Origin of the sequence: Streptomyces populi, assembly GCF_002911015.1 — a bacterium.
Classification (GTDB): Bacteria; Actinomycetota; Actinomycetes; order Streptomycetales; family Streptomycetaceae; genus Streptomyces; species Streptomyces populi.
Genome location: NZ_KZ626880.1, coordinates 1 through 57,111, shown reverse-complemented (window position 1 = coordinate 57,111; position 57,111 = coordinate 1). Strand labels below are relative to the sequence as shown.

48 protein-coding genes and 3 pseudogenes (1 of these 51 only partly in view) are annotated in these 57,111 nt (G+C 72.0%); 27 read left to right on the top strand and 24 right to left on the bottom strand.

Translation table 11 applies throughout. The features are described from left to right. A protein-coding gene (locus tag CW362_RS21590; RefSeq protein WP_103551154.1) for a YihY/virulence factor BrkB family protein crosses the window boundary here: on the bottom strand, positions 1 to 1,107 show its 5' portion. 63 nt of this gene lie to the left of the window's left edge; 1,107 of the gene's 1,170 nt are visible here — the first part of the coding sequence; it begins with the start codon at positions 1,105 to 1,107; the stop codon falls past the left edge of the window. Between the two features lie 17 nt (positions 1,108 to 1,124). On the opposite strand from CW362_RS21590, the gene CW362_RS21585 reads away from it, so the two are divergent. From CW362_RS21585 to CW362_RS21515, 15 genes are all read left to right on the top strand, one after another. Continuing rightward, a complete protein-coding gene (locus CW362_RS21585; protein WP_103551153.1) occupies positions 1,125 to 2,759 on the top strand; it encodes an acyl-CoA dehydrogenase family protein in 1,635 nt (544 codons plus the stop codon). A 342-nt stretch (positions 2,760 to 3,101) separates the two neighbouring features. Then, a complete protein-coding gene (locus CW362_RS21580; protein WP_240657960.1) occupies positions 3,102 to 4,313 on the top strand; it encodes a GAF domain-containing protein in 1,212 nt (403 codons plus the stop codon). A 160-nt stretch (positions 4,314 to 4,473) separates the two neighbouring features. Continuing rightward, on the top strand, positions 4,474 to 5,814 hold the full coding sequence (locus CW362_RS21575; protein ID WP_103551151.1) for a hypothetical protein: 1,341 nt from the start codon (positions 4,474 to 4,476) through the stop codon (positions 5,812 to 5,814). Positions 5,815 to 5,934: 120 nt separating this feature from the next. Beyond that, complete coding sequence (locus CW362_RS21570; protein ID WP_103551150.1) at positions 5,935 to 6,507, top strand: GNAT family N-acetyltransferase; 573 nt, start codon at positions 5,935 to 5,937, stop codon at positions 6,505 to 6,507. Between the two features lie 163 nt (positions 6,508 to 6,670). Beyond that, positions 6,671 to 6,754, top strand: coding sequence for a putative leader peptide (locus CW362_RS45490; protein ID WP_309486338.1), 84 nt, complete (start codon positions 6,671 to 6,673; stop codon positions 6,752 to 6,754). Positions 6,755 to 6,889: 135 nt separating this feature from the next. Next, positions 6,890 to 8,584: a nitrite/sulfite reductase gene (locus tag CW362_RS21565; protein ID WP_103551149.1), complete on the top strand. Its 1,695-nt coding sequence runs from the start codon at positions 6,890 to 6,892 to the stop codon at positions 8,582 to 8,584. Further along, on the top strand, positions 8,581 to 8,760 hold the full coding sequence (locus CW362_RS21560; RefSeq protein ID WP_103551148.1) for a hypothetical protein: 180 nt from the start codon (positions 8,581 to 8,583) through the stop codon (positions 8,758 to 8,760). Before CW362_RS21565 ends, CW362_RS21560 begins: the two co-directional genes overlap by 4 nt. After that, positions 8,757 to 9,467 (top strand): phosphoadenylyl-sulfate reductase, encoded by a 711-nt coding sequence (locus CW362_RS21555; RefSeq protein ID WP_103551147.1) that lies wholly within the window; start codon positions 8,757 to 8,759, stop codon positions 9,465 to 9,467. The genes CW362_RS21560 and CW362_RS21555 overlap by 4 nt, the downstream gene beginning before the upstream one ends. Then, positions 9,464 to 10,063 (top strand): adenylyl-sulfate kinase, encoded by a 600-nt coding sequence (cysC, locus tag CW362_RS21550; RefSeq protein WP_103551146.1) that lies wholly within the window; start codon positions 9,464 to 9,466, stop codon positions 10,061 to 10,063. The genes CW362_RS21555 and cysC overlap by 4 nt, the downstream gene beginning before the upstream one ends. After that, positions 10,060 to 10,998 (top strand): sulfate adenylyltransferase subunit CysD, encoded by a 939-nt coding sequence (gene cysD / locus CW362_RS21545; protein ID WP_103551145.1) that lies wholly within the window; start codon positions 10,060 to 10,062, stop codon positions 10,996 to 10,998. The genes cysC and cysD overlap by 4 nt, the downstream gene beginning before the upstream one ends. A 2-nt stretch (positions 10,999 to 11,000) precedes the next feature. Continuing rightward, entirely contained in the window at positions 11,001 to 12,356 is a 1,356-nt protein-coding gene (locus CW362_RS21540; RefSeq protein WP_103551144.1) for a sulfate adenylyltransferase subunit 1, read from the top strand. A gap of 232 nt (positions 12,357 to 12,588) precedes the next feature. Beyond that, positions 12,589 to 13,710 (top strand): aliphatic sulfonate ABC transporter substrate-binding protein, encoded by a 1,122-nt coding sequence (locus CW362_RS21530; RefSeq protein ID WP_420856874.1) that lies wholly within the window; start codon positions 12,589 to 12,591, stop codon positions 13,708 to 13,710. A gap of 36 nt (positions 13,711 to 13,746) precedes the next feature. Next, positions 13,747 to 14,535: an ABC transporter ATP-binding protein gene (locus CW362_RS21525; RefSeq protein WP_103551168.1), complete on the top strand. Its 789-nt coding sequence runs from the start codon at positions 13,747 to 13,749 to the stop codon at positions 14,533 to 14,535. Next, positions 14,522 to 15,424 (top strand): ABC transporter permease, encoded by a 903-nt coding sequence (locus CW362_RS21520; protein WP_103551143.1) that lies wholly within the window; start codon positions 14,522 to 14,524, stop codon positions 15,422 to 15,424. The genes CW362_RS21525 and CW362_RS21520 overlap by 14 nt, the downstream gene beginning before the upstream one ends. Before the next feature lie 7 nt (positions 15,425 to 15,431). Next, positions 15,432 to 16,181: a sirohydrochlorin chelatase gene (locus CW362_RS21515; protein WP_103551142.1), complete on the top strand. Its 750-nt coding sequence runs from the start codon at positions 15,432 to 15,434 to the stop codon at positions 16,179 to 16,181. 31 nt (positions 16,182 to 16,212) lie between these two features. On the opposite strand, the gene CW362_RS21510 is transcribed toward CW362_RS21515, so the two are convergent. The 4 genes from CW362_RS21510 to CW362_RS21495 all read right to left on the bottom strand — a co-directional run bounded on the left by CW362_RS21510 (position 16,213) and on the right by CW362_RS21495 (position 18,540). Then, a complete protein-coding gene (locus tag CW362_RS21510) occupies positions 16,213 to 16,830 on the bottom strand; it encodes a mycothiol-dependent nitroreductase Rv2466c family protein (RefSeq protein ID WP_103551141.1) in 618 nt (205 codons plus the stop codon). Positions 16,831 to 16,987: 157 nt separating this feature from the next. Then, positions 16,988 to 17,581, bottom strand: a complete 594-nt coding sequence (locus tag CW362_RS21505) for a TIGR03086 family metal-binding protein (protein ID WP_103551140.1) — start codon at positions 17,579 to 17,581, stop codon at positions 16,988 to 16,990. Positions 17,582 to 17,591: 10 nt separating this feature from the next. Continuing rightward, on the bottom strand, positions 17,592 to 17,999 hold the full coding sequence (locus CW362_RS21500) for a nuclear transport factor 2 family protein (protein ID WP_103551139.1): 408 nt from the start codon (positions 17,997 to 17,999) through the stop codon (positions 17,592 to 17,594). After that, positions 17,992 to 18,540 carry a DUF1697 domain-containing protein gene (locus CW362_RS21495; RefSeq protein WP_103551138.1) on the bottom strand — a complete coding sequence of 183 codons (549 nt, stop codon included), beginning with the start codon at positions 18,538 to 18,540 and terminating at the stop codon, positions 17,992 to 17,994. Before CW362_RS21495 ends, CW362_RS21500 begins: the two co-directional genes overlap by 8 nt. 285 nt (positions 18,541 to 18,825) lie before the next feature. Here CW362_RS21495 and CW362_RS21490 point away from each other — a divergent pair, with 285 nt between their 5' ends. Further along, positions 18,826 to 21,102, top strand: coding sequence for an MMPL family transporter (locus CW362_RS21490; RefSeq protein WP_103551137.1), 2,277 nt, complete (start codon positions 18,826 to 18,828; stop codon positions 21,100 to 21,102). Between the two features lie 137 nt (positions 21,103 to 21,239). Here CW362_RS21490 and CW362_RS21485 read toward each other — a convergent pair whose 3' ends face one another. Further along, positions 21,240 to 22,238 carry a CDP-alcohol phosphatidyltransferase family protein gene (locus CW362_RS21485; protein ID WP_103551136.1) on the bottom strand — a complete coding sequence of 333 codons (999 nt, stop codon included), beginning with the start codon at positions 22,236 to 22,238 and terminating at the stop codon, positions 21,240 to 21,242. Positions 22,239 to 22,601: 363 nt separating this feature from the next. On the opposite strand from CW362_RS21485, the gene CW362_RS21480 reads away from it, so the two are divergent. Beyond that, positions 22,602 to 23,465 carry a phosphotransferase enzyme family protein gene (locus CW362_RS21480; protein ID WP_103551135.1) on the top strand — a complete coding sequence of 288 codons (864 nt, stop codon included), beginning with the start codon at positions 22,602 to 22,604 and terminating at the stop codon, positions 23,463 to 23,465. A 264-nt stretch (positions 23,466 to 23,729) separates the two neighbouring features. Here CW362_RS21480 and CW362_RS21475 read toward each other — a convergent pair. The 3 genes and pseudogenes from CW362_RS21475 to CW362_RS21465 all read right to left on the bottom strand — a co-directional run. Beyond that, a pseudogene (locus tag CW362_RS21475) lies at positions 23,730 to 24,002 on the bottom strand (3'-5' exonuclease family protein); the annotation flags it as partial. Positions 24,003 to 24,064: 62 nt separating this feature from the next. After that, a complete protein-coding gene (tnpB, locus tag CW362_RS21470; protein WP_103551134.1) occupies positions 24,065 to 25,522 on the bottom strand; it encodes an IS607 family element RNA-guided endonuclease TnpB in 1,458 nt (485 codons plus the stop codon). Continuing rightward, entirely contained in the window at positions 25,519 to 26,094 is a 576-nt protein-coding gene (locus CW362_RS21465) for an IS607 family transposase (protein WP_103551133.1), read from the bottom strand. The genes tnpB and CW362_RS21465 overlap by 4 nt, the downstream gene beginning before the upstream one ends. Before the next feature lie 155 nt (positions 26,095 to 26,249). Here CW362_RS21465 and CW362_RS21460 point away from each other — a divergent pair, with 155 nt between their 5' ends. After that, the gene (locus CW362_RS21460) at positions 26,250 to 26,450 is read left to right on the top strand and encodes a hypothetical protein (protein ID WP_162684168.1); all 201 of its coding nucleotides are present in this window, start codon (positions 26,250 to 26,252) and stop codon (positions 26,448 to 26,450) included. 545 nt (positions 26,451 to 26,995) lie between these two features. Continuing rightward, entirely contained in the window at positions 26,996 to 28,498 is a 1,503-nt protein-coding gene (locus tag CW362_RS21450) for a S1 RNA-binding domain-containing protein (protein WP_103551130.1), read from the top strand. A gap of 13 nt (positions 28,499 to 28,511) precedes the next feature. Here the strand turns inward: CW362_RS21450 and CW362_RS21445 are convergent, their stop codons facing one another. From CW362_RS21445 to CW362_RS21425, 5 genes and pseudogenes are all read right to left on the bottom strand, one after another. Beyond that, a complete protein-coding gene (locus CW362_RS21445) occupies positions 28,512 to 29,222 on the bottom strand; it encodes a 3'-5' exonuclease (protein WP_103551167.1) in 711 nt (236 codons plus the stop codon). Between the two features lie 83 nt (positions 29,223 to 29,305). Beyond that, positions 29,306 to 29,611, bottom strand: a pseudogene (locus CW362_RS21440) (exonuclease domain-containing protein); the annotation flags it as partial. 105 nt (positions 29,612 to 29,716) lie between these two features. Next, positions 29,717 to 30,955: an SAV2148 family HEPN domain-containing protein gene (locus CW362_RS21435; RefSeq protein WP_103551129.1), complete on the bottom strand. Its 1,239-nt coding sequence runs from the start codon at positions 30,953 to 30,955 to the stop codon at positions 29,717 to 29,719. Between the two features lie 119 nt (positions 30,956 to 31,074). Beyond that, the gene (locus CW362_RS21430; RefSeq protein ID WP_103551128.1) at positions 31,075 to 32,391 is read right to left on the bottom strand and encodes a copper amine oxidase; all 1,317 of its coding nucleotides are present in this window, start codon (positions 32,389 to 32,391) and stop codon (positions 31,075 to 31,077) included. A 56-nt stretch (positions 32,392 to 32,447) separates the two neighbouring features. Next, entirely contained in the window at positions 32,448 to 33,269 is an 822-nt protein-coding gene (locus tag CW362_RS21425) for a Tat pathway signal sequence domain protein (protein ID WP_103551127.1), read from the bottom strand. Between the two features lie 177 nt (positions 33,270 to 33,446). Between CW362_RS21425 and glgX the strand changes: the two genes are divergently transcribed. Continuing rightward, positions 33,447 to 35,555: a glycogen debranching protein GlgX gene (gene glgX, locus CW362_RS21420; RefSeq protein WP_103551126.1), complete on the top strand. Its 2,109-nt coding sequence runs from the start codon at positions 33,447 to 33,449 to the stop codon at positions 35,553 to 35,555. A gap of 125 nt (positions 35,556 to 35,680) precedes the next feature. Then, a complete protein-coding gene (gene treY / locus CW362_RS21415; protein WP_103551125.1) occupies positions 35,681 to 38,155 on the top strand; it encodes a malto-oligosyltrehalose synthase in 2,475 nt (824 codons plus the stop codon). Here treY and CW362_RS21410 read toward each other — a convergent pair. Continuing rightward, on the bottom strand, positions 38,115 to 39,188 hold the full coding sequence (locus CW362_RS21410; RefSeq protein WP_240657959.1) for a cytochrome P450: 1,074 nt from the start codon (positions 39,186 to 39,188) through the stop codon (positions 38,115 to 38,117). The genes treY and CW362_RS21410 overlap by 41 nt on opposite strands. A gap of 639 nt (positions 39,189 to 39,827) precedes the next feature. On the opposite strand from CW362_RS21410, the gene CW362_RS21405 reads away from it, so the two are divergent. Further along, a complete protein-coding gene (locus tag CW362_RS21405) occupies positions 39,828 to 41,078 on the top strand; it encodes a M14 family zinc carboxypeptidase (protein WP_103551124.1) in 1,251 nt (416 codons plus the stop codon). 42 nt (positions 41,079 to 41,120) lie between these two features. On the opposite strand, the gene CW362_RS21400 is transcribed toward CW362_RS21405, so the two are convergent. Both CW362_RS21400 and CW362_RS21395 read right to left on the bottom strand, forming a co-directional pair. Continuing rightward, positions 41,121 to 42,446, bottom strand: coding sequence for a M14 family zinc carboxypeptidase (locus CW362_RS21400; RefSeq protein WP_103551123.1), 1,326 nt, complete (start codon positions 42,444 to 42,446; stop codon positions 41,121 to 41,123). Between the two features lie 219 nt (positions 42,447 to 42,665). Then, positions 42,666 to 43,235: a DUF1707 and FHA domain-containing protein gene (locus CW362_RS21395; protein ID WP_103551122.1), complete on the bottom strand. Its 570-nt coding sequence runs from the start codon at positions 43,233 to 43,235 to the stop codon at positions 42,666 to 42,668. 193 nt (positions 43,236 to 43,428) lie between these two features. Between CW362_RS21395 and treZ the strand changes: the two genes are divergently transcribed. Continuing rightward, the gene (treZ, locus tag CW362_RS21390) at positions 43,429 to 45,174 is read left to right on the top strand and encodes a malto-oligosyltrehalose trehalohydrolase (RefSeq protein ID WP_103551121.1); all 1,746 of its coding nucleotides are present in this window, start codon (positions 43,429 to 43,431) and stop codon (positions 45,172 to 45,174) included. A gap of 43 nt (positions 45,175 to 45,217) precedes the next feature. On the opposite strand, the gene CW362_RS21385 is transcribed toward treZ, so the two are convergent. The 6 genes from CW362_RS21385 to CW362_RS21360 form a co-directional block, all read right to left on the bottom strand. Next, positions 45,218 to 46,168 (bottom strand): aminoglycoside phosphotransferase family protein, encoded by a 951-nt coding sequence (locus CW362_RS21385; protein WP_103551120.1) that lies wholly within the window; start codon positions 46,166 to 46,168, stop codon positions 45,218 to 45,220. Positions 46,169 to 46,231: 63 nt separating this feature from the next. Next, on the bottom strand, positions 46,232 to 47,356 hold the full coding sequence (locus CW362_RS21380) for an aminopeptidase P family protein (RefSeq protein ID WP_103551119.1): 1,125 nt from the start codon (positions 47,354 to 47,356) through the stop codon (positions 46,232 to 46,234). Between the two features lie 95 nt (positions 47,357 to 47,451). After that, a complete protein-coding gene (locus tag CW362_RS21375; RefSeq protein WP_103551118.1) occupies positions 47,452 to 48,072 on the bottom strand; it encodes a LysE family translocator in 621 nt (206 codons plus the stop codon). Between the two features lie 100 nt (positions 48,073 to 48,172). Then, positions 48,173 to 48,952, bottom strand: coding sequence for a PDZ domain-containing protein (locus CW362_RS21370; RefSeq protein ID WP_103551117.1), 780 nt, complete (start codon positions 48,950 to 48,952; stop codon positions 48,173 to 48,175). Positions 48,953 to 49,166: 214 nt separating this feature from the next. Next, on the bottom strand, positions 49,167 to 51,335 hold the full coding sequence (gene cyc2, locus CW362_RS21365) for a germacradienol/geosmin synthase Cyc2 (protein WP_103551116.1): 2,169 nt from the start codon (positions 51,333 to 51,335) through the stop codon (positions 49,167 to 49,169). A 162-nt stretch (positions 51,336 to 51,497) separates the two neighbouring features. Further along, positions 51,498 to 52,697: a damage-control phosphatase ARMT1 family protein gene (locus tag CW362_RS21360; RefSeq protein ID WP_103551115.1), complete on the bottom strand. Its 1,200-nt coding sequence runs from the start codon at positions 52,695 to 52,697 to the stop codon at positions 51,498 to 51,500. Between the two features lie 415 nt (positions 52,698 to 53,112). On the opposite strand from CW362_RS21360, the gene CW362_RS21355 reads away from it, so the two are divergent. Continuing rightward, a complete protein-coding gene (locus tag CW362_RS21355) occupies positions 53,113 to 54,069 on the top strand; it encodes a lytic polysaccharide monooxygenase auxiliary activity family 9 protein (RefSeq protein WP_103551114.1) in 957 nt (318 codons plus the stop codon). A gap of 18 nt (positions 54,070 to 54,087) precedes the next feature. Here the strand turns inward: CW362_RS21355 and CW362_RS21350 are convergent, their stop codons facing one another. Beyond that, positions 54,088 to 54,753: a Tat pathway signal sequence domain protein gene (locus CW362_RS21350; RefSeq protein WP_103551113.1), complete on the bottom strand. Its 666-nt coding sequence runs from the start codon at positions 54,751 to 54,753 to the stop codon at positions 54,088 to 54,090. A 721-nt stretch (positions 54,754 to 55,474) separates the two neighbouring features. Between CW362_RS21350 and CW362_RS21345 the strand changes: the two genes are divergently transcribed. From CW362_RS21345 to CW362_RS21335, 3 genes and pseudogenes are all read left to right on the top strand, one after another. After that, a complete protein-coding gene (locus CW362_RS21345; RefSeq protein ID WP_103551112.1) occupies positions 55,475 to 56,149 on the top strand; it encodes a DUF6230 family protein in 675 nt (224 codons plus the stop codon). Continuing rightward, a complete protein-coding gene (locus tag CW362_RS21340; RefSeq protein ID WP_103551111.1) occupies positions 56,149 to 56,562 on the top strand; it encodes a DUF6114 domain-containing protein in 414 nt (137 codons plus the stop codon). The genes CW362_RS21345 and CW362_RS21340 overlap by 1 nt, the downstream gene beginning before the upstream one ends. Positions 56,563 to 56,753: 191 nt before the next feature. After that, a pseudogene (locus tag CW362_RS21335) lies at positions 56,754 to 57,111 on the top strand (cytochrome P450); the annotation flags it as partial.

Genomic DNA, 57,111 nt, shown 5'->3' with positions numbered 1-57,111 from the left:
GGCGTGGGTGCGCAGGCGGGAGGTGACGTCCTCCGGGGGCAGGAAGCGCGACCAGCGCTCGGGGAACTCGGAGGGCATGTCGGGGTCGTCGGGATCGGCGTCGTACGAGCGGTGGGCCGCGACGCGGGCCACGTACTCGGCGGCCTGGGCCTCGCGCAGCCGCTCGTTGGCGGCGCGGGCCGCGGCGGTGGCGGCGGCCGGCCAGACCCGGTCGATGGCGGCGTTGACGGCCGCGCCGACCAGGACGGCGAAGGCGGCGACCCCGATCCACAGCAGGACGGCCACGGGTGCGGCGAGCGAGCCGTAGATGGTGGGGCCCTCGATGGTGTTGGTCAGGTAGATGCGCAGCAGGAAGCTGCCGAGGACCCACATGGCGAGGGCGACCAGGGCGCCCGGCACGTCCTCGACCCAGGGCGAGCGGACCGGGACGGACACGTGGTAGAGGGTCGTCAGGAAGGCGACCGACAGGACGATGACGACCGGCCAGTACAGGATCTGGACGACGGTCGTCGACCACGGGACGACGTTCACCACGGCGTCCGGGCCCGCCACCATCAGCGGGAGCGCCACGGAGCCGATCAGCAGGGCCACGATGAACAGCAGGAAGGACATCATCCGGGTCTTCACGATGCCCCGGGTGCCGTCGAGTCCGTACATCACGGTGATGGTGTCGACGAAGACGTTCACCGCGCGCGAGCCCGACCACAGGGCGAACAGGAATCCGAGGGAGATGATGTCGGGCCGGCCGCCCTTCATCACGTCGTGCAGGATCGGCTCGGCGATCTGGTGCACGCCCTTCTGGGTCAGCACCGTGCGGGAGGCGTCCAGGATGTTGGACTCCAGGCTGGCGATGGTGTCGGCGCCGGTCCAGGCGTCCACGTATCCCAGCAGCCCGATCAGGCTGAGCAGCAGCGGCGGCACGGACAGGAGCGTGAAGAAGGCCGCCTCGGCCGCCAGTCCGAGGATCCGGTACTCCATGCACGAGTTGACGGTGTCCTTGAGCAGCAGCCAGGCGGTCCTGCGCTTGGAAACGTTCCGGTAGAGCGCGCGAGCGCGGTGGAAGCGGCCCGGACGAGGCCGTTCAGGTGTTTCTTTTGCCTGGTGCACGTCCTTACGGTAGCGGTATGGCAGCCAGCACCCACACCGTGACCAACCAGGCTCCGCCCCTGGTCGGATATGACGTATTCGCCGCAGACCGGGCGCTTCGCGAGGCGGTCGAACGGCATCTCGACCCGGAGCTCCTCCAGGAGGTCAGCGAGGAACTGTCGGGGCTCGGCCGGACGACGGGTTCCGCCCAGGTCCAGGAGTGGGGCGCGCTGGCCGACGAGAACCCGCCGAAGCTGCGCACCCACGACCGCTACGGCAACCGGATCGACGAGGTCGACTTCCACCCGGCCTGGCACCGCCTCCTCGGCAAGGGCGTGTCGGCGGGGCTGACATCGGCGTGGACCCGCCCCGGCGGGCACCTCAGGCGCGCGGCGGGCTTCGTGGTCTGGACGCAGGCCGAGGCGGGGAACGGCTGTCCCCTGTCGATGACCCACGCGGCGGTGCCCGCGCTGCGCGCCGATCCGGCGCTCGCCGCCGAGTGGGTGCCGCGGCTGACGTCCGCGGTCTACGACCAGGAGCTGCGCCCCGCGTCCCAGAAGGCCGGTGTGCTCTTCGGGATGGGCATGACGGAGAAGCAGGGCGGCAGCGACGTCCGCGCCAACACGACGGAGGCGAGGCCGCTGGCCGAGGACGGGACGTACGCGCTGACCGGGCACAAGTGGTTCTGCTCGGCGCCGATGTCGGACGGCTTCCTCGTGCTGGCGCAGGCTCCGGGCGGGCTGACCTGTTTCCTGGTGCCGCGCGTCCTGGAGGACGGCACCCGGAATGTCTTCCGCATCCAGCGGCTCAAGGACAAGCTGGGCAACAGGTCCAACGCGTCGAGCGAGGTCGAGTTCGACGGGACCTGGGCGCGCCGGGTGGGCGAGGAGGGGCGCGGGGTGCGCACCATCATCGAGATGGTCGCGGCGACCCGGCTGGACTGCGCGCTCGGTTCGGCCGCGCTGATGCGGCAGGCGGTCGCGCAGGCGATCCACCACTGCACCTACCGCGAGGCGTTCGGCGGCCGTCTGGTCGACAAGCCGCTGATGCGCAACGTCCTGGCCGATCTGGCGCTGGAGTCGGAGGCGGCGACGACGCTGGCGATGCGGCTCGCCGCGGCCTACGACGACGGGGGCGAGCGGGAGCGGGCGTTCCTGCGGCTCGCGGTGCCCGCGGCCAAGTACTGGGTGACCAAGCGGTGTACGCCGGTCGCGGCGGAGGCGCTGGAGTGCCTGGGCGGCAACGGCTACGTCGAGGAGTCGGGCATGCCGCGGCTGCTGCGGGAGTCCCCGCTCAACTCCGTCTGGGAGGGCGCCGGCAACGTGCAGGCGCTGGACGTCCTGCGCGCCCTGCGGCGGGAGCCGGGGGCCCTGGACGCGTATCTGCGGGAGGTGGGACAGGCCCGCGGTGCCGACCACCGGCTGGACGGGGCGATCAAGGACCTGCTGACCGAACTCGCCGATCTGGACGGCATCGAGGCCCGTGCCCGTCGGCTGGTCGAGCGGATCGCGCTGGTGCTCCAGGGTTCGCTGCTCGTGCGGTACGCGCCGCCGGAGGTCGCCGACGCGTTCTGCGCCTCGCGTCTGGGCGGTGACTGGGGCACGGGGTTCGGCACGCTGCCGCACAGTCTGGATCTGGCCACGGTGGTGGAGCGGGCCCGGCCGGTGGCCTGAAAGGAGCGCTGACGCGGGGGTGGTGCTGCGCCGACACGGCACCACCCCCGCCGCTCGCCCCGTTCAGGAGCTCGGACGCCGCACGGGCGGCGTCCTTGTCAGTCTCGGGGAACCTCGTGACCTTGGCGAGAGTTGCAGACCGTTGCATTCCTTCGTGCACCTTGTGCGAAGGTCCGGCGGGCCCGGCCGAGAGCAGGCACGATGTGGGATGACGGCGGTGTCGCGGCCCGTACGAGGTCCTGGTTCCGGGGGTGTTCTGTGAAGACCACATCGTTCAATCCAGCCCGTTTCGCACCGCCCGACACGTCCGAGACGGCCGGGCACCTCCAGGAGACCTGGGCCGTGCCGGCCAGAGGCGGGCGTGGCCCGATCACCCCCCGTCCGGTGATCAGCCGGTCCTGGCAAAGAGCGAGACGTTTCGGTGTCCATCCCGAACAGGGAACGGACAGCGTCCTCCTGCAACCGGACGAACTCGAACGCCGACGGACGTCCACCGCGCTCGCCGACGTGATGCCGACCCTGCACGGCGGCCTCGGAACGGTCGCCGACGCCTCCTTGCAGATCATGGTGGTCACCGACCCCGAGGGCCGGGTGCTGTGGCGCGCGGGGAACGCGGGCGTGCTGCGCCGGGCCGACGCCATCTGCCTGGAGGAAGGCGCCGCCTGGAGCGAGGAGACCACCGGCACCAACGCCATCGGAACCGCCCTGTCGGCCGGCGTCCCCGTCCAGGTGCACTCCGCCGAGCACTTCGTGCGCACCCTGCACGACTGGACCTGCGCCGCGGCGCCCGTCCACGACCCGCGCGACGGACGGCTGCTCGGGATCATCGACGTGAGCGGCCCGGACAGCACCTTCCACCCCGCCACCCTCGCGCTGGTCGACACGGTGTCCAGACTGGCCGAAAGCGAACTGCGCACCGCGCATCTGAGAGCCATCGAACGGCTGCGCGCGGTGGCCGCCCCCCTGTTGTGCCGGCTGGACGGTCCGGCCCTCGTGGTGGACTCCCACGGCTGGCTCGCCGCCGTCACCGGAATGCCGCCCGTGGACCGGGTCCCGCTGCCCGACTCCTTCGGCGCGGGCCGCAGCTGGCTGCCCTCCCTCGGCACGTGCGCCGTCGAGCCGATGCCCGGCGGCTGGCTGCTGCGCGTCACCGGCGGCGGAGACCCGGGGAGCGCCGGACGGGTCGTCCTCGACCTCGGCGAGCCCCGGCGCCCGCGCGTCACCGTCTCGGGCACGGCGGGAAGTTGGGACCAGGACCTGAGCCCGCGCCACGCCGAACTGCTCTACGTCCTCGCCGTGCACCGGCAGGGACGCAGCGCCGCCCAGCTCGCGGTCGACCTCTTCGGCGACCCCACCCGCACGGTCACGGTCCGTGCCGAACTCTCCCGCGTGCGCCGCCGGCTCATCGGGCTCCTCGACCACCGGCCGTACCGTTTCCGTGAGGAGGTGGAGGTCGAGGTGCTGCTGCCGGACGACCCCCGGGACCTGCTGCCGCACTCGGCCGCGCCCGCGGTGCTCGGAGCCCGCGCGACGGCCGGACCGGCACCGTCCTGAGGACGAGAAGGGGAGAAGCGGGCGTATTTCCTGAGCGTCTTCCGCGGTATCCGCCCTGGCCGGGAGGTCTCTGTCGTAGCATCCACTGCACAGGCCACCCCACCCGTCTCTCCGTCAACGCCTTCGGCGGGGGAGGCAGTTGGCCTATCCGGGAGGACGCATGAAGCAGCGCGGCAGGCACCGTCGCCGAAGAAGAGGCCAGGCGCTGCGCGCCACCCTGGCCGGAACCGCGCTGGCGCTCACCGCCGCCGCCACCTTGATCAGCACCTCGCAGGCCTCCGGCACCGACAGTCCGGGCGGCCTCACCCCGCTCCGCGCCGGCTCCGTCTCGCAGCTGCGCCTCCACGAGAACCTCACCTCCCGGGAGGCGCTCGACACGCTCAGCGGGAACATGGGCGGCAACGTGGGCGTCGACGGCGTCCTGCGCGACGCCGACCGCTCGATGCGCGGCACCGCCGACTGCACGGAGGACGAGCGGGCCGCGCTCCCCGTCGAGCCGACGGCCACCCGCGCGTACTGCTGGGACGACGCCGACGCGCGGACCTCGCGGTGGCGGCCGCGTTCGGTGACCACGTCCGGCGACGCCGAGGACAGCGGCGCCTGGGGCACGCGCCAGGTGATCCTCGCCGGCTGGACCCACCGCGACGGACAGGCGGCCGCGCCGGGCCGGGACGAGGGTCTGGCCAGGATCGCCTTCGTCGACGCGACGGACCCTGACGCCCTGCGCTACCGCTGGGTCCTGCTGGTCGCCCCGCGCGCGGGCGGCGAGGACTTCACGGCGCTCCGCACCGGCCTCGGCGGCATGGTCTGGTACCGGGACAAGCTGATCGTCACCGCGGAGCACGGCGAGGGCCTGCTCGTCTTCGACCTGCACCGGCTGCTGCGGGCCGACGTGGACAGCGGCGCCGTGGGCCGGGTGGGCCACGGCTACTCGGCCGCCGGCTACCGCTACGTGCTCCCCGCCATCGGCTCGTACGACCTCGAGGGCGGTCCGTGCGGCCGTGACCGCGCGGTCCCCTGTTTCGGCTCGCTCTCCCTGGACCGTACGACCACCCCCGACAGCCTGGTCGCGACGGAGGCCGCGGGCGGCCGTGCGGAGCGCACCCGCCTCTGGCGGTACGGCTTCAGCACCGCCGCGTACCGCACGGGGCTGCTCGCCGACGCGCGGGGACACGTGGACGCGGTCGAGGCCTACACGACCAAGGGCTCCGGGATCTCCGGCGCCCTCTCGCACCGGCCCGACGGCGCCCGCGACGCCCGGTGGTACGTCGCACGCCCCTCCGACAACCGTGACCGGCACGGCTCCCTGTGGCGCCAGAGCGAGGACGGCGCCGAGGCGGCCACCTGCACCGCCGACCAGTCGCACGCCTGCTGGGGCCTCGGTGCCGGGTCGCTCTCCTACGGGCAGCGGACCGGCGAACTGTGGACCCTCACCGACGCGGCGGACCGCAGGGTGCTCTACGCGGTGCCGCTGTCGTCGGTCGACGGCTCGCTCGGATAGCGGGTCGGCTCCCGGGGCGGCCCGCCCCGCCGACGGACCGGCACGTGGACGGCCCGCCCGGCCGGGCCGGTCCGCAGGCGCCTTTGGAGCGGCGGCCGCCCCCGTGATTCCCTGGCGGTCATGAGCGACATCAGTGTGACCACCTGGTCCCTGGAGCAGACGGCCCCGGCCGACCTGCTCCCCGCGAGCGCGCCCGGCGGGGATCTGCGGATCGTCCGCGCCGAGGTCCCCTCGCCCGAGTTCAGCCGCTTCCTGTACGCCTCGGTCGGCGGGGACATCCTCTGGACGGACCGGCTCGCGTGGACGTACGCACGGTGGCAGGAGGTCCTCGACAGGCCGGGCACGGAGACCTGGGTCGCCTACGACCGGGGGACGCCCGCGGGCTACGTCGAACTCGAGGCCCAGGACGACGGGGTCGTGGAGATCGTCTACTTCGGACTCCTCCCCGCCTTCCGCGGCCGCCGGATCGGCGGACACCTCCTCTCGTTCGGGACCGCGCGCGCCTGGGACCTGGCCGAACGCTGGCCGGGGCGGGACGGGACGAAGCGCGTCTGGCTGCACACGTGCAGCAAGGACGGCGAGCACGCGATGGACAACTACCTGCGCCGCGGCTTCCGGCTCTTCGACACCAAGGTCGAGCAGGAGAAGGAAGCCGTCACTCCAGGGCCGTGGCCCGGCGCTCACACCGTCTGAACCGCTTTGCGCCGTGATGTCCACGGCTTCCGGCTCCCCGTGCGGCACCGCACGGGAGCCTGTCATGTGATCGACAACACCCTCGTCCCAGGATTCGGGACAAGGGTGTCCACATGATGGATGACGGTGGACTGCCCCGAGATCCCCGTGACACGCTTCCGTCATGTCTGGAACTGGAATTGCCTTGGTGAGTCGGCGGCACGTCGACCTCGGCCGCATGTCCAGCGCCATCTGTCCGGCGAGCTGATCAGCCCAGCAGCGCCGAACCCCCCTCTTTTTGCGACCCTTGCGCAGTGCTGCGCCCATTCTTCCGTATGCACCCGTATGCGCAGGTCAGAGCCGCAGTCAGACCTGCCCCGCAGTCTCGAAGGACGTATCGACCATGGCCGCCACCCCGCAGGATCCCGCTGTCGCGCCCCGCCGCAAGGTGAGCCGTCACCGCGGCGAGGGACAGTGGGCCGCCGGTCACTTCACCCCGCTCAACGGCAACGAGCAGTTCAAGAAGGACGACGACGGTCTCAATGTGCGGACACGCATTGAGACGATCTACTCGAAGCGGGGATTCGACTCGATCGACCCCAACGACCTGCGCGGCCGGATGCGCTGGTGGGGTCTCTACACCCAGCGCAAGCCCGGGATCGACGGCGGCAAGACCGCGATCCTGGAGCCGGAGGAGCTGGACGACGAGTTCTTCATGCTGCGGGTGCGGATCGACGGTGGCCGGCTGACCACCGAGCAGCTCCGCGTCATCGGCGAGATCTCGCAGGAGTTCGCGCGCGGCACCGCCGACCTCACCGACCGTCAGAACGTCCAGTACCACTGGATCCGCATCGAGGACGTCCCGGAGATCTGGGAGCGCCTGGAGGCCGTCGGCCTGTCCACGACCGAGGCCTGCGGTGACACGCCCCGCGTCATCCTCGGCTCGCCCGTCGCCGGCATCGCCGAGGACGAGATCATCGACGGCACCCCGGCCATCGAGGAGATCCACCGCCGGGTCATCGGCAACAAGGACTTCTCCAACCTGCCCCGCAAGTTCAAGACCGCGATCTCCGGCTCTCCGCTGCTCGACGTGGCGCACGAGATCAACGACGTCGCCTTCGTCGGCGTGAACCACCCGGAGCACGGCCCCGGCTTCGACCTCTGGGTCGGCGGCGGACTGTCCACCAACCCGAAGATCGGCCAGCGCCTCGGTACCTGGGTGCCGCTCGACGAGGTGGCGGACGTCCACATCGGCGTGCTGTCGATCTTCCGCGACTACGGCTACCGGCGGCTGCGCAACCGCGCCCGTCTGAAGTTCCTGGTCGCCGACTGGGGCGTGGAGAAGTTCCGCCAGGTCCTGGAGGACGAGTACCTGAAGCGCAAGCTGGTCGACGGCCCCGCCCCCGACCAGCCCGTCGCCCGCTGGCGCGACCACGTCGGAGTGCACCGGCAGCAGGACGGCCGCTACTACGTCGGCTTCGCCCCGCGCGTCGGCCGCATCGACGGCGCCACCCTGACGAAGATCGCCGAGCTGGCGGAGGCGCACGGCTCGGGCCGGGTGCGCACCACCGTCGAGCAGAAGATGATCGTCCTCGACGTCGAGGAGGGACAGGTCGACTCGCTCGTCGAGGGCCTGGAGGCACTGGACCTCACCGCCCGGCCGTCCTCGTTCCGGCGCGGCACGATGGCCTGCACCGGCATCGAGTACTGCAAGCTCGCGATCGTCGAGACCAAGGCGCGCGGCGCTTCGCTGATCGACGAACTCGAACGCCGCATCCCCGAGTTCGACGAGCCCCTCACCATCAACATCAACGGCTGCCCCAACGCCTGCGCCCGCATCCAGGTCGCGGACATCGGTCTCAAGGGCCAGCTCGTCCTGAACGACGCGGGCGAGCAGGTCGAGGGATACCAGGTGCACCTGGGCGGCGCGCTCGGCCTGGAGGCCGGCTTCGGCCGCAAGGTCCGCGGTCTGAAGGTCACTTCGGACGAACTGCCCGACTACATCGAGCGTGTCCTCAAGCGCTTCCAGGCGGAGCGCGAGGACGGCGAGCGCTTCGCCGCCTGGGCCACGCGCGCCTCCGAGGAGGCCCTGTCGTGAGCGAGCGCGCGGCGCCGTTCTACTGCCCCTACTGCGGAGACGAGGACCTGCGACCCAGCGAAGAGGGCCACGGCGCGTGGGAATGCGCGGCGTGCAACCGAGCCTTCCGGCTGAAGTTCCTGGGACTGCTGTCCCGGGGCGTCCAGCGGGAAGAGCGTGGAGGGGCGGAGATATGACGACCGTTCAGCAAGAGCGCACGGACGAGGACTTGAGGAAGCTGGCCGAGCAGGCGGGACGCGACCTGGAGGACGCGTCCGCCCTGGAGATCCTGCGCTGGGCCGCGGACACCTTCGGCGAGAAGTTCTGCGTGACCTCCTCGATGGAGGACGCGGTGGTCGCCCACCTGGCGTCGCGCGCCCGGCCCGGCGTGGACGTGGTGTTCCTCGACACCGGGTACCACTTCCCGGAGACGATCGGCACGCGGGACGCGGTCGAGGCCGTGATGGACGTCAACGTCATCACCCTGACCCCGCGTCAGAGCGTCGCCGAGCAGGACGCCGAGTACGGGCCGAAGCTGCACGACCGCGACCCGGACCTGTGCTGCAAGCTCCGCAAGGTGCAGCCGCTGGAACAGGGCCTGACGGGCTATCAGGCATGGGCGACCGGCCTGCGCCGCGACGAGTCCCCCACCCGGGCGAACACCCCGGTCGTCGGCTGGGACGAGAAGCGCCGCAAGGTCAAGGTCTCCCCGATCGCCCGCTGGACGCAGGACGACGTGGACGCGTACGTCGCCGAACACGGCGTACTGACCAACCCGTTGCTGATGGACGGCTACGCCTCCGTCGGCTGCGCCCCCTGCACCCGCCGGGTGCAGGAGGGCGAGGACGCGCGCGCCGGCCGCTGGGCGGGCCGCGCCAAGACCGAGTGCGGACTGCACGGATGACGACGACCACGACGAACACCGCGCCCGGCGCGGGTCCCACGATTTCTCAGGAGCGGGAAGTGACGAGCGGAGCCACCGTCTGGCTCACGGGTCTGCCGAGCGCCGGCAAGACCACCATCGCCTACGAGCTGGCCGGCCGGCTGCGCGAGGAGGGCCACCGCGTCGAGGTGCTCGACGGCGACGAGATCCGCGAGTTCATCTCGGCGGGCCTCGGCTTCAGCCGCGAGGACCGGCACACCAACGTGCAGCGGATCGGGTTCCTGGCCGAACTGCTCGCCCGCAACGGCGTCACGGCGCTCGTCCCGGTCATCGCGCCCTACGCCGACAGCCGTGAGGCGGTGCGGGGGCGTCACGAGGAGAACGGGACGACGTACCTGGAGGTGCACGTGGCGACCCCGGTCGAGGTGTGCTCCGTACGCGATGTGAAGGGTCTGTACGCGAAGCAGGCCGCGGGGGAACTGACGGGGCTCACCGGGGTCGACGACCCGTACGAGGCGCCCGAGTCGCCCGACCTGCGCATCGAGTCGCACACCCAGACCGTGCAGGAGTCCGCCGCCGCGCTGCACGCGCTGCTCACCGAGAAGGGTCTCGCATGACGACCGTCGCCAGTGTCTCCGAGGAGACCGAGAGCAGCCCGTACGCGCTGTCGCACCTGGACGCGCTGGAGTCCGAGGCCGTCCACATCTTCCGCGAGGTGGCGGGTGAGTTCGAGCGGCCGGTGATCCTCTTCTCCGGCGGCAAGGACTCCATCGTCATGCTGCACCTGGCGCTGAAGGCGTTCGCCCCGGCGGCGGTCCCGTTCACGCTGCTGCACGTGGACACCGGGCACAACTTCCCCGAGGTCCTCGACTACCGCGACCGGACCGTGGAGCGCCACGGGCTGCGGCTGCACGTGGCCTCGGTGCAGGACTACATCGACCGCGGTGTCCTCAAGGAGCGCCCGGACGGCACCCGCAACCCGCTCCAGACCCTGCCGCTGACGGAGAAGATCCAGTCCGAGCGCTTCGACGCCGTGTTCGGCGGCGGACGCCGTGACGAGGAGAAGGCCCGCGCCAAGGAGCGGGTGTTCTCGCTGCGCGACGAGTTCTCGCAGTGGGACCCGCGCCGCCAGCGGCCCGAGCTGTGGAACCTCTACAACGGCCGCCACGCGCCCGGCGAGCACGTCCGTGTCTTCCCGCTGTCCAACTGGACCGAGCTGGACGTGTGGCAGTACATCGCCCGCGAGGGCATCGAGCTGCCCGAGATCTACTTCGCGCACGAGCGCGAGGTCTTCCAGCGGTCGAACATGTGGCTGACCGCCGGCGAGTGGGGCGGCCCGAAGGACGGCGAGACCGTCGAGAAGCGGCTCGTCCGCTACCGCACGGTCGGTGACATGTCCTGCACCGGCGCCGTCGACTCCGACGCGACCACGCTGGACGCCGTCATCAACGAGATCGCCGCCTCCCGGCTCACCGAGCGCGGCGCGACCCGCGCCGACGACAAGATGTCCGAGGCCGCGATGGAAGACCGCAAGCGCGAGGGGTACTTCTAGACATGACCAGCACCACCGAACCCACCGAGCCCCTGTCGGTCGAACAGCTCTCGGCGACCACCCTGCTGCGCTTCGCGACCGCGGGCTCCGTCGACGACGGCAAGTCCACGCTCGTCGGACGACTGCTGCACGACTCGAAGTCGATCCTGACCGACCAGCTCGAGGCCGTCGAGCACGCCTCCCGCAACCGCGGCCAGGACACCCCCGACCTCGCGCTGCTCACCGACGGTCTGCGGGCCGAGCGCGAGCAGGGCATCACCATCGACGTCGCCTACCGCTACTTCGCCACCGCGCGCCGCCGGTTCATCCTCGCCGACACCCCCGGGCACGTTCAGTACACCCGGAACATGGTCACCGGCGCCTCCACCGCGGACCTCGCCGTCGTGCTCGTCGACGCCCGCAACGGGGTCATCGAGCAGACCCGCCGGCACGCCGCCGTCGCCGCGCTGCTGCGCGTCCCGCACGTGGTGCTCGCCGTCAACAAGATGGACCTCGTCGGCTACGAGGAGTCCGTCTTCGCCGCGATCGCCGAGGAGTTCACGGCGTACGCCTCCGAGCTGGGCGTCCCCGAGATCACCGCGATCCCGATCTCGGCGCTCGCCGGTGACAACGTCGTGGAGCCGTCCGCGAACATGGACTGGTACGGCGGCCCGACGGTCCTGGAGCACCTGGAGACCGTTCCGGTCAGCCACGACCTGGCGCACTGCCACGCCCGGCTGCCCGTGCAGTACGTGATCCGCCCGCAGACCGCCGAGCACCCGGACTACCGGGGTTACGCGGGCCAGATCGCCGCCGGTTCGCTGCGCGTCGGCCAGGAGATCACCGTGCTGCCGTCCGGGCGCACCTCGACGATCTCCGGGATCGACCTGCTGGGCGAGCCCGTCGACATCGCGTGGACCCCGCAGTCGGTGACCGTCCTGCTGAAGGACGACATCGACATCTCCCGCGGCGACCTGATCGTGCCGAGCAAGGACGCGCCCGCGACCACGCAGGACGTCGAGGCGACCGTCTGCCACGTCGCCGACGAGGCACTCACCGTCGGCCACCGGGTGCTGCTCAAGCACGGCACCCGCACGGTCAAGGCGATCGTCAAGGACATCCCGTCCCGGCTCACCCTCGACGACCTCTCGCTGCACCCGCACCCGGGCCGGCTGGTCGCCAACGACATCGGCCGCGTCAAGATCCGCACCGCCGAGCCGCTCCCGGTCGACTCCTACGCGGACTCCCGCCGCACCGGCGCGTTCATCCTCATCGACCCCTCCGACGGCACCACGCTGACCGCCGGCATGGTCGGCGAGTCCTTCGCCGCGCCGCAGCCGGTCAAGGACGAGTCCGACGACGACGGCTGGGACTTCTGACATGAACCCCATCGACATCTACGCGACGTTCGCAAAGGAGGGCGGCCGCGTCGGCAGCGGCGCCCTCGGCAGCGGGCAGGGCGGGGTGGCGCGATGTGCGCGATGACGTACGCGCACTGCCTGCGCGCCCCGTCCCCCCACCGGACGTCCCCGTTACGACGAAGACCTGCCGACCTCCCGGCCACGACCTGAGACAGGCGTGACCGCCGGGCCACCGAGAGGAACACCTCCCGTGTCTGCCATCCGCTCCACGCGCACCAAGCTGCTCGGCCGCGGTATCGCCCTCGTCACCGCTCTCCCCCTGCTGGCGCTCGCCGCTTGCAGCTACGGTTCCGAGGCCAAGGACGACAATTCCGCGGCCAAGGTCGCCGCCGGCTCGAAGAAGATCGACGGACTCGACTCCGTGAAGATCGGCTACTTCGGCAACCTGACGCACGCCACCGCGCTGGTCGGCAACCAGAAGGGCTTCTTCCAGAAGGCGCTCGGCGCCACCGAGGCGAAGTACCAGATCTTCAACGCCGGGCCCTCCGAGATCGAGGCGCTCAACTCGGGCTCCATCGACATCGGCTGGATCGGCCCCTCGCCGTCCATCAACGGCTTCACCAAGTCCGAGGGCAAGAGCCTCAGGATCATCGGCGGTTCGGCCTCGGGCGGCGTCAAGCTCGTGGTGAACCCCAAGAAGATCAAGTCCCTGAAGGACGTCAAGGGCAAGAAGATCGCGACGCCGCAGCTCGGCAACACGCAGGACGTCGCGTTCCTCAACTGGGCGGCGGAGCAGGGCTGGAAGGTCGACGCGCAGAGCGGCAAGGGTGACGTGTCGGTCGTCCGCACCGACAACAAGATCACCCCGGACGCCTACAAGTCCGGTTCCATCGACGGCGCCTGGGTGCCGGAGCCGACCGCGTCCAAGCTGGTCGCCGAGGGCGCCGAGGTGCTGCTCGACGAGTCGGACCTGTGGCCCGACAAGAAGTTCGTGATCACGAACATCATCGTGTCGCAGAAGTTCCTCGAGGCGCACCCGAAGGTCGTCGAGGCGGTCCTGAAGGGCTCCGTCGAGACCAACAAGTGGATCAACGCCAACCCGGACGACGCCAAGGCCGCCGCGAACAAGCAGCTGGAGGCCGACTCGGGCAAGGCGCTGCCGGCGAACGTCCTGGACCCGGCCTGGAAGTCCATCCAGATCACCAACGACCCGCTGGCCTCCACGCTGAACACCGAGGCGGACCACGCGGTGAAGGCCGGTCTCCTGGAGAAGCCCGACCTGACGGGCATCTACGACCTCGCGCTCCTGAACAAGGTTCTCGCCGCCGCGGGCGAGAGCAAGGTCGACGACGCCGGTCTCGGCGTCAAGTAAGCCCGGATCCCGATGAGTTCCCAGGAGGTGACGACCATGGCAACGACGCTCGCCAAGGCCGCCGACGGCGCCGACACGACCGAGTACGCCGCCCGCATCGAGCACGTCTCGAAGTCCTTCACCGGACCTGCGGGACCCCAGCTCGTCCTCGACGACATCACCCTCGATGTCGCGCCGGGCGAGTTCGTCACCCTCCTGGGGGCCTCGGGGTGCGGCAAGTCCACACTGCTGAACCTGGTCGCGGGGCTGGACAGGCCCTCGGCCGGCACCATATCGACCAACGGGCGCCCCGCCCTGATGTTCCAGGAGCACGCCCTCTTCCCGTGGCTGACCGCGGGCAAGAACATCGAACTCGCCCTGAGGCTCCGGGGAGTCCCGAAGGCCGAGCGGCGCGGGCGGGCCGAGGAACTGCTCGAACTCGTCCGGCTCAAGGGCGCGTACGGCAAGCGGGTGCACGAGCTGTCCGGCGGTATGCGCCAGCGCGTGGCGATGGCCCGGGCGCTCGCCCAGGACAGCCAGATCCTGCTGATGGACGAACCGTTCGCGGCGCTGGACGCCATCACCCGGGACGTGCTGCACGACGAACTGACCCGGATCTGGCGCGAGACGGGACTGTCCGTCCTCTTCGTCACGCACAACGTCCGTGAGGCGGTCCGGCTCGCCCAGCGCGTGGTCCTGCTGTCCTCCCGCCCGGGGCGCGTCGCCCGGGAGTGGCGGGTGGACATCCCGCAGCCGCGCCGCATCGAGGACGCCCCCGTGGCGGAACTGTCCGTCGAGATCACCGAAGAACTGCGTGGGGAGATCCGCCGTCATGGCCAGCACTGAGACGAAGTCCGACGAGGCGGTCAAGGACACCGACGGCCTTGGCGGGCTGGAGGCGGGCCTCGACGCGCTGGAGTCCTCCGTCGCCGGCCGCAGCTCCTTCGGGACGACGTTCCGGCAGAAGGTGCTGCCGCCGCTGATCGCGTTCGTGATCGTCCTGGCGGCCTGGCAGGCACTGATCACCTTCAAGATCGTCGACGACCCGACCAAGCTGCCCTCGCCGTCCGACGTCTGGAACGAGGTCCGGAACGCCTGGCTCCAGGGCACGCTGCTCGACTACATCTGGACCAGCGTCTCGCGCGGTCTGCTCGGCTTCCTGTTCGCCCTGGTGATCGGGACCCCCCTCGGCCTGCTGGTGGCCCGGGTGAGGTTCGTGCGCGCCGCGATCGGCCCGATCCTGTCGGGTCTTCAGTCCCTGCCCTCGGTGGCGTGGGTACCGCCGGCGGTGATCTGGCTGGGCCTGAACAACTCGATGATGTACGCGGTGATCCTGCTCGGCGCGGTCCCCTCGATCGCCAACGGGCTGGTGTCGGGCGTGGACCAGGTACCGCCGCTGTTCCTGCGGGCGGGCCGCACGATGGGCGCGACGGGTCTGCGCGGGACCTGGCACATCGTGATGCCGGCCGCGCTGCCCGGATACCTCGCCGGTCTGAAGCAGGGCTGGGCCTTCTCCTGGCGCTCCCTGATGGCCGCGGAGATCATCGCCTCCTCCCCCGACCTCGGCGTGGGCCTCGGCCAGCTGCTGGAGAACGGCCGCAACGCCAGCTCCATGCCGATGGTCTTCCTCGCCATCTTCCTCATCCTGTTCGTCGGCATCGCCATCGACCTCCTGATCTTCAGCCCGGTGGAGCGGTGGGTGCTGCGCAGCCGCGGACTCCTGGTGAAGGGCTGACCCCGTCATGAGCAGCAGGCCCGAGCGTCCCGTCCTCGTCGTCATCGCCCACGGCAGCCGCGATCCGCGGCACGCCGCGACGGTGCACGCCCTGGTGGAGAGGGTGCGCGCCCAGCGCCCGGGCCTGCGCGTGGAGACCGGGTTCCTCGACTTCAACATCCCCTCCGTGCAGGGGGTGCTGGAGTCCCTGGCGGCCGAGGGGGTACGGGACGTGGTGGCGCTGCCGCTGCTGCTGACCCGCGCCTTCCACGCCAAGTCGGACATCCCGGCGGTGCTGCGCGAGGCACCGTCACGGCTGCGGATCCGGCAGGCGGAGGTGCTCGGCCCGTCCCCGCTGCTGACGGCCGCGCTCGAACGCCGGCTGTACGAGGCGGGGATCACGCCCGCCGACAAGTCCCGGACCGGGGTCGTGCTGGCCTCGGCCGGGTCCACCGACCCGGAGGCGATCGCGGTGATCGCAGAAATCGCGCGGGAGTGGCGGCACACCGGTTGGTGCGCCGTGCGGCCCGCGTTCGCCTCCGCATCCCTTCCCCGCACCGAGGACGCCGTCCGCGAGCTGCGCGCCCTCGGCTGCGAACGCGTCGCCGTCGCCCCGTACGTCCTGGCCCCCGGCTTCCTGCCGGACCGCATCGCCCGGGGCGCCGCCGGGGCGGACGTGCTCGGCGACGTCCTCGGTCCCGCGCCGGAGGTCGCGCGGGTCCTGCTGGACCGCTACGACGAGGCCCGGACGCCGTTCCTGTCCGCGATCGGCGCCTGACCTCCACGCGGCGGCGGGTGCTCCGGGGCGGTCAGTCGAAGGAGAGGCCGCCCGTCCGGGTCCGCTTGAGCTCGAAGAAGTCGGGGTGGGCGGCGAGGACACGGAAGCTGTCGAAGAGTTCGGCGGCCTTCTCGCCGCGCGGAACGGCCCGGAGCACGGGGCCGAACCACACCGTTCCGTCGACGTGGAGGGTGGGGGTGCCGACATAGGCGCCGGAGTCCGCCTCGGTCCCGGCGTCGTGGCTGCGGCGCACCGCCTCGTCGTACGAGGGGTCGTGGGCCGCGTCGGCGAGGGCGGCCGGGAGCCCCAGCTCGGCGAGCGCCTCGGCGGTCACCGCGTCGAAGTCCTTCATCCCGCGCTGGTGGATGCGGGTGCCGAGGGCGGTGTAGAGATCGCGCAGCACCTTCTCGCCGTGCGCCTCCGCCGCGGCCACCGCGACCCGCACCGGCCCGATGGAACGGTCCACCAGGTCCCGGTACCAGTCGGGCAGTTCGTTGCCGGTGTTGTGCAGGTACAGGCTCATGGCGTGGAACCGGAGGTCGAGCGGACGGCGCCGCTCGACCTCGAGGATCCAGCGCGAGGTGATCCAGGCGAAGGGGCAGGCGGGGTCGAACCAGAAGTCGACCCGGGTGGGTGATGTCGTCGTCATGCCGTCGAGGCTAGTCACGCGGTGGTACAGGATCCCGGCCCAATCACGCACGGAAATCATGGGCCAATTCTCCGGTTCGGCCCCGGCCGCACGACCCGCTGCCCGTCCCCGGCCGCACGACCCGCGCCCCGTCCCCGGCCGCACGGCCCGGCGGCCGCTACGCCGTGGACCGGCGCGGATCCCGGCCGCTGTGGGCGAGGGCGCGGTCGAAGGCGGGGGCGTCCTCGGGGACGTCCACCGGGTCGGCGAAGCCGTCGTAGCGGCGGTAGAGCTCGGCGTGGGTGTCGACCACGTCGAGGACGAACCGGGCGGCGCCGTCCGAGACGCGGAAGGTCCCTCCCGTGGCCGCGGCGACGTCCCAGCCGTGCACCGCCATCTCCTTGACGATCATCGAGGCGATGTCCGCCGCGGGCATCCTCTCCGTCCCGAGGGGGACCTCGCCGTCCCACACGGCGGGGTCGTCCCAGGCCGCGACCGCCCGGTCGAGCTGCTCGGCGTAGGCCTCGGCCCAGCCGGGTTCGGCCGTGAAGTCGCGCGCGGTCAGCTCCTCGGGGAGCTGCTTGCGCAGGGCCCGGTGCTCCAGGCCGTGCGAGGTGTAGAGGACCCAGTGGTTGACCAGGGTGCGGACGTCCCAGTCCGTGCAGTACGAGGGACCGGACAGCTGTCCGTCCGTGACCCCGCGGGCCACCCGGGCGGCCTCTGCGGCGCATTCGACCATGTGCGGATACACGTTCTTGTACGCATCGTTCATGGCTTCCACGCTACGGACGCGGGGGCCGTGCCTCTTGAACAAACGCGACAGTCCCCGCGGGACCGTACGGCGTGCCCTGGTGGAAGTACAGGAGCCAATCGTCCCCGACCCTCCGCCACAGCGAACTGCGGTGCGCCCGGCGGCCGTTGCTGTCGGTGTCGAAGGTCAGGTGGACCAGGTCGGGGGCGAGCTGCACCCCCTTCATCCGTGAGGTGGTGATCCGGCCGCCGTCCTCCATCCCGTCGGCCAGCGACACGACGGTCGAGGCGCGGTCCCAGACTTGGCCGGACGCGCCGAACTCGCGGAAGTCGGGGTGCAGCAGGGCGGCGACGAGGTCCGGCGAGCGGCGGACCGCCGGGTCGAGCAGGCGCAGCTCGTTCTCGACGGCGGCCTCGACGGCGGCGTTGTGCTCAGGCACCGGTCAGCTCCTCCAGTTTGACGACGGTGTTCCAGTTCCGCGTGGTGGCGAGGACGCCCTTGAGCAGCCTGGGCTTGGCCAGGGTCTCCGCCAGCCTGGAGCGGCCGAGGCCGTCGGGCGTGTGGAGGTACAGGGCGCGGTCACCGAGGCGGAACTCCTCGGGGAAGAAGGCCGCGGGCTCGACGGAGGCGAAGCGCCCGGCGTCGACGGGGTGCGAGAAGTACGTGACGTGCAGTTGCCTGGCCTCCAGCTCGGCCGCCGGGAACGGGCAGGCCTCCCGCACGGCCCGCAGATAGGCGTGATCGCGGACGAGCACTCCGACGCCGAAGCCGAAGTGCTTCTCGACGGCCCCGGACAGCTCCCCGGCGAGGGACTCCTCGTCGCCGCCGTCGCTGCTGAACACCGCGTTCCCGCTCTGGAGATAGGTGCGGACGTCGCCGTACCCGAGTCCTTCCATCAGGGTGCGCAGCTCGGCCATCGGCACCTTCTTCGCGCCGCCCACGTTGATGCCGCGCAACAGCGCCGCGTACGTCGTCGTCATCCGCCCACCATAGGCCGGGCGCGGCGTGCCGGGGGCGGGGCGCGACAGCCGGGCCCCGGGGTGTCCGGGAGCCGGGCCGACCCCTGAGCAATACCCCCGAGAAGTGCCGTTACGTGTAAGGGGCTTCCGTCCTCCCCAGTGGGGAGGACGCGGGGTCCGCGGGGAGGAGCGGGAGGTCCGGCGGTTCACCGGTCAGTACGAGGAGACGGGATTGTCGGGCCCATACCTTCATTACGGAAGGTGGCGGCAGGGGGCTGTCACCGTGCTCAAGGGGGCAGGCCCGTCATGGGGAACGCAGACACACGGGTGCGCGGCATCGCCGCGCGAGCAGGCGGCTGGAGCGCCCGCCACCGATGGGCCGCCGTCGGAATCTGGGTGCTCTTCGTCGTCCTGGCGATGGGCCTCGGCTCCGCGGCGGGCCGCGTCGACGTCAAGGAGAGCGACCAGCTCAAGGGCGAGACCCACACCGCCGCCAAGATCATCGAGGATGCCGGGATCGAGGAGCCGGCCGGCGAGACGGTTCTGGTCCAGGCGAAGGACGCGGGCACCAAGGCGACCGACGCCGACTTCAGGAGCGCGGTCTCCGCGGTGATCCAGGCGGTCGGCGCCACCGGCAAGGTCACCGACGTGACCTCGCCGTACGACACAAGAACGATCTCGAAGGACGGCCGCAGCGCGCTCGTCCAGTTCGACATGCGCGGCGACTCGGAGACGGCGGGCGACCGCGTCGAACCCGTGCTGAAGGCCGTCGAGCGCGTCCAGAAGGACCACGCCGGGCTGCGGATCGAGGAGATCGGCGGCGCCAGCATGATGAAGCAGTACGACGACGCGTTCGGCGACGACTTCCAGAAGGCCGAACTCTCCGCCGTCCCGGTGGCGCTGGGCATCCTGCTGATCGCGTTCGGCGCGCTGGTGGCGGCGCTGCTCCCGGTGGCGCTCGCCGTCACGGCCATCATGGCGACGATGGGCCTGATGGGCATCGTCAGCCATCTGATGCCGATGAGCGACACGGCCAACTCCGTGATGCTGCTGGTGGGTCTGGCCGTCGGTGTCGACTACTGCCTGTTCTACCTGCGGCGTGAGCGCGAGGAGCGCGAGGCCGGCCGCGACGCCGGTACGGCACTGCGGATCGCCGCCGCGACCAGTGGCCGCGCCATCATCGTCTCCGGGGTCACCGTGTGCGTGGCGATGGCGGGCATGCTCTTCACCGGGCTCGCCGAGTTCGAGGCGATGGGCCTGGCCTCCCTGATCGTCGTCGCCGTCGCCATGGTCGGCTCGGTCACCGTGCTTCCCGCGCTGCTCTCCCTGCTCGGCGACCGGGTCGAGAAGGGCCGTGTCCCGTTCCTGCACCGGGCCAAGCGGCGCGCCGCCGCCGCGGGCCGGAACAACCGCCGTACGGCCGACGAGGGCAGCCGGTTCTGGAGCGCCGTTCTGCGCGTGGTGCTCGCCAAGCCCGCCGTCTCCCTGGTCGTCGCGACGGGCGCGCTGCTCGCCGTCGCCGCCCCGGCGCTCGGCATGAAGACCCAGCAGCTCACCCTGGACAAGGAGTTCGGCGACTCGCTGTCGATCGTCGGCACCTACAACCGGGTCAACGAGGCCTTCCCCGGCGGCTCCGAGCCGGCCGAGGTGGTCGTCAAGGCGCGGGACATCAACGCCGCCGACGTGAAGGCCGCGCTCGCCGACTTCCGCGCGGCGGCGGTCAGTTCGGGTGCCTCGCGCGGTCCGGTCGACATCAAGGTGCACGCGGAGCAGAACGTCGCCCTCGTCTTCGTCCCGCTGGTCGGAGGCTCCGACCAGGGCAAGGCGGAGAAGAGCCTGGAGCTGCTGCGCGACACGGTGCGTCCGCGGACGCTCGGCAAGGTCGACGGTCTCCAGGCGCCCGTCACCGGCCAGGTCGCGGGATCGCACGACTTCAACGACCAGCTCATCGGCTCGGTGACCCCGGTGTTCGCCTTCGTGGTCGTGTTCGCCTTCGTCCTGATGCTGCTCTCCTTCCGCTCCCTGACGATCGCGATCACCTCGATCATGCTCAACCTCCTCTCGGTGGCGGCCGCCTACGGCATCCTGGTCGCGGTCTTCCAGCACGGCTGGGGCGCGTCCCTGGTGGGTGCGGAGGGCGTCGGCGCCATCGTCACCTGGCTGCCGCTGTTCCTGTTCGTGATCCTCTTCGGGCTCTCGATGGACTACCACGTGTTCGTGGTGTCCCGGATCCGTGAGGCACGGCTGCGGGGCCGCAGCACCAAGGACGCCATCCGGCACGGGGTGGTCACCACGGCCGGTGTCGTCACCAGCGCCGCCGTCATCATGGTCGCCGTCTTCGCGATCTTCGGAACCCTGTCCATGCAGTCCATGAAGCAGATGGGCGTGGGCCTGGCGGCCGCGGTGCTCATCGACGCGACGATCATCCGGGGCGTCCTGCTCCCGGCGGTCATGGCCCTGCTCGGCGAGCGCAACTGGTACCTGCCGAAGTGGCTGAACCGGATGCCCGACCTCACCCACGACGAGGCTCCCGAGGCCGCTCTGCCTCCGGTGCTGCCCCAGGGCGAGCGGGCCGGGGTGTAGCCGGGCGCCGGAACGACCGGCACGGCAGCACCGCACTTTCCGGGCCCGTCGGCCTCCGCTTCGGGGGAGGCCGACGGGCCCTGCCGCTTCTCCGGTGCGGCACGGTCTCCCGGACGGCCCCCGCCGGTGAACGGGGCTCAGGCGGCCTTGGTCACCGCGTCGCGCTCGAACGAATTGATCGTGCGCGTGAAGTCCCGGGTGGACAGCAGAAGCTTGTAGATGATGGCGAGTTCGAAAACAAGAAGCAGCACACCGGAGACGACTGTCGCCTCCAGGACCGCGTCGAGAAGCGGACCGATGATGAAGGCACCCATCTGGAATTCGATTCCGCTGACCAGATGCGGGCGAATCCGGTATCGCAGCAGAAAGGCACGCACCCTCAGATAAGCCGGAAAACGGAGACGGAACTCCCGCTGCAGATCGATCACCCGGGGCGAGGGAACGGCCGTCGCGCTCTCGGCGGCCTCCACCTCGGCTTCCACCCCTGCCTCCACCCCGGCGGCCGCCCCGGCCCTGCTCGCGTCCTGCTCGATGTCGGCCTCGGGGTTGTCGCGCAGCAAGTCCTCCATGAAGGCCAGTTCGGCCTGGTTCTCGGCACGACGCGCCTCCCGCAGCCGGGACTTGATCTGCTTGCGCATCGTGTGGCGTATCTTGAAGATCTCCAGGGAGTTGATGTAGCGCAGGGTGTCGAGTCCCACGACGGCGAGGGCCAGCCAGATGTACAGCTCGTCCCCGCTGCGCCCGTACTGGCCGGCCATCAGCGCCACCGCGCACGCGGCCACCCGGATGCGGTCGAAGACGAAGTCCAGCCAGGCTCCGAACACCGAGCCCTGACCGGTGAGCCGGGCGAGCTTGCCGTCCATGCAGTCGAAGATGAAGCTGACGTGGTAGACGGCCGCGCCCACGACGAGCCAGCGCCAGTCACCGAGCGCGAAACAGGCCGCCGAGACCAGACCGAGCAGGAACGCGCCCCAGGTGATCTGGTTCGGTGTGACCCGCGTCCGCATGGCGAGCTGCCTGACCAGCGGTGTGGCGACCGGGTCGACGAGCAGCACCGTCCACCACGCGTCACGCTTCTTCTCCGTGATACGCCGCACCTCGGCGAGGTCCGGAACGTCTCGACGTACGAGTCTCATGGGCCAACTTCCTGACGTTCGGTTGGAATTAACCTCACGCTAGGAATCCCTTTACCCAAGTCACAAGATCCGCTCCGTGCAACCTTTCCGCAGGATCAATGGTCCAACCGATACCCGAGTCCACGGGATTTTCGAGCGACCCCTGCGTTATTCGAGCGTTACACAATGACCCGACCGTTATTGAATGTGCGCCAGGACTTCACCTCCCGGGTACAACCCCCACGGAAGGGCGTCGCACGGCTGAGGACACCGCGCACCCGGTCCGGCCTGGGGAAATGCGACACTGGCCGCCGGACGGCGGGAACCCGGAGCCGTCGTACGCGAGGGCCGCGCGGACGGTGCGCGGGGACACGGAGGCGAGCGATGGACGAGGCACGGGCGCGGGACGTACTGGCCGCGGCGAAGGTGCTGCCGGGACCGGTGCGGGACGCGTCGCTCCTCGCCCTCGGCGAGAACGCGGTGTTCGGCGTCGGCGACCTGGTCGTCAAGGTGGGGCGCGATGCCGAACTCCACGACCGTGCGCGCCGGGAACTGGCCGTCGCCGCCTGGCTCGCCGACTCGGGCGTCCCCGCGGTGCGGGCCGCCGAGCCGGAGGCGCTACTGGTCGACGGACACCCCGTGACGGTGTGGCACCGGCTGCCCGACGCCGTCCGCCCCGCCGAGCCGGGCGATCTGGCCGGACTGCTGCGGGTGGTGCACGCGCTGCCCTCGCCCTCCTTCGCGCTGCCGCCCCGCGAACTCCTCGGCGGCGTGGAGCGCTGGCTGCGCCTGGCGGGCGACGCGATCGCCACCGCGGACGCGGCGTACCTGCGGGAGCGGCGCGACGGCTTCGCCGCCGCGGCCGCCGCGCTCACCCCGCAGCTGCCGCCGGGCCCGATCCACGGCGACGCGCTGCCCCGCAACGTCCACGTCGGCCCGGACGGCCCGGTCCTGGTCGACCTGGAGACCTTCTCCGCGGATCTGCGGGAGCACGACCTGGTGGTCATGGCCCTCTCCCGGGACCGCTACGGGCTTCCCGCCGAGGCCTACGACTCCTTCACGAAGACGTACGGCTGGGACGTCCGGGCGTGGGAGGGCTGCTCGGTGCTCCGGGGCGCCCGCGAGACCGCGAGCTGTGCCTGGGTCGCCCAGCACGCGCCGACGAACCCGAGGGCGCTGGCCGAGTTCGAACGCCGGGTGGCATCACTGCGGGACGGCGACGAGACGGTGCGCTGGTACCCGTTCTGACCTGATCCCGGTGCCCGCCGGGGCCGCCCGGAGGCCGGATGGCCGCCCGGGGTCTCCCGATGACCGGTGTCCACCCGGGACCGACCGGACACCAGAAGCCCGCCGGAGCACCCGAGGTCTCCCGGGCCCGCCCGAGCGCCTTGCGTCTCCCCGGGCCCGCCAGGGACCGCCCGCGTCGCCCGGAGTCACCCGGGTGGCTCGGGGGCGGCCGGGTGGCTCGGGGTCGGCCGGGCTCGGGCGAGCGCGCCCTGAGCCCCGCTCGGGTCAGACGCGTTCGTCCGCCAGGTCCCGCAGCGGCCAGGACCCGTCCACGACCGCGTCCGTCTCGCCCTTGCGGCGCAGGAAGGACTGGAAGTCCGCCGCCCACTCCGCGTACCACTCGATCTGCCGGCGGTGCAGCTCGGCGGGACCGAGGGCCGCGACCCCGGGGTGGCGGCCGGCTATCGCGCAGGCGAGCCGGGCGGCGGCGGAGGCGTCGTGGGCGGAGCCCAGGACCACTCCGTACTCGGTGCAGACCGCCTCCAGATTGCGCTTGCCGTTGCCGAGACTGTAGTCAGGTCTCGGCATTCCGAGTATTTCGGCCCGGAAGGTCCGTCACATCACCAAAGCGTGAGGGCTTCGGCTTGAGGACGGTCTCTCGTTTCCTCCTGCTGCTGTTGCGGCAGGGTTGTGCCACCTGCCCGCCCCGCCTCCGCCTTGCGGCGGGGGCGAGTGGCGCGGGTCCTACGGTCGGCTCCACGAGGCTTCGACACCACCGGGGTGGTGTCCTGGTCTCCGGCCACTCCGGTACCAGTGGTGCAGGCTGCCGCGAGTGCGGCGAGGTTGCGTGCGGCGTTATCGTCCCGGTCGATGACCAGGTGACAGGCGTCGCATGCGTAGGTCCGGACGTGCAGCGGCAGCTTGGCTTTCACCGCGCCGCACCCGGAACAGGTTTTCGAGGAGGGGTACCAGCGGTTCGCCGTGATGACGGTCGTGGCGTGGCGTTGGCGGGTCTTGTAGGTGAGCTGTCGGCGGATCTCGCCGAGCCCGGCGTCGGCGATGCGGCGGGCCAGGCGCCGGTTGCGGAGCATGCCGGCGACGTTCAGGTCCTCGACCACGACCGTGCCGTACTCGGCCGCCACCGCGGTGGTCAGCTTGTGCAGGGTGTCCTCGCGGAGGTTCGTCACCCGGTGGTGGACCTTGTTTCGCCGGGCGTTGGCCTTCTCCCAGCGGCGGGACGGCCTCTGTCCGGTCCTGCGGTCAGGGCCGCGGCGCCGGGACACCACCCGGGAGGCGCGGCGCAGCTGACCGCGCGCCCGGTCGTAGTGCCCGGGATTTGCGACGGTACGGATCTCGCCGGTGCTGTCGGCCAGGACCGCCAGATTCTTCACCCCGAGGTCGATGCCGACCGCCATGTCCGGCCGCGCCACACGTTCGAGGTCCCGTTTCACCTCTGCTTGGAAGGACACGAACCAGCGTCCACGTTCATGGCGGACGGTGGCGGACAGGATCCGGGCGGTCCCGGCCCTGACACGGGACAGGAGCTTGACGGTGGGTTCATGGGTGCGGATCGTGCCCAGCCTGGGCAGCGTGGCGTGCCGGCCGTCGACGTCCACGCGGATCGCGCCAGTCGTGAACCGGCAGGACAGACGCGCCTTCCGCTTCGACTTGAACCGCGGCGCGCCCATCCGCCCGCCGCGCCGCTTGCCCTGCTGGGACTTCGCGTAGTTGTCGAACGCCGTGGACGCGTTCGCCAGGCCGGTGGAGTACGCCTCCTTGGAGTTGTCCTCCCACCAGGCGGCGAACCTCGGATCGGTGTGCTTGACGACGTTGAACGCCTTCCGCAGGGAAGGCAGCGACCACGGCCGCCATTCTGTCAGTCCGGCCTCGGGAATCCCGTAGGACTCCTCCGCCTTACGCTGCCACCACGACGCCTCGACCCAGCCGACAGCCCAGTTGTAGGCCGCGCGGGCCGCACCGCAGTGCGAGCGCAACGCGGCCTCCTGAGAGGCACTCGGGTCCAGGGCGAACCGGAACGCCTGCACCACGAACCCGGGCTGCGGCCGGAACTTCTTCACTCGGCGGCCTCGCCGGTCGCGACGGCCACCGCGCGGGCGGCCCGGTTCTTCGCCGCCCTCTGCCCGTACAGGCGGGCACACATCGACGTCAGCACCTCGGTGATGTTCCGTACGAGGTCATCGGCGGTCTCGGTGGGATCGAGGACGACCAGACGCCGCCCGGACGCCGACAGAGCAGCTTCCAGGTGCTCGACGCCGAACCGGGCCAGCCGGCCACGGTGCTCGACCACGATCACCGCGGCGGACGGGTCGCACAGGATGCGGTGCAGCTTGCGACGCCGGCCGTTCAACCCTGAGCCGACTTCGGTGACGACCTCGGCGACGGCCAGACCGAGCCCGTTCGCACCGGACACGACGCGGGCGGCCTGCTGCTCAAGGTCGGCTTTCTGGTCGGCGGACGACACACGGCAGTACGCCACCACACGCCCGGACGGCTGGACAGCGACCTCGTCGACCAGCCACGTTCCGGACGGCGCCTGACGGACCGGGACGGGCATCCTCCCGTCCTTCACCCACCGCCAGGCGGTCTGGTAGCTCACGCCCTGCTGACGGGCCCACTCCGAAAGCTTCACGAGAACCAAGATATGTGAGACATACGACTACAGATGACCATGAATGACTAGAAAATCCGTAGCAGCTTTCACCCTTGCACGTCGGAACGCTGAACGACTGCTACTACCAGCCCGAAACCGCCCTCTGCCGTACTGTCGGCAGTACGGACCAACCCATGCTCAACAACTGCCGCCCGGATCGCTGCGGGAACTCGACCATCACGACCCGGCATCGCAACGGGTGGGAAGCAGCACGCGGAAACACCGAGCGCGCACTGGCCTTCGTGGGACTCTCCGATCTCCAGCGAACAGCTCTGCGAGAGCGTCTCAACGACGTCAGCAAAGTGATCGAGGGGATCGACCGTGCCAACGACTGACGCAACCGAAGCAGCCCTCCGAGCGGCTTCCGAACGCCTGCTCCGAGGGGAGCCCACCCGTAGCGACGGTTCCCTGACCATCGCCTCACTCGCCGTTGAAGCCGGCGTCAGCAGAGCCAGCGCCTACCGCTACCCCCATGTTCTGGCGGAATTCCGAGACCTCGTAGCCGATCGAGAAGAAGCGGCCGCACCCTCGGCCTCCCTCCGGCAGGAGGTCCAGGCACTGAAGGGCGCCGAGCGCCGACTCCGCCAAGAGCATGCGCGCGAGGTGCGGGAGCTACGCTCCTCGATCAACGTCCTCGCACAGCAGGTTCAGCTCCTCACCCTGGAGAACCGGTGCCTCTCCCAGGCAGCCGACCGAAGCGATCGCGTCACTCGCATCGATCGCCGCTGATCGATGCGACCTGATGCGGCACGGTATCCCGCTTGCAGAAGGTGATCGCGGTGGCCATCCTCGAAGGCGGCGATGCGTCGGCACCCGCCCCTCGCTCCCGATCACGAGATCGACCGCTGAGTGTGCATCGTCAACTACCACGGGGAGCAACGTGCCGCCTTTCGTCTACCGGATCACCAAGTACGACCCTGCCGACCGCGACGAGCACGGCAGCTACGTCGGCGCCGAGGATTCGACCAGCGACCACGGACCGGTCGAGGCTGCTTATCTGCAAGCGATCGCCGCCTTCGCCGAGGACACCGGCATCGAGCATCTGGCCATCCGTGAGCCGGGGATCTCCTCCGGCCTTGCCCACTTCGGCCTGGAGCCGGCGATCGACGGCCACGGTCTTGCCGGGCTCTTCCCACCCGATCTCAGCGGGTTCCACGACGGTGCCGAGGTGCCCCTCTCCCTCGGCCTGGAGCTGGTCAGGGTCATGCTCCGCGACAACGGTGCCTGGTGCCGTCTGGAGGCGGAGGACAGGTTCGTCGTGCAGGTCGGTTGGGACCAGTACGTCTGCGTCAGGAGTGACAGACCCTGCGAGCGCGCCTTTGCCCGCACCCGGGCTCTCGGCCTCTTCCCGGAGCGGCTGGATGCCTCGCCCTACGACGCGGACTTCGATGAGCCCGGCGTGCAGCGGCCCGCCGACGAGGACTTCTGGGCCCTTCTGCGCCGGTCCATCGCCATGCGGCAAGCAGCGATATTGGAGGAGGGGTACCTCCACAATGCCTCCCGCTGGCATCGCCTCACCGAGGACACCCTCGACGCGGTACGCGCCCGGCTCACCCCTCGTGCCCAGTTGACCGTCTGGCCGGACCTGTCCACCGATGTCGACGCGGTCCTCGCCTCGCTTCCCGACGAAGGTCCGGTGGAGTTCGTATGGGAGGACGAGAACGGGACCATCTCCAGCACGATGGCCGACGAGTCCGAGTACCGGGAGCTGACCGCCCGGGTGGCAGGCGCCCGTGCCGCTACGGCCCTGTCTTTGACCCTCGACGAACGCCACCCGCTGTTCACCGCGGTCCTGCCCGACAGCGACGGTGTTCTGCGCGCGCGGTGGAGAACCGATCCGACGCCGAGCGACCGGAACTGGGCCCTCCTGAAGACTCTCCACCGCGGGCAGATCGTCACCGGCACGGTCATGAAGATCGCCGACTTCGGCGTCACCTTCGTGGACATCGGCGGCTTCACCGCAATGATCAACATTCCAGAGCTGTCCTGGAGGAGCATCGATCACCCGTCCGACGTCGTCACCGTCGGACAGGAGATCTCGGCCGAGGTTCTCGACGTCGACATGGTGAGAGAGCGCGTGCCGCTGTCCTTGAAGGCATTGCAGGACGACCCGATGCCGCAGTTCATCCAGCAGGTCGGCCAGGTCGTGACCGGTGTCGTGACCAAACTCGTGCCGTTCGGCGCCTTCGTTCGCATCGAGGACCGAGAGGACGGCCTCGAGGGACTCGTGCACAACACCGAGTTGTCCGAGGACCCCGTTGCCGACCCGGAGGACGTCATTCAGGTCGGCGCCTCTCTTGTCGTGAAGATTCTCGACGTCGACCCCACCCGGCGGCGCATCACTCTGTCCCACCTTCAGGCTCTCGCGCACGGAGGGGCTTGACCCGTCCGAGCCGTCAGCTGCGCGGGATGACCGGCCAAGCCGACTCCACGACTGCCGTCGGGTTCGTGGTCCGCCGCAGGTACGCCTGCAAAGAGGCCGACTGCTCGGCCGCCGCTCGTACCTGGAGGTCGTGCAGGTCCGCCAGAGGCATCGTCCCGATGGACTGGCGCTTCTCCCCCATACGTCGCACCACACGAGCCGCAGCCACCGCGTCCGCTCTCGCATTGTGAGCGTCGTCGAGCGACACGCCGTAGTACGCGCACAGGGCGTGGAGGGCACGCGTGCCCTTCCGGTACTTGTCGATGTGCTTGTCGATCACCAAAGGATCCACAACCGGCGAGGGAACAGCACCCAGCCGCTCACTGAGCGGCTCCAGCCCGTACCGTCGGCACTCACGGTCCAGCAGTGACAGGTCGTAGCGCGCGTTCATCACGACCAGAGGCGTCCCTGCCTGCAGGACCTCTGCGACAGCATGTGTGATTTCCTCGATGGCGAGCGCGGCCGGGACTCCCTGCTCCCGGGCCTGCTCCGTCGAGATGCCGTGGATCGCCGCGGCCTCTTCGGGTATCGCCACCCCGGGGTCGAGCAGCCAGGTCCGTTCCGTCGAGACGGCCCCGTCCAGCTCCAGACGCACGACCGCCGCGGTGACTACGCGGTCGGTCTCGATGTCCGTGCCCGTGGTCTCCAGGTCGAAGGCCGCCAGAGGCCCAGTGATCCAGGTCATCACGCAGCCCCCGCTCCAGCGCAGACCGGAACCCGGCACGCTTCCGGATGAGACACCTGAGACGCGGCTGAGGTGCGTGGATAAAAGGCGGCGTTGTACGCGACGACCGGGACGCCGGTGCGCCAGTGGGTGACGAGGACCTCCGCGATGGCGTCGGCGACCTCGGCCGCGGGGCGGCCCTCGGCGGTCGCGCGCTCATTGGTGATCCCGTGCACCGCCACCGCGTCGGCCGGGATCTCCACACCCGGATCGGCCAGCCACTCGCGGCGGTCCAGCGGCTCTCCGCCCTTGACCTCTATCACGGCCCCCGTGACGATGCGCGACTCGCGCGGATCGGTCCCGGTCGTCTCCAGGTCGAAGCCGATCAGCAGCTCCCGGTGCCAGCCCATGGGCGGCCCCCCTTCTTCGTGGTGCTTTCCCCCAGTGGTCCCCACGATCCCATGAGCCACTGACAATCCGGGGAGCGTGTTCCACCGGGCCGGAAGGGACGGCCTTCAGGACACCGGCCGCGAATCGGCCCAGGCCGCCTCGAATTCTTCCCGATAGGTGGGGAAAAGTCCCTCTTCTCCGATCTGGTCCGGTCTGAGCACCCGGCTCCCGCCGCGCAGCACCAGGACCGGCGCCTCCATGCCCCGCGCGCGGCGCAGATAGGACTGCACGACCGCGATGCCGTCCGAGCCGTCCCCGTCGACGAGGTACGCGGTGAAACGGGGCGTCTCGTCGTAGACCTGGATCTCGAAGGCGTCCGGGTCGCGCAGCCGGGACCGCACGCGCCGCATGTGCAGGATGTTCATCTCGACCGACCGGCTCAGCTCGCCGCGCTTGATCCCGAGTTCGCGCTCACGCCGCTTGACCGCGCTGGACGCGGGGTTCAGGAACAGCAGCCGGGTGCGGCAGCCGGACTCGGCGAGACGGACCAGCCGGCGCCCGGAGAAGTTCTGCACCAGCAGGTTCAGACCGATGCCGACGGCGTCGAGCCGGCGGGCTCCGCCGAAGAGGTCCTCGGCGGGGAACTGGCGCAGCAGCCGCACCCGGTCGGAGTGCACGCCGACGACGTCCGCGTAGCGGTCGCCCACGAGGTCCTCGACGGCGTCCACGGGCAGCCGTCGCGCGGAGGGCACGTCACTGCCGGCGCCGAGGATCTCCAGGAGTCTCGCCGCGGCCCGCTCGGCCTGGTTCAGGACGGCCTCGGACAGGGCGCGGTTGCGCGACACGACGTTCCGGGTCACTTCCAGCTCGTCCAGAGCGAGTTCGACGTCCCTGCGTTCGTCGAAGTAGGGCTCGAAGCACGGCCAGTGCTGCACCATCAGCTCGCGCAGCTGGGGCAGCGTGAGGAAGCTCAGCACGTTGTCGTCGGCCGGGTCGAGCAAGTACCCCTTGCGGCGGCTGACTTCGCGCACGGCGACCGCGCGCTGCACCCATTCCTGTCCGGCCGGTCCCGCGGCGGCGACCACCCAGTCGTCGCCGTGGACGGGTTCGTAGACGGGCCGGAGAACAGCGGCCACGACCGCGCGCAGCCGCTGTTCCACCAGGTTCAGCCAGATGTAGGCGCGTCCGGCCCGCTGGGCACGCGTACGCACCTCACCCCAGGCGTCGGCGCCCCAGTCCAGTTCCGGTCCGATGGATCCCATCTCCATCGGCCGCGCCAGTGACACCGCGCCGGGTGGGACATCTGTGGAGTTCCCCTCGTGACCCTCGTCACCAGGAGGCAGCTCCAGCCCTCCCGAGCCCACCCACGCACCGCCTTCCGCTCCCCCGAGCACTCCCCAGGGGCCAGGCCCCAATCAACGATCAAGGAAGGGTACTCCGGGAGCGGCGAGCGGTGCAGCCCGATGCACAGGTCGTTTCCCAACTACCTGGGTTCGACATGCCCGTTCTGGTTCGCCAGCTCCGGCGGAGTGAGCGGATTCATAGCGGTGACGTCACGCGGGGCGATGGAGAATCCCTGCCAGTGGACCGGCATCGGCTGCTGGTCCTCGTCCCGGGCGATGTGGTGGAAGCCCACGTTGACCCAGACCACGGGGTGGGTGAGCGTCTGTCCGTCGACGTACTTGTCGACGGATTTGCCGTGCCCGGCACCGCAGTTGCGCAGGTTGTCGCTCGCGAACTGCTCGCACTTGTTGTACTCGGTGAAGTAGACGTCGTGCTTGGTGAAGGCACGACCGAGGTACTTGGTGGTCGCGCCCGGGACGATCTCGTACGAGCGTGCGTGATTGTCCTTGTTCTTGCCGGAGTTGCTGACGAGGCGCCACCAGCGCATGTTCTTGGCGTCGCCGGCGAGTTCCTTGCCGACCTTGGTGACCGTGGTCTTGTTGCTGGGGGCCTGCTGGCCCTGCGCGGGCGGGCTGACGACGGAGTCGTACTGCTCGACCTTCGCCTTGGACGAGCCGTCCAGGCCGAAGTTGAGCCGCCAGAAGACGTTGTGGCTGTGGCTGGTGGCGTAGTCCTTGGCGCCCTTGCCCAGCGGCCAGCCGCGGCCGTCGCCCGCGTCGTAGTCGAAGGGCGAGAGGCTGCCGGTGGCGCCGACGTTCATGTTGATCGTGCCGTCGTCCTGGAACCGCCACTCGGTGATGTACTCGTACCAGCCGACCTTGTTGACGGTGTAGATGAGCAGGTCCTTGCCCTGCTTCTGGAAGACCTTGTTCCCGGTGTCGGCCTCCATCCGGTAGGCGTGGCCGCGCGAACGGGTGGTGGTGCACAGGCCCTTGACGTTCGCGTGCGCCGGGTCCCAGGCCTCGGGGACCTTGACCGTCTTGATGGAGCCGCCGGGGCACTCGGCGGGGACCATGTCGACCAGGCCCTGGCCGAAGCCGGCGCCGGTCAGGTCGCTGTACTCGACCGAGCCGTCGTCGTAGGGGACGTCGATCTGGGCGAGCTTGGCGGTGCTCAGGACCTTGATCGGGGCGGTCTCGCCGGGGGGCTGGTACGAGATGTTCGACAGGACGAGTCCGGCCTCGCTCTCGTAGCTCCAGCACATCCGCCAGGTGGTGCCGGTGGCGAGCTTCTGTTCGATCTTGTAGGCGGCGCTGCAGTCGGCGGCCGGGGCGGGCGCGGACCGGGGCTGGGCGACGGCCGGTCCCGCGGCCGTCGTCGCTCCGGCGGCCAGGGCGAGCGTCGAGAGGCCCACGGCCGCCCGGCTGCGGGCACGGCTGTTTCTGTTGACGCGCATGAAGAGACGACTCCTTGCGGAAAGCTGTGAAGGTGGGAAGGACAGGAGGGCGGCGCTCAGCCGAGCTTGCCGACCTTGCGGGCGCTCAGGTCGATCACCAGGTCACGGCTGTCGATCCAGGGCCCGTTCTTGACCTTCGGGAAGAGCCGGACGCACCGGTGCTCGCCGCAGGCGCCGAGGGCGGCGGGCTGGGCACCGGAGGTGGCGCGGTAGACCATGCTGTTGAGCACCAGCTGGTCGGGCGAGGTGAGTTCCTTGCCGGTCGCGTCCTTGAAGTCGGCCTTGAGGCCGGCGCCGAGCGGATCGGCGATCAGCAGCTTGGCGGCCTCGGTCATCTCGTCCCGGCTGATCGGCGGCTGCACACCGTGCTGGACGCCCGTCTGCTCGACCTTCCCGGTGTCGAGGTCGACGGTCTTGGTGACGAGCGTGTCGTCCTTGTAGTCGTAGAACCTGATGTCGGCGCGGCGCGGCGCGTCCGGGTTGTCCAGGTCGGCCGTCTCGGGCTCGGCGAGGTCGACCCCGAGGCGCTGCGGTCCGCGGTCGCCCTCGACGTTCTCGCTGGAGTTGAAGAGCTGCCGGTTCACCGCGATCCGCTCGGCGCGCCGCATCTCGTCGTCGGTCAGCGGGTCACGGCCCTTGCCCTTCTGCCCCTCGGCCGGCGCCCGCTCGACGACACCGGGCCGCACGGCGCCGCTCTGGCCGCCCTGCCCGTCCTGTGCCGCCTGCTGCGCGGACCCGCCGCTCCCGCTCGTTCCGCCCGATTCCTCGGCCCCCGCCGACCCCGGAAGGGTGACACCGATCATCACGGCCGTCCCGGCCACCGCGATGGCCGCACCCGCCACCACCTTGCCCAGATGGCGGTGCACTATCTTGCGCACATTTCCCCCTACCCCCTACGTCCCCAGGAGTCGTTCGAGTCCCACTGGTTCGGCATACGAGATATGCCTGGTCGCGGGGTAAGAGGGATGTAAGTCATGTGAGGTTCCATCACTTTCGGGGAGACTCGGCTCGGACTCGCCCCCCAGGGGCACGGCACTACTGGAAGAGTCATATCCATGCAGGTCTGGCCTGGCGAGGCGTATCCACTCGGTGCCACGTACGACGGCGCCGGCACCAATTTCGCGGTCTTCTCTGAGGCCGCCGACCGTATCGAGCTGTGCCTTCTGCACGACGACGGCTCGGAGACGGCCGTGGAACTGCGGGAGACCGACGCGTTCGTGCGGCACGCGTACCTGCCCGGCGTCATGCCCGGGCAGCGGTACGGCTTCCGGGTGCACGGGCGGTACGCGCCCGAGCGCGGGCAGCGCGCCAATTCCGCGAAGCTGCTGCTCGACCCGTACGCGCGTGCGATCGCGGGCTCCGTCGACTGGGGCGAGGAGGTGTACGGCTATCCGTTCGGGTCACCCGACCGGCGCAACGACCTCGACTCGGCACCGCACACCATGTCGTCGGTCGTGGTCAACCCGTACTTCGACTGGGGGGACGACCGGCGCCCCCGGACGGAGTACCACCACACGGTGATCTACGAGGCCCACGTGAAGGGCCTGACGATGCTGCATCCGGCGCTCCCGGACGAGCTGCGCGGCACGTACGCGGCCCTCGCGCACCCGGCGATCATCGAACACCTGACACGGCTGGGCGTCACGGCACTGGAACTGATGCCCGTACACCAGTTCGTGAACGACCACCGGCTGGCCGACATGGGCCTCGGCAACTACTGGGGCTACAACACGATCGGCTTCTTCGCCCCGCACAACGCGTACGCGTCCTGGGGCGACCGGGGCCAGCAGGTGCTGGAGTTCAAGTCGGCCGTCCGGGCGCTGCACGAGGCCGGCATCGAGGTCATCCTCGACGTGGTCTACAACCACACCGCCGAGGGCAACCACCTGGGTCCGACGCTCTCCTTCCGGGGCCTCGACAACGCCTCGTACTACCGCCTGGCGGACGACCCCCGCTACTACATGGACACCACGGGCACGGGGAACTCCCTGCTCATGCGCTCCCCGCACGTGCTCCAGCTGATCATGGACTCGCTGCGCTACTGGGTCACCGACATGCACGTGGACGGCTTCCGCTTCGACCTCGCGGCCACGCTGGCGCGCCAGTTCCACGAGGTGGACCGGCTGTCGTCGTTCTTCGACCTCGTCCAGCAGGACCCGGTGGTCTCCCAGGTGAAGCTGATCGCCGAGCCCTGGGACGTCGGCGAGGGCGGCTACCAGGTGGGCAATTTCCCGCCCCTGTGGACGGAGTGGAACGGCAAGTACCGCGACACCGTGCGGGACCTGTGGCGCGGTGAGCCGCGCACACTGGCCGAGTTCGCCTCCCGGCTGACCGGCTCGTCCGACCTGTACCAGGACGACGGACGCCGTCCGCTCGCCTCCATCAACTTCGTGACCTGCCACGACGGCTTCACCCTGAACGACCTCGTGTCGTACAACGACAAGCACAACCAGGCCAACGGCGAGGACAACCGGGACGGCGAGAGCCACAACCGCTCCTGGAACTGCGGCGCCGAGGGCGAGACGGACGACCCGGACGTGCTGGCGCTGCGGGCCCGGCAGCGGCGCAACTTCATCGCCACCCTGATGCTCTCCCAGGGCGTGCCGATGCTCAGTCACGGCGACGAGTTCGCGCGCTCCCAGGGCGGCAACAACAACGCGTACTGCCAGGACAGCGAGCTGTCCTGGGTGCCGTGGCCGGAGGAGGACTGCGAGCTCCTCGCCTTCACGCGCGCGATGGTGTGGCTGCGCCGGGACCACCCCGTCTTCCGGCGGCGGCGCTTCTTCCACGGACGGCCGGTCCAGGGCACCCACGACGAACTCTCCGACATCGCGTGGTTCACCCCGGAGGGCCAGGAGATGACCCAGCGCGACTGGGGGTCCGCGCAGGCCCGGGCGCTGTCCGTCTTCCTCAACGGCAACGCGATCTCCGAGCCGGGTCCCCGCGGGGAACGCATCTGCGACGACTCCTTCCTGCTGATGTTCAACGCCTCCCACCAGCCCCTGGAATTCGTCGTGCCGGCCGACCACGGCCGCCGGTGGCAGATCGTCGTCGACACGTCCCTGCCGGAGGGGGTGGCCCCGGGCGCGGGCGCGAAGGTCACGGCCGGTGACCGGCTGCCCCTGGTCGACCGGAGCATGACCGTGCTTCAGCGGCCCGCCTAGGAGGCCCTCGTCCCGTCCCGTGCGCGTGGCTCCCGCCGCGGGCCCACGCGCGCGGGACGGGGCCGTGCGTGCCCTTGTGCGGGCCGCGGTGACAGAAAGGCGGCCGGACGGGTACGTAGAGTCGCATGACACCTGAGCGCCCCGAAGCGGCGATCGCGGACTCGGTCGTCCCCGGTCCGGTCGTCCCCGTCGTGCCGACCGCCACCTACCGGCTCCAGCTCCAGCCGGAGTTCCCCTTCCGCCGCGCCGAGGCGGCCGTGCCCCATCTGGCCTCGCTCGGCGTCTCCCATCTGCACCTGTCCCCCGTCCTGGAGGCCGTCCCCGGCTCGAAACACGGCTACGACGTGGTGGACCACGCGCGCGTGCGGGGCGAACTGGGCGGTGAGGAGGGGCTGCGTTCCCTCGCGCGCACCGCGCGGGAGCACGGCCTCGGAATCGTCGTGGACATCGTGCCGAACCACATGGCGATGTCCCCGCGCCACAACCACGCCCTGTGGGAGGTGCTGCGCGAGGGCCCGGAGTCGCCGTACGCGCGCTGGTTCGACATCGACTGGGACGCCGGGGGCGGCCGGCTGCTGCTGCCGGTGCTCGGGGACCGCCTCGGCGCCGAGATCGGCCAGCTGAAGGTCGACGGCGACATACTGCGCTACTACGACCACGTGTTCCCGCTGCGCGCGGGCACGGCGGGGCTGCCGATGCCCGAGCTCCTGGACGCCCAGTGGTACCGCCCCGCGTGGTGGCGGCTGGCCCGCACCGAGCTCAACTACCGGCGTTTCTTCAGCATCTCCGAGCTCATCGGGGTGCGCGTCGAGGACCCGGAGGTGTTCGCGGCGACCCACGCGAAGATCCTGGAGCTCGTCGCCGACGGGGTGATCGAGGGGCTGCGCGTCGACCACCCGGACGGGCTGGCGGACCCGGACGCCTATCTGCGCCGGCTGCACGAGGCGACCGGCGGCCGCTGGACCGTGGTCGAGAAGATCCTCGCGGACGGCGAGCCGCTCCCGCCCGCGTGGCCCGTGGCGGGCACCACCGGCTACGACGCGCTGCGGCACGTCGACGGCCTCTTCACGGACGAGGCGGGCGCGAGCCGGCTGCTCGGCCGCTACCGGCGCTTCGCGGGCCCGGAGGCCGACCGGGGCGGCCACTGGGACAGCACGGTGCGCCGGGCGGCGTACAAGGTGATCACGCACGAGCTCGCCGCGGAGGCCGAGCGGCTCACCCGCGAGGTGAGCGCGCTGTGCGCCGCCTCTCCCGACCCCGCGGCGCGCGACCACGCCCCCTGGGCCCTGGGCGCCGCGCTGCGCGAGCTCCTGGTCCGGATGGAGGTGTACCGGCCCTATCCCTCGACCGACGCGGCCGGGGCGCTCACCGAACGGGCCGCCGCCGAGGCCAGGTCCGCGTTCCGGGTGCCCGAGGAGGCGCGCGCCGTGGACCTCGTACGGGATCTGCTGCTCGCGCGGGACGGCGACCGGCCCGGGGAGGCCGCGTTCCGGGCCCGGTTCGCGCAGACCTCGTCGGCGCTGCGGGCCAAGTCGGTGGAGGACACGGCGTTCTACCGCTACGTGCCGCTGCTGTCGGCGAACGAGGTGGGCGGGGCCCCGGGCGGCCCCGCGGTGTCCCCGGACGACTTCCACGCCTTCTGCGCGCGCGTGCAGCGCGACTGGCCCGCCGGCGGAACCGTCCTGTCGACCCACGACACGAAGCGCAGCGCGGACGTGCGCGCCGCCGTCTCCGTCCTCACCCAGTGCCCGGAAGCCTGGTCCGAGGTGCTGGAGGAGGTGACCCGCGAGGGGCCGGGGACGCCCGACCCGCAGATGGCGTGGGCCGCGTGGCAGACGGTGTTCGGCCTCGGCCCGGCCACCGGCGAGGACGGGTCCGGGGACGGCTCCGGGGACGGGCCCGGAAACTACACGGAGCGCGTCCGGGACGCCCTGCTGAAGCACGTCAGGGAGGCCGGGACGCGCACCTCCTGGACCGAGCGCGACCCCGCGTACGAGGACGCAGTGGCGGCGTTCGTCACCGACGGGCCGTGCGGGCCCCCCGGACGGCCCGTGGCCGCCCTGCGGGCCTCGCTGGCGCCGCACGTGCGGGCGAACGTCCTGGGGGCCGCCCTGGTCCATCTGACGATGCCCGGGGTGCCGGACGTGTACCAGGGCACCGAGGACGAGTACCGGGCGCTGGTGGACCCGGACAACCGGGCGGCGTTCACACCGCGCGGGCTGTCCGCGGAGAAGCCCGCGCTCACGGCCGCCGTGCTGCGGCTGCGGGCCCGGCGGCCCGACGTCTTCGGCGGCTCGGCGACGTACGTGCCGCTGCGGGCCGAGGGGCCGGCGGCCGAACACTGCGTGGCGTTCGCCCGGTCGGGAGAGGTGATCACGGCCGTCACCCGGCTGTCGCTGGGGCTCGCCGAGGCCGGCGGCTGGCGGGACACCGTTCTCGCGCTCCCCGCCGGACGGTGGGCCGACGTGCTCCCCTCCGGCTCCGCGGAGCGGGAGTTCACGGGACGCGTGCGCGCGCTGGACCTCTTCGGGAGGTCGCCCGTCGTGCTGCTGGAACGCGTCAGCGCGGGCACACCGGAAGGGTCCGGGGAGAGCGGCTGACCAGACCCTCGGCACGCGGCCGGGGCCCCGGCGCCCTGCGCAGGCCCGGCAGCACGGTCAGCAGGGCGCGCAGCCCGCTCTCCGCCGTCAGCCGGGCCAGCGGGACGCCCGGGCACAGGTGCGGTCCCGAGCCGTACGCGAGGCCGCCCGGGTCGGCGCGGAAGACGTCGTAGCGGTCCGGGTCCGCGAACCGTGCCGGGTCGCGGCCCGCGGCGCCGAGCAGACACGCCACGGTGGCGCCCTCGGGGACCGGGCCGATCGGTTCGAGCGCCCGGCGGGCCACGATCTGCAGCGGCGGGTCGCGGCGCAGCGACTCGGCCCAGGCGGCAGCGGCCAGTTCGGGCCGGGCGCGGACCAGATCGAGCTGGCGCGGATGGTCGAGGAGGTTGGCGAGGAACGAGGCGAGGGCGCGCGCGGTCGTCTCGCCCGCCGCGCCCAGCACGGTCGCGGCGAGGCCGGTCACGGCCTCGTCCGGCAGGGGACGCCCGTCGGGGCCGGCCGTGCACAGCGCGGACAGCAGGTCGTCCCCGGGGCGGGCGCGGCGGTCGGCGATGTGGGGCCTCAGATGGGCGGCGAGTCCGGGGTGGCGGCCACCGAGGTGGTCGAGTCCCGTCCGGCACCAGGCGTGCACGCGCGCGGTGTCCTCGTACGGCAGTCCGAGCGCGGTGACGGCCGCGGCGGCGGGCAGCCACCGGCAGAACTCGGCGACGAGGTCGGCCTCCTGACGGGAGGCCAGACGGCTCGCGAGGACGTGCGCGGTGCGTTCGACGCCCGCTCGCAGCGCGGCCGCCACCCGGTCCCCGAGCGCCGGGGACACGACGGCCCGGTACGCGCCGTGGGCCGCCGCGGGTCCGGGTGACGGCGCGACGAGCCGCGGGTCCGCGAGCGCGGCGCGCACGTCGGCGTACCTGCTGATCAGCCAGGCGCCGAACGGCTCGTCGTGGACCAGGGGGAATTTTCCGCGCAGGGTGCGGTAGAGCGGGTGGGGATCGCGACGGGTCCCCGGATCGAGGAGGCTCGCGGGGGCGTCCACGCACGTGTACGGCCCGCCGGGCGGCACGTACGGCCCGTACGGCTCCTCCCGCCCGTGCGGCGGGGGACACCCCGGGACGAACGGGGGCACCGGCGCGGGAGCCGGGGACGGCCCACCCGTGACGGGGGGCACCGGCCTCGGCGCGGCCTGCGCGGGCGGCTCGGCGTCGGCGGGCGGGGTCGGCGGGGCCGGGACCGGGACCCGCGGGCCCGTGGGGGTCCCCGTCGGGGCGCCCTCTCCGGGAAGACCGTGTGGACACAGCACCGCGGGCCACCACCTCAGGGTCTGCGCGCCGGACCCGCGCGCGGTTGTTCCGAGTCGACCACCACCCGCCCCCGACCGCAGGTCCCGTACACCCGGACGAGTGAATCGTGTACATCACATCGATTCACCCGCCCGTGGGACGCGGGTACGCCGGCCGCCGTCTCCCCGGCACCCGCTCCGGCGCATCCGCCGCCGGTTCTCCGCAGGCCCGCGGGACGCGGTTCGCCCCGGCCGGGGAGATCCGCGCACCCGCCGCCGCCCGCCGCCGGCGGAAAATGCCGGCCGGGCTCCCCCACGGCCGCGCCGACGCGTCCTTGACAGTTCCCCGAGACCGTGGAGTACTGCCAAAAGCGACGCAGGGCGGACAAGTCGGGGGTGAGTCATCTGCCGGAGTTGCGCTACCCCAGTGTGGCCGAAATCGTGTCGTCCGCCTCGGCGCTGACGGCCCACCGGCCCGATCTGTGCGTCCTTCGACAAGTGGGCGCCTCCCGCGCGGGCAGACCCCTCCACCTGCTGTCCGTCGGCCACGCCCGGCACGCGGTCCTCGTCGTGGCGGGGGCCCACGCCAACGAACCGACGGGCGGTTCGACGCTGCTGTCCCTGGCCGAACGCGTGCTGTACCGGCGGGAGTTGCGCAGGGACACCTCCTGGCACTTCCTGCTCTGCGCGGACCCCGACGGGGCGAGCCTCCATGTGACCCCCGCGCCCCGGACCCTCCTCGACTACCACCTGGGCTTCTTCCGTCCGGCCGGGCCCGAGCAGCCGGAGTGGTCGCCCTCGGTCCTGCCTCCCGACCGGCTGCCGCCGGAGACCCGGGCGCTGACCCGGGTCATCGACGAGGTGCGGCCCTACCTCCAGGTGACGCTGCACGGGACCGATCTGGGCGGCAGCTGGGTGCAGTTGACCAAGGACATCCCGGGCCTCGCGGAACCGTTCGCCAAGTCCGCGGCGGAGCTGCGCATCCCGGTCGAGACGGCCGCCTCGGACGCCGCGGGCTGGCCCGCGTCCGGGCCCGGGGTGCATGTGATGCCGGCGCCCGGCTCGGACGCGGCGTACCCGAGCATGCCGGACGACGCCCGGCACAGCACCTGGTACCACGCCCACCGGTACGGCGGTCTGACGGCCGTCGTGGAGGTGCCGATGTGGGCCAGCGACCTGGTGGACGATCCGGCGCCGCACCCCGCCCCCGCGGCGGCGATGCGACGTCTGGCCGACCGGCTGGTGACGGACGCGGACCAGGTGGAGGCGGTGCTCGGGCGGGCCCTGCCTCGGCTGCGGGGGCCCGACGGACCCCTTCTGCGGGCCGCGAAGTGGGCACTGGCCCTGGTGCCGGGGCTCGCCGCGGACTGGTCGCAGCCGCCCCTCGTGGACACGACGATGGCGTACGTGGGAAGTGTCGACGCGTTCGGCCGGCGGATCCCGCTGCGGGCCGCGTCGATGCTGCTGCGCGTCCTCCAGGAGACCGGCGACCGCGAGGCACCGCGCCTCGAACGGCTGGTCGCCGACTGGAGCGACTCCTTCGCGGAACGCTTCCGCGCGCGCTGGGTGCCGCTGGAGAACCAGGTCGAGCACCAGGCCCGTACGGTGATGGCCGCCGCCCGCCACGCGCGCGACGGCGCCGCCTGACCCGGCGCGGCAGGACGCCGCGGACCGCCCGGAGGACCGCCGTCATTCCCGGTGCGTCGGCACCGTGGCCTGCGCGGGCCGGCCGGAGTCGCCGGCACGGAGGCGCGCGCCGGTGTGACGCCCGGCGAGTTCGAACGCGGAGAGGACGACACGCGCCTGGTACTCGACCTGACGCGCGACCGGGATCCAGCGCGCTCCGCAGCCGTCGCGGTAGTCGGCGCACCACGCGTCGATCAGCCGGTCGAGCTCGGGCAGCGCGTCGCACGGGTCCTGCCCGGAGGCGGTGAGCAGCTGGTGCAGCAGCCCGGCCGTGCGCAGCGCGACCCGGCGCCCGGCGAGGCGCAGGGCGGTGAGCCGGGCGGTGTCGAGCGGCGGCAGGGGCCGTGCCCCGGTGCCGCGCGCGTCGGGGTCCCAGGAGTCGGCGAGTCCGGGGCCGACCAGTAAATAGTCGTCGACGGGCGCGAGCAGGCAGGTCACGTCCGGCGAGCCGCCGAGGCCGGGCCGCACCCGGGCCAGGATGTCCTCCAGGGTCCTCGTGTCGTGCCGCAGCGCCCGGCTGACGGAGCGCAGCACCGCGTCGGCGTCGGCGGGGCGCGCCCGGTCCTCGACGGCGCCGACACCCCACATGGGCGCCTCGACGATCGCGGTGACCGTGCCGTACGGCTGGGGGTGGAACCAGGTGGAGTCGACCGCGGCCTCCGTGATGGCGGCGGCCAGGTCTCCCCGGCGCGGCGGCGGGACGCGGTAGACGGCGGGACCGAGCTCCGGCCAGTACAGGGTGTCGTAGGGGCCGAGTTCGCGCGGGATGCCGAGGCGGGCCGCGCTGTGCGCGACGCGCCGGGAGAGGCCGGGCAGGTCGCGGGTCAGCTCGACGAAGGCGCCGCCGACGTCGACGCCGTGCAGGGAGCACTGGAGGAACGGCCTCAGCTCGTCCTGGAGGCCGAGCAGGACCCGGGTCTCCGGCAGGGCGGCGCCGTCCGGGCCGTCGGGCAGCCATTCCGGCTGTTCGAGGAAGCCCGGCCGGAAGAAGTGCCGGAAGTAGTGGCCGAGGGTGTAAGGGCCCTGGAGCCAGGCCTCGTTGCGGCGGGAACCGTCGGGGTCGAGGCAGAGCAGCAGGTTCCAGGTGGCGTCCGCGCCCTCGGTGAGACGGGGGTCGGCGAGCGCCCGTTCGGCCAGTCTGAGTGCGGTCGCTCCACCCACGGGCTCGTTGGCGTGCGGTCCGGCGACGACGAGGACCTGACGGCTGCCGTGTCCGACGGACAGGAGCAGCATCGGCGTGCCCGCCCGGGAGGTCCCCACGCGGCGCAGCCGGGCGTCGCCGGGGCGCCGGGCGACGATCGCGGCGGCGCGGACGCCGAGTTCGTCCACGGTCGGGTAGCGGCGGAGGGGCGGCAGAGTACACCTCCACTCGTACGGTGTCGTCGTTTCACCTGATGTACACGAAGTACGCACAGTCAGTCACGACTTCGGAGGCGCGTCAACACCGCGGGGGCGAAAGGATGTTGCGGGAGCCGACGGGCGGTCCCGCGTCCGGGCCCGCTCTCCGGGCGCGCCGGGACTCCCCGGGCGGCCGGGAGCCGACGCGGCTCAGGCCGCCGAGGCGAGGCGGAACATCATGCGGCCGAAGCCGACCTGGTCGCCGTCCTTCACGACGGACGCGCCGATGACGCGCCGGCCGTTGACGGTCGTGCCGTTGGTCGAGCCGAGGTCGCGCAGCACCCACACACCGCCCTGACGGCGCAGTTCGGCGTGCACCCGGGACACCGTCTCGTGGTTCAGGCGCAGTCCGCTGGCGGGGTCACGGCCGATGCGCAGCGGGTAGGCGTCGCCCGGGGCGGGCAGTTGCAGTTTGGGCAGCCGCTCGGCCTGCCAGGCGCGGCGCAGCCGGACCGTGAAGCCGGAGACGGCCTCCACCGTGCCGAACACCGCCTTCGACCAGCGCCGCCCGGCGGGCTCGTCGCCGTCGGGCAGGTCGGCGGTGAGCACGGCGAGTTCCTCGGACCGGCGGGCGGACAGGACCAGCTCCATCCGGCGGACGAACGTGTCGTGCGAGAGGCGGCCGAGCGCGACGCCGTCACGGAGCGACTTGAGCGCCCGGTCGCGCTCCGCGTCGGACAGCCGCGCGGGATACAGGGGGAACTCGAAGGACGACGTCACGTTCGTGATTGTCGGCCAGTAACGACGGGGTGTCCAGAAGACCCGGAAACGGCTGGTGGGACCGGGTGCGGCCGTTCGCGCGACCGAAAGGCGGGAGACACGCGGCAAAAGGGTGGATCCGTAAGCGAATTGATCTCCCGTGGAGCACCATGGACGGGCTGGGTCACTGCGAGCCGACAAGGGGGAAGCGTTCATGCGATTCGAGGTGTGGGCACCACGGGCCGACCGGATGACGCTCCATTGCGACGGTGTCACGAGCGCGTTGGACCGTGACGCCGTGCGGGCCGGATGGTGGACGGGCGAGGCGGAGGCGACGGAGGGGACCCGGTACGGGTTCGCGGTGGACGACGGTCCCGTCCTGCCCGATCCCCGTTCGCGCCGCCAGCCGGACGGCCCCGACGGACTGAGCGCGGTGGTCGACCAGGGGCGGTACGCGTGGCGCGCCGACTGGCCCGGACGTCCGCTGCCGGGCGCGGTCCTCTACGAGCTGCACGTGGGTACGTACACGCCCGAGGGCACCCTGGACGCGGCGGCGGACCGGCTCGGGCACCTGGCCGAACTGGGCGTCACGCACGTCGAGTTGATGCCGCTGTGCCCGTTCCCCGGCCGGCACGGCTGGGGGTACGAGGGGGTCTCCCCGTGGGCCGTGCACGAGCCCTACGGCGGCCCCGAGGCGCTGAAGCGCTTCGTCGACCGGGCGCACGAACTGGGCCTCGGTGTCGTCCTGGACGTCGTGCACAACCATCTCGGCCCGTCCGGCAACCATCTGCCCGCGTTCGGGCCCTACTTCACGGACACCCACCAGACGCCCTGGGGTTCCGCGGTGAACCTCGACGCGCCCGGCTCGGACGAGGTGCGCGCGTACCTCGTGGGCAGCGCGCTGGCCTGGCTGCGCGACTACCGGCTGGACGGGCTGCGGCTCGACGCGGTGCACGCGCTGCGGGACACCCGGGCGGTGCACTTCCTGGAGGAGCTGTCGGCGGCCGTGGACGCGCTCGCCGGCGACCTGGGCCGGCCGCTCTTCCTGATCGCCGAGTCGGACCTCAACGACCCGCGGCTCATCACCTCCCGCGAGGAGGGCGGTCTCGGGCTGCACGCGCAGTGGAACGACGACTTCCACCACGCGCTGCACACCACGCTGACCGGCGAGGCGCAGGGCTACTACGCGGACTTCGCGCAGGCCCCGCCGGCCGCGCTGTGCAAGACGCTGACGTCGGGCTTCTTCCACAACGGGACCTGGTCCAGCTTCCGCGGGCGCCGTCACGGCCGCCCGCTCGACCGCGCGCGGGTCTCGGCGCAGCGGCTGCTCGGCTACGCCCAGACCCACGACCAGATCGGCAACCGCGCCCAGGGGGACCGGCTGTCGGCCGCCCTCTCCCCCGGGCTGCTGGCCTGCGCCGCCGCGCTGACGCTCACCGCGCCGTTCACGCCGATGCTCTTCATGGGCGAGGAGTGGGGCGCCTCGACGCCCTGGCAGTTCTTCACCGATCACACCGACCCCGAGCTCGCGGAGGCGGTACGGCGGGGCAGACGGCGGGAGTTCGCGGCGCACGGCTGGGCCGAGGAGGACGTGCCGGACCCGCAGGACCCGGCGACCCGGGACCGCTCCTGCCTCGACTGGTCGGAACCCGGCAGGGAGCCGCACGCGCGTCTGCTGGCCTGGTACCGCGAACTGATCGCGCTGCGCCGGAGCCAGGCCGACCTCTCGGACCCCGATCTCGCGGCGGTCAGGGTCGCCCACGACCCGGGGGCCCGCTGGATCGCCGTCCGGCGCGGGGACGTCCGGGTCGCCGTGAACCTCGGCAAGGACCCCGCGGCGATTCCCCTCGGCATCCGCCGCGCGCGCGTCCTCGCGGCCTGGGAGCCGGTCGAGGCACCGGGAGCGGACGGGACGCTGCACGTGCCGGGCGAGTCGTGCGTGGTGCTGGCCCAGGCGTGAGGGTTCACCCGCGGCCGGGTCGCGTCCGCCCGGCCGCGCGCCCCTACGGTGCCTCGTCCGGTCCTTCCCGCAGGTCCGTGACCCGCTCCAGCAGGATCGACTCCCAGGCACGCCCCAGCTGGGCCTCCAGGAGCGGAAGCCGTCCGGCATCGCCGCCGTGGAGGCGGCCGGCGAGCCGGACGACGGTGTCGCAGCGGGCGAGCCACAGGCCGCGCAGGCAGGGGCGGGCCCCGTAACCGGCGAGGGTGGCGGCGCGTACGGCCGCGGGGGCGCCGACGGCGACGGCCAGCCCGGCGATGTCCTCGGCCGGGTCCCCGATCACCGTGCCGGTCCAGTCGAGGACGCCCCGCACCCGTCCGTCGGGGCTGACCACGAGGTGTTCGCCCAGGAGTCCGTGGTGCACGAGGACGGCGGGTCCGGTCTGCACGCCGAGCTGGGCGGCGGCGGGCGCGGCGAGCTGGTCGAACCGGGCGGGGTCGAACTCCTCCGCGGGAAGGCGTCCGGCGGCCCGTACGGCGGCGGCCCGCAGGGCCTCCAGGGAGCGCGGCGGGGTCCGCGGCACCCCGAGGGTCTCGGCCTGCCGTACGGGGACCTCGCGCAGCCCGGTCAGCAGGTCCGCCAGGTCGGCCTCGCCGAGTGCCGAGACGGCCTGTTCCTCGGCGGAGACGCCGGGCACCTTGGTGTCCAGGGTGTAGCTCAGCCCGCTCGCCCACTCGCCCCGCGCGACGCTCATGGGAACGGCGCCCCCGACCAGAGGGCGGACCAGGTCGCGCAGTCGCAGCTCACGGCGCTGGCGCAGGGATGCCTCGCGGTCGGGGGCGAGCCTCAGCACATGGCGTCGGCCCACCCACCAGGTGAAGTGCCCGCCCCGCTCGCGGACGGGCCGCACCTCCGGTCCCGGACCGGGCGCGGTGTCGTCGGAGAGCAGGGAACGGACCAGTGCGCGGACGGTCTCGGGGGTGGGTTCCGGTGTCGGTGTCGGTGTCGGGTTCATGGTCGCGCCCTTGTCGTCCGGGGGCGGGGGCGAAGGGGTCGCCGCGCGGTCTGCGGGCGCACGTCAGTCGACGATCACCATCTCGCGGGAGGTGTCGTTGAGACGGCGTCCGCCGTCCTCGGTGACCGTGACGATGTCCTCGATGCGGACCCCGAAGCGGCCGGGCAGGTAGATCCCCGGCTCCACGGAGAAGCACATGCCGGGGACCAGGGGCTGTTCCTCGCCCTCGACCATGTAGGGCGGCTCGTGGGTGGTGACGCCGATGCCGTGCCCCGTGCGGTGGATGAAGTGCTCGCCGTACCCGGCGGCCTCGATGACGGCGCGGGCCGCGCGGTCGACGTCCTGGCAGGCGGCCCCGGGCCGCACGGCGCGGAAGCCGGCCTCCTGGGCCTCGCGCACGATGTCGTGGACCTTGCGCTCCTCGTCGTCCGGCTCGCCGACGTGGACCGTGCGGGAGGTGTCGGATCCGTAGCCGTCCTTGAGGCCGCCGAAGTCAAGGACCACCATGTCGCCGTTCTCGATCACGCGCTCGTCGGCCTCGTGGTGCGGGTTCGCGCCGTTGGGACCCGAGGCGACGATGGTGAAGTCGACCTGGGAGTGCCCGAACCGGCGCAGCAGCTCGGCGAGGTCGTGGGAGACCTCCGACTCCCTGCGGTCCGCGAAGCGGACCTTGCGGATCTCCTCGAACGCCTGGTCCGCGGCGGCTCCGGCGGCCGCGAGCCGCTCCAGTTCGGCCTCGTCCTTGACGGCCCTGAGCATCGGCAGGACCTCGGTCAGGGCCGAGTAGCGGGTCGCGGGGAGCAGCTTCTGGAGGCCCAGCAGGTGCAGGGCCCAGCCGTTGTCGCTGATGCCGAAGCGGCCGGCGCGGCCCATGAGGGGTTCGGCGGCCGCGTAGGGGTCCGTGCCGTCGGCCCAGTCGTGCAGGGTCAGCGCGGGCGCGCCGGCCGACTTGGCCGCGTCGGGCGCCTCCAGGACGGGCACGACGAGGGCCGGGTCCTGTCCGGCCCGCAGCACCAGCAGGGTGAGCCGCTCGGTCTCCACCGGGCGGTACCCGGTCAGCCACACCAGGTCGGGCCCCGGCGCGACCAGGACTCCGTCGAGCCCGGCGTCGGCCGCGGCCTCGGCGGCGCGCCGCATACGGGCCTCGTAGTCGTCGGCGGTGAAGGGCGCGGGTGTGGCGGCGGTCATCCATGCCTCCGTGTGTCCGGAGTTCCCCCAGAGGGCTACGGCAGCATCCTGCCCCTCCGGTGGGGTGTGCGCGAGCCGGTCGCGCCCGCCCCGGGTCAGCCCTCCAGGGCGAGGCGGGCGCCCAGGAGCAGCAGGACACCGCCGGAGACCTGCTCCAGGCGCCGGCGCACGCCCGTCCGGGACAGCACGGACTTCATCCGGCCGACGAACCACACGTAGACGCCGTAGTACCCCACCTCGTAGACCGCCCAGAGCGCGGCGAGGCCGAGCATGGCGGGCAGGTGCGGGGCGCCCTCGGGCACGAACTGCGGCAGGAAGGACATCGCGAAGACGGCCGCCTTGGGGTTGGCGAGGTTGAGCAGCAGCCCGCCCCGGTAGGACGCCCAGGCGCTCTTCTCCGCGCTCTCCCAGCCGCCGTCGGCGCTCTCCTTGGAGCGGCGTGCCTGCCACAGCGTCTGGACGCCGAAGCCGACGAGCACGACGGCGCCGACGACGCGCATGATCCCGTACGCCATCTCGGAGGCGGCGAGCAGGGCGGTGAGGCCGAGAGCGGCGACGGCGCCCCACAGGAAGACGCCCGTCTCGTTGCCGAGCACGGTCATGAAGCCGGACCGCCTGCTGCCCAGGGACCGTTTGATGATCAGGACGGTGCTCGGTCCCGGGGAGGCCGCGATCAGGGTGCAGGCGCCGAGGAAGGCGACGAGGGTGCTCAGCATGCGGCCATCGTGACCGGCCGCGGCTCCGTTGACCAGCCCCTTTTCCCCGGAGATCGACGAAAGGGGCCCGTACTCGCGGGACGGCCCGGACCGGGGCGCCTCAGGTCGCGGTGCCGGGGACCGCGGACAGGTGCCCGCGTCCGCCGTCCGCGTGGCGCACGCGCAGGGTGACCTCCCGGCCCGGCCGCGCGTCCGCCACCGCGCGCGCGAGGTCGGCGGCCGAGGTGATCCCGGTCCCGTCGAGGGCGAGCAGGACGTCGCCGCGTACCAGGCCCGCGCTGTAGCCGGGACCGGGGAGGTGCACCCCCACGATCAGCGCGCCCCCGCCGCCGGGGGCGTCGACGGCCTCGATCCCGAGGGTTCCCCGTGCGGCCGGCCCCTGGGAGTCCTCCGGCCGGACCGGACCGGCGCCGCCGGACCCCGCCGTGGAACCGGCGGCCCGCGGCTCCGCGGACCCCATGGACGGCGGCACCGCGGGCGCGGTGGGCCGTGCCGCTCCGGACCCGGCGGACCGCGCCGCCGCGGGCCCGGCGGACCGCGGCCCCGCGGACCGTGGTGTTCCGGAACCGTCCGGCCGTCGCGTCCCGGGGCCGGCGGAGGGGTGCCCCGGCAGCCCGGCCGCGGCGGCCTCCTTCCTCAGGTGCGCCAGTCCGTGCACGCCGATCACGGTCGCGCCCACCGCGCCGAGCCCCGCGCCGGACAGGACGAGGACCACGGCGGCCGACACCCCGAGCAGCAGGGTGACCGGTCGCCGGCCACGACGCCGCGAGGCGCCCGGGGACCGGATTCCGGCGGGTGGACGGGCACTGTCCGTGGGGCGGGGGCCGCCGCCCGGCTCCTGGCCCGGCATCGGTTTGGGACGCAGCGCGGTCGGTTCCATGGGTCGCCTCCGGCAGGTGTTCTACGGGCCGCCTTCGGCTCTTGCCCTACCCCTCGCCACCGCCCGCGACGATCCCCCAACGAGTGAGACTGCGGCCCCCGTTCACCGGAAAGGTGATACGGCGGTCCCCGTTCCCGGCGGGGCCGGCGACGGGGACGGCCGGGACCGCCTTCCCGCGCGGGAAGGCGGTCGGGTCCCTCGTCGGTGCCGGCCGTCAGACGGGCTGTGCCCGCCGGGCCACGGGCGGCGCGGGCACCCGGTCCGGTACGAAGCCGTGGGCACGCCGGGCCAGGTCGGCCGCGCCGTACCGGTGGCACTCCCGGTGCCACTTCAGGGTTCCGGCCAGCCAGTTCTCCAGCTCCGCCACATAGCCCCGCATGATCCCGCGTGCTTCCTCCGAGAGGTCGAAGTCCTCGTACAGGGCGGGCAGTTCATGGGCGACGACATGCTGGAACTGCTCCATGCGCCGGGTCATCAGGTCATGGACGACACCGAGCGCGACCGGATAGCCGCAGCCGAAGAAGTTCTGCACGACGAGGACGCCGTTGTGGATCTCTCCCTCGTACTCGATCTCCTTCTGGTACGAGAAGACGTCGTTCAGGAGCATCGCGTAGTCCATGGCCGCGTTCTCCAGCGACCGGACGGGGCCGCTGCGGCGGACCTCCGGCGGGACCGCCCGGCCGTGTCCGAGGCGGTACAGGCTCAGGGCCAGCTCGGAGCCCGAGGTGGCCCGGCGCATCTCCAGATAGTCGACCGGGTCCGGGACGCGGTTCCGCATCCGGTTGGACAGCTCCCACAGCCAGCTCTCCGTCATCGTGTCCACCGACGCGCGCAGGACGCTCCGGGCGTCCGGGGCCATCTCCGCGGTGGTGCGCCGCCACAGGTCGATCAGTCCGCGCTCCATGCCGTTGACCGGGACGGGCACCTCCTCCCCGTCGACGGGCATGCAGGCGGACAGGCGCGCGGTGGCCAGCCTGGCGGCGGCCAGGTCGCGGCCGCCGAAGTGCAGCGGGTAGCAGTCGTCGCCGTAGGTGACCCAGGCCAGCCACTGCGAGCCGAGGTCGAGGGCCTCGGGCGTCGCGTCGGGTTGGGTGCCCGCGGCGCGGAGCGGCAGGTCGTGGGCGACGAGCTTGTCCTCGTCCCAGACGCCCTCCTGGAGCATGCCCATGGCGCGCGTCCAGGCGCCGAGACCCTCGCGGGCACCCGCGAGGTGCGGGCTGAGGGTGACCTCGAACGGCATGTGGAATTCGGGGAGTCTGGAGGGTCCGACCTTCTGGAACGGGACGTGGGTGTACGCGCGCAGCCGTTCGGCCCCGGCCGCGGAGAGCAGTGCCCCGACGTCCGCGGCGGACGTGCCGGATCCGCTCGGGCCGAAGGGCCGCGCCTCCTCGGTGACGCCCTCGTTCATGTAACGGCTGGAGCGCAGGTGCCATTCGTGTCCGCCCGCCTGCCAGTCCTGGAGGCCCCGCGTGTACGCGGCGACGGCACCGGCCTCCGCGGGGGTGAGCCCCTTCTCGAGGGCCAGGGCGGGCACCTCGGTGAGCGCGGTGTGCTCGAACTGGTGGAGCCGTGAGGTGAGTACGTCGTTGACGGTCTCGGCGGCCTGCTGGGTCGTGCAGCCGAAGAACGCCTCCAGGACGAGGACGCCGTTGCTGAGTTCGCCCTCCTCCTCCACCTCCCGCTGGTAGGAGAACAGGTCGTTGCGCAGGTGGACGCCGTCGGAGAACGTCTCCATCAGGACGCGCAGCGGCCTCGACCCCGCGACGGACGCGGGTACTTCGCGGGTCGCGTACTCGACGAGTCCGGCCGACCAGGGGGCGCCGCCCACCTTGCGGCGCATCTCGATGTACTCGACGGGGTTGGCGATCCGCCCCTCGTCGATGTTGGACAGCTCCCACATCGACTCGTTGAGCAGGTGCTCGGTGGAGACGGCGAACCGCCCGCGCCACTGCGCGGACATCGAGGGGACCGTGCGCGCCCACAGGTCGGCGAGTCCCGCCTCGACGGGGTTCTCCGGCTCGGGGACGGGGGCCGACGGGTCGAGCGGCATGAAGAGGGGCAGCCGGTCCAGGTAGGCCCTGCCGCCGACGCGGTCCTGGGTGCGCTTGAAGGTCTCCAGGAAGTGGTCGTCGAAGAAGAACACCCACACGTACCAGTCGGTGATGAGGGAGAGGGCCGGTCCGTCGCAGTCGGGGTGGGTGTAGGCGCACAGCAGGCCGTAGTCGTGGGCCTCGAGGTCGGACTGCTCCCAGATGCCCGAGCCCTCGAGCATGCCCATGTCGCGGGCCCACGCGCCCGAGTGCGCCCTGGCCTCGTCCAGGTGCGGGTTCAGCCGTGCGGCGTACGGCATGTAGAAGTGCGGGAGTCGGAACGGCTGCGTCATGGCCGGGCCCTACCCAGGGCCCCGAAGGCACATCCGCGGGCCAGGACATGATCACACCATCGCGTGAACCGGTCCGGAAACCGCGCGCGACGACGCTCCTGCCCGTCCGGTTCCCCGGCGTCCGGGCCGGCCGTCGGCCCGGACGCCGGGGCGGCCGTCCGGTCAGCCGCGTCTCGCCTGGATCAGCGCGTGGGTGCCGCCGGTGCGCCAGCGGTCGCCCTCGGCGGCGTCGAGGGCCGCCTCGACGGCGGGGGCGATCCCGACGACGACATCGGACTTGAGGGTCCGCAGCGTGGCCACCGGACCGGGGAAGCGGGCGGTGGCGGCGGCGAACGGGGTGGTGGCGGGGTGGAGCCGGTCGCCGATGAGCCGGCGGTAGTTCAGGTCGCCCTTCAGCAGGGTCACGTCGGCCGCGGCGAACTCCCGCCGGAGGTCTTCGGGCAGATCGGTGTACGGCAGCGGGCCGCAGGAGAAGGGGTGGGCCCGGACGGTGAGCCGGCCCTCGGACATGGCCGCCCAGAGACGGTTGCCCGCCTCGCCGGCCGCTCCCTTCGCCGCGGTCAGCCGGCGCAGGGCGTCCAGCACGTCCGCCGCCGTGGCGTCGGACACGTAGTACGGGTACGGCTTCACGTGCAGGACGGTCCGCCCGGCCCGGCCGTGCCGGAGCAGGTGGTCGACGAGGAGCAGGTCGGGAACGAGTTCCCGGCCCGCGTTGTCCGCGACGAGACAGAGGGTGCCGCCCGCGAACAGGGAGCGCAGCACTCCGGCGTCGTCCGCCACGAGCCGGGACCCGTCCGCCGTCCCGCTCCCGGTGCCGGACAGCCTGAACCCGAGGTCGGCACGGTTGCCCCACAGGGAGCCGTGCAGCAGCGCCTCCTCCTGTTCCCCGGCCGGCCGGTGAGCGAGGTCGTCCAGCGCGGCGAGTTCCTCGTCGGCCTCCGGGGTGTCGAGCTCGGCGAGCTTGAAGGGGCGGAAGGGGTCGATGCCCTGCCAGGGGCCGGGCGTGAAGTAGCCGACGGCTTCGAGGAGCTTGCGGTAGAAGTAGCTCTCGGCCCACAGGAAGGGCACGTCGAACCAGGACCGGCCGTAGTGCTCCCGGCCGCCCCAGGCGTCCCACCGGGCACGGTCCGCGGCCGGCTCCGCGAGCGGTTCGACGACCCCCTCGGCGCAGTTCTCGAGCAGGGCGTCGAGCGCGTGGCGCTGCCCGGGACCGTACGGGAAGGCGTCCCGCACCTTCCGGACGATCGCCGGGTGCCGCTCGGCCAGCACGCTCCAGGGGAACGAGCCCCGCACCGAACTCACGACCACCGGGGCGGCGTCGGGACCGGCGGCGAAGGGGGCGGGGTCGACGGGATCGCGCATGCGGCTCACCGTACCGGCTGAACAGAAGGGGCCGTCCGACGCGGTGCGCGCCGGACGGCCCCTCCCCCCGTAGAGCTCAGCGTTCTGCCTAGGTCGGTCGGCTTCGAGCTGTCGTCCGCCCCGGTGTCCTGCGCGATCCGGTCCGGGACACGGGACGCGCAGCCGCCGTCGGCGGTCGCGCTGAACGATAGGCGGGCGGCGGAGCACGGGGATAGCGGGAAAACCCTCGATCCGGCCGGTGTCCGGCCCTAGCCCGCCGGCGGTCCGGCGAAGTGGTTCCGTTTCGCGCGGATTGCGGATCGGGCTGAACGCCCCGCGCCCCGGATCCGTATCCCCCCGTACCCCGTGCGAGGAGTGCGTCCCGGCCGCGCACGGGGGCACACCGCTTCGCCCACGCATCGAGGAGACGTCCCGGATGACCGCCTACCGCACCGCCACCGCGGCCGCCGTCGCCCTGGCGGCGCCGCTGCTGCTCACGACGTGGGCCGCGGGGACGGCGTCGGCGCACGGCGCCCCGACGTCTCCGGTCAGCCGGGTGTACGCGTGCTCGCCCGAGGGCGGCAGCCAGGGCACGGCGGCCTGCCGGGCGGCGATCGCCGCGAACGGCTCGTCCTTCACGGCGTGGGACAACCTGCGGGTGGGCGGTGTGAACGGCCGGGACCGTTCGGTCATCCCGGACGGGAAGCTGTGCAGCGGGGGCCTGCCCGCCTACAAGGGTCTCGACCTGGCCCGCGCCGACTTCCCGGCGACGCGTCTGACGCCCGGCGCGTCCCTGACCATGAAGTACAACTCGACGATCGCGCACGCGGGGACCTTCAAGCTCTATCTGACCAAGCAGGGTTACAGCCCGACGCGGCCCCTGAAGTGGTCCGACCTGCCGGAGAAGCCGTTCGCCACGGTCACCGATCCTGCGCTGGTCGGCGGCGCCTACCGGATCGGCGCGAGGCTGCCGTCCGACCGCACCGGCCGTCAGATGCTGTTCACGATCTGGCAGAACTCCAGCACGACGGACACCTACTACTCGTGCTCGGACGTGGTGTTCCCCGGCGGGAGCGGAACGTCGAAGCCGGCCCGGAGCAACGGGACTTCGGCTACCGCCGCGAGCGGTTCCGCCGGCAAGGGCGCCAAGGCGTCCGCCGGGGCGACCCGGTCGGCGGCCGCGACGCCCTCTCCCACGACCGCGTCGCCCTCCGCCGACTCCCCCTCTCCCGAGGCGAGTCCGGCGGCCGGGACGGCGGACACCGATCGTCTGGCGCCCGCCGCCGAGAACACCTCGGGCGGCGGCCCCGCGCTCCCCATGGTCGCCGGGGGAGCCGGGGCGGCACTGCTGCTCACTGCCGGCGTCGCGGTGGTGCTGCGACGCCGGCAGTGAACCCGGTTCCCGTGGAGGTCAGTTGACGAACACGGCCGGGCTGCCCGCCTGGCTGGTGTCGGTCACGGGCGCGTACTTCGCGGTGAAGTAGCCGTTCGCGAAGCAGAGGGACGAGCCGGAGAACTTGGTGAACTGCTGGTTGGTGAAAGTGAGGCTGTTGTCCGCGTTGTCGGCCGTGCCGGACAGGCTCGCCGCCCGGTAGACGCAGGTCAGCGTGCCCAGCAGGGAGCGCAGCTTGACCGTGGTCTGGATGGTGGAGCCGGCGGCCGGGGTGACCGTGACGCTGCCGTCGGAGCCCACCGCGGTGCTGTAGGGCAGGTTGTCGACCGTGATGCTGGTGACGCCGAGGACGCCGACGACGTTGCTGCTGCACGAACTGGCGGTGAAGGTCTGGCCGGTGAGGGACTCCGTGGCCGTGCCGGGGGACGCCGGGTTGTCGGCGGCGGTCGCGGTGAAGGCCGAGGCGGAACAGGAGACGCCGCTCGTGCCGGTGGCGCTGGAGTAGAGCGTGGCGTTGGTGCCGCTCGCCAGCGAGGCGGTGAGGACGTCGCCGACGGCGACGGGGGTCCCTCCGGCGCTGCCGGTGGTGAGCACCGCGACGTCGTCCGCGGAGGCGGGGACGACCGCGGAGGCCGAGAGGGCCACGACGGTGCCGACGAGGGCGAGCAGGTGTCGAGTACGCATGGGGGGATGCCTCTTCTCCGATGGGGGTGTGGGTGCCTGACCGCGCCGGGGCGCGGGGGTGCGGGTCGAGAAGGTGGCGCGGGTGTGCGGGGTGGAACGGGCCGCGCGCGACGGCGGACGAGGACGCCGGTGCCCGCCCGCGGGGTGGTGCGAGGAGGGACCGCCGCCGGTCCGTGACGCCTTCTCCGTACGCCACGGGCCGACGGCGACAGCCGGGCGACCGGTACGGCCCTCGGGGGGAAGGTGACCGCGCCGGTGCCACGGGAACGGGGAACGGCCGGGGGACGCGCCTTGTCGGCGTACGTGCCGGGGCCGCTCCGGAACACGCCAGGACCGCCCCGCGCGGAGCGGGGTCCGGGAGGTGACGGGCGCGTCGGCCGACGGATCCGGCGCCACGGATCCGGGAAACAGGGAGAGTTGTAGACCTGATGAACGGTCAACGTCAAGGCGTGGCAAGGAAGTTGAAGGTCAGGGCGACGTTCCGGCCGACACGTGTTCACGGGTGAGGCACAACGGGCACGGTTTTCCCACACGCGCCTTGACCCGTTCGTGTAACCCCCGGTAACTTCCTCGAAGGCTACTGCCGCGTAACGAGAAAGCCCTTGCATCCGCCGGGAGGCGCGAGGAGGCGTGCGCGGCAGCTGCTGTCCGCGCCAGGACAACGCGCCACTGGAGCCCCACCCGCATCGACATCAGTATCGAACGTGCCCAGGGAGCAGACATGGCTTCGTCCCCGGACGCCACGGCGTCCAACGGTTCCACGCCCGAGACCCCGGAAAGCGGTTCGGCCGCCGGCGGACAGGACAGACGCGGGCGGGTCCGGCTGCGCCGCGCCGCCGTGATGGCGATACCGGCCACCGCGGTCGCCGCGGGGCTGATGATCGCGACGGCGCAGGGCGCCCTCGGCGTCCAGTTCGCCATCTCCGGCATGCCGTTCACGGTCACCGCGACCGAGCTGAACGGCACCGGCTTCGAGCAGTTCGGCGGCCTCGACAACATGGCGGAGGACAGCCCGAACGCCGGCGACACGGGCGGCCAGGTCCTCATCGTCACCTCGGCGATCAAGAACGCGACCCTCGACCACCTGTGCCAGAGCGTCGACCTGGGGGGCACGAACCTGCTCATCACGGCCGGCAGCGGCTCGGACAAGGTCCAGGCGACCGACCTGACCACAGACTCCACGGAGCTGTCCGGCAACGCCTCCTTCAACAACATCGAGATCGGCAACGACGCCAGCACGCTCACCAAGGCCGGGGTCCAGGGCCCCAAGGGCGTGTTCAGCCAGCAGGCCGACACCGTGCGCATCGCGAACCTGCGCCAGACCAACTACGCGACGACGGCCGGGGTGTTCAAGCTCCCCGGTCTCAAGCTCCGCTTCAGCGACCAAGGCTGCTGATGAGTGCCGGAGCGCGGACGGACGACTCCCGGGACCTGAGGGACGCCTTCCGGCGGTGGCGCGCGAACCGCCCCTTCTGGGGCGGGCTGCTGCTCACCCTGGGAGGGGCGGAGATCCTCCTCACCGAGAAGGCGTCGCTGAAGGTCGTCCTGCACATCGGGATGCAGGGCCTCGCGGGCTACCTGCTTCCCACCACGATGCTGCTGTGCGGCCTGCTGATCCTCTTCAACCCGGCCCAGCGCCTGTTCTACTCCCTGCTGGGCATCCTGCTGTCGCTCGGCACCTGGGTCACCTCCAACCTCGGCGGATTCTTCGTCGGCCTGCTCCTCGGGGCTGTCGGCAGCTGCCTCGCCTTCGGCTGGCTCCCCGACCAGAAGCCGCGCAGACGGCTGCTGCGACGCGAGCACGCCTGAGGGGCGGCACGGCGGGATCCGACCCCCCGCCTGGCTTGCCCCGTGCGCACCGGGAAGACGTAGTTGCCGGTACGCGCAGGGAAGTTGGCACCGCACGCATCCGGCACCGGGCGGCGCCCCGACGTGGCCGCGCCGTCGCGTAGCGTCACGGCCGTAAGCCGAATAGGGGTTCGACTGCCGGGAGGCTCCCGATGGGAAATCCACGTCCTTTGGTGATCGACGCGACCGGACGCGACATCCATGGGGAGGCCGCCCGGATCCGCGAGAGAGGCCCGCTGGCCAGGGTGGAGCTTCCCGGCGGTGTCCAGGCCTGGGCGGTGAGCGGTCCCGAGCTGCTGAAGCGGCTGCTCACCGATCCCCGGGTGTCCAAGGACGCGCGGCAGCACTGGCCCTTGATGGCGAGCGGCGCGATCACACCCGAGTGGCCGCTGTTCACCTGGGTGTCCGTGGAGAACATGTTCACCGCGTACGGCGGTGAGCACCGGCGTCTGCGCACTCTGGTCTCCAAGGCGTTCACCGCCCGCAGGACGGCCGCGCTCCAGCCGCGCA

Bases quoted from the DNA above. Each gene is read 5' to 3' on its own strand.
- CW362_RS21585 (WP_103551153.1), top strand. From the start codon at position 1,125: ATGGCAGCCAGCACCCACACCGTGACCAACCAGGCTCCGCCCCTGGTC.
- CW362_RS21575 (WP_103551151.1), top strand. From the start codon at position 4,474: ATGAAGCAGCGCGGCAGGCACCGTCGCCGAAGAAGAGGCCAGGCGCTG.
- CW362_RS21570 (WP_103551150.1), top strand. From the start codon at position 5,935: ATGAGCGACATCAGTGTGACCACCTGGTCCCTGGAGCAGACGGCCCCG.
- CW362_RS45490 (WP_309486338.1), top strand. From the start codon at position 6,671: ATGTCTGGAACTGGAATTGCCTTGGTGAGTCGGCGGCACGTCGACCTC.
- CW362_RS21565 (WP_103551149.1), top strand. From the start codon at position 6,890: ATGGCCGCCACCCCGCAGGATCCCGCTGTCGCGCCCCGCCGCAAGGTG.
- CW362_RS21555 (WP_103551147.1), top strand. From the start codon at position 8,757: ATGACGACCGTTCAGCAAGAGCGCACGGACGAGGACTTGAGGAAGCTG.
- cysC (WP_103551146.1), top strand. From the start codon at position 9,464: ATGACGACGACCACGACGAACACCGCGCCCGGCGCGGGTCCCACGATT.
- cysD (WP_103551145.1), top strand. From the start codon at position 10,060: ATGACGACCGTCGCCAGTGTCTCCGAGGAGACCGAGAGCAGCCCGTAC.
- CW362_RS21540 (WP_103551144.1), top strand. From the start codon at position 11,001: ATGACCAGCACCACCGAACCCACCGAGCCCCTGTCGGTCGAACAGCTC.
- CW362_RS21525 (WP_103551168.1), top strand. From the start codon at position 13,747: ATGGCAACGACGCTCGCCAAGGCCGCCGACGGCGCCGACACGACCGAG.
- CW362_RS21520 (WP_103551143.1), top strand. From the start codon at position 14,522: ATGGCCAGCACTGAGACGAAGTCCGACGAGGCGGTCAAGGACACCGAC.
- CW362_RS21515 (WP_103551142.1), top strand. From the start codon at position 15,432: ATGAGCAGCAGGCCCGAGCGTCCCGTCCTCGTCGTCATCGCCCACGGC.
- CW362_RS21510 (WP_103551141.1), bottom strand. From the start codon at position 16,830: ATGACGACGACATCACCCACCCGGGTCGACTTCTGGTTCGACCCCGCC.
- CW362_RS21505 (WP_103551140.1), bottom strand. From the start codon at position 17,581: ATGAACGATGCGTACAAGAACGTGTATCCGCACATGGTCGAATGCGCC.
- CW362_RS21495 (WP_103551138.1), bottom strand. From the start codon at position 18,540: ATGACGACGACGTACGCGGCGCTGTTGCGCGGCATCAACGTGGGCGGC.
- CW362_RS21490 (WP_103551137.1), top strand. From the start codon at position 18,826: ATGGGGAACGCAGACACACGGGTGCGCGGCATCGCCGCGCGAGCAGGC.
- CW362_RS21485 (WP_103551136.1), bottom strand. From the start codon at position 22,238: ATGAGACTCGTACGTCGAGACGTTCCGGACCTCGCCGAGGTGCGGCGT.
- CW362_RS21480 (WP_103551135.1), top strand. From the start codon at position 22,602: ATGGACGAGGCACGGGCGCGGGACGTACTGGCCGCGGCGAAGGTGCTG.
- CW362_RS21460 (WP_162684168.1), top strand. From the start codon at position 26,250: ATGCTCAACAACTGCCGCCCGGATCGCTGCGGGAACTCGACCATCACG.
- CW362_RS21445 (WP_103551167.1), bottom strand. From the start codon at position 29,222: ATGACCTGGATCACTGGGCCTCTGGCGGCCTTCGACCTGGAGACCACG.
- CW362_RS21430 (WP_103551128.1), bottom strand. From the start codon at position 32,391: ATGCGCGTCAACAGAAACAGCCGTGCCCGCAGCCGGGCGGCCGTGGGC.
- glgX (WP_103551126.1), top strand. From the start codon at position 33,447: ATGCAGGTCTGGCCTGGCGAGGCGTATCCACTCGGTGCCACGTACGAC.
- treY (WP_103551125.1), top strand. From the start codon at position 35,681: ATGACACCTGAGCGCCCCGAAGCGGCGATCGCGGACTCGGTCGTCCCC.
- treZ (WP_103551121.1), top strand. From the start codon at position 43,429: ATGCGATTCGAGGTGTGGGCACCACGGGCCGACCGGATGACGCTCCAT.
- CW362_RS21385 (WP_103551120.1), bottom strand. From the start codon at position 46,168: ATGAACCCGACACCGACACCGACACCGGAACCCACCCCCGAGACCGTC.
- CW362_RS21380 (WP_103551119.1), bottom strand. From the start codon at position 47,356: ATGACCGCCGCCACACCCGCGCCCTTCACCGCCGACGACTACGAGGCC.
- CW362_RS21375 (WP_103551118.1), bottom strand. From the start codon at position 48,072: ATGCTGAGCACCCTCGTCGCCTTCCTCGGCGCCTGCACCCTGATCGCG.
- CW362_RS21370 (WP_103551117.1), bottom strand. From the start codon at position 48,952: ATGGAACCGACCGCGCTGCGTCCCAAACCGATGCCGGGCCAGGAGCCG.
- cyc2 (WP_103551116.1), bottom strand. From the start codon at position 51,335: ATGACGCAGCCGTTCCGACTCCCGCACTTCTACATGCCGTACGCCGCA.
- CW362_RS21360 (WP_103551115.1), bottom strand. From the start codon at position 52,697: ATGCGCGATCCCGTCGACCCCGCCCCCTTCGCCGCCGGTCCCGACGCC.
- CW362_RS21355 (WP_103551114.1), top strand. From the start codon at position 53,113: ATGACCGCCTACCGCACCGCCACCGCGGCCGCCGTCGCCCTGGCGGCG.
- CW362_RS21350 (WP_103551113.1), bottom strand. From the start codon at position 54,753: ATGCGTACTCGACACCTGCTCGCCCTCGTCGGCACCGTCGTGGCCCTC.
- CW362_RS21345 (WP_103551112.1), top strand. From the start codon at position 55,475: ATGGCTTCGTCCCCGGACGCCACGGCGTCCAACGGTTCCACGCCCGAG.
- CW362_RS21340 (WP_103551111.1), top strand. From the start codon at position 56,149: ATGAGTGCCGGAGCGCGGACGGACGACTCCCGGGACCTGAGGGACGCC.